This window comes from Pseudescherichia sp. (assembly GCF_031979925.1).
Taxonomy (GTDB): Bacteria; Pseudomonadota; Gammaproteobacteria; order Enterobacterales; family Enterobacteriaceae; genus Pseudescherichia.
This window is the reverse complement of the sequence record NZ_DALZFB010000006.1, coordinates 1-57,671: the sequence shown is the minus strand read 5'-3', so window position 1 is coordinate 57,671 and position 57,671 is coordinate 1. Positions and strand designations below refer to the sequence as shown.

The following is a 57,671-nucleotide window of genomic DNA, read 5'->3' as shown; positions in this document are numbered from 1 at the left end:
ATCCGGTGACTTCATGGCCCGTCAGGATACGCGCCCCATGCTCCCGGGCATCCAGCATATTGGCGGCCGTCAGGCGAAAGGGATCGACAGTGCCGTCCGGGACCTTAACCGCGCCAATGAGTGCCGGGTTGACGGCAGGCTCCAGTCGACGAGCGAGAAGGGGATCGATGGCCTCGGCATCAATGCCCGCCGAGGTGCAGGCGGCAATAAAGGTCTGCTGGAACGCAAGATCGTCTTCAGGAAGAGTAATGAACAGTCTGTCGGTAGGTTCAACACAGTGGCGGGCGATGCGCTTGAGGATCTGATTTTCTGTAATGCACTCGCGAGCGGATTCGTTATCGGTAACCGCATAGCGTGCGCCGCTGTGCAGCAGACCATGATTACGCCCGGTAGCGCCAGTAGCAATGTCATGGCGCTCAACCAGCACGACTTTTAGCCCACGCAGGGCGCAATCACGCGCTATGCCTGCCCCGGTCGCGCCGCCGCCAATGATAATCACATCGCTATGGTGAGGATCGTGAATGGTCACTCTTTGCCCTCATGTTCGTTTTTTTATCATTTAGCCATGTCGGAACGGCTTTTTGTTTGATTTCGAACACTACCGAGCGTAATTCGAAAATAAATTTGTGGGGTAATGCGCTTTTTTGCGCATTCTGTCATATTTCTGTAACAATCTGTGCGTGGATTCACAGTAACAATTACCGATATTCCTTAACATCGCCGCCTCGCTGGAGTGGTGAGGCACTTAAACCCCTACAAATTTAATACTTAGCCTCGGAGGCTACATGCTCAGTATCTTTAAACCAGCGCCACATCAGGCGCGCCTGGGAAAGGCAGAAATCGATCCGCTATACCGTCGTTTGCGCTGGCAAATCTTTATCGGCATCTTCTTTGGTTACGCGGCGTACTACCTGGTACGTAAAAACTTTGCTCTCGCCATGCCTTATCTGTTGGAGCAGGGCTTTTCACGCGGCGATCTCGGATTTGCGCTATCGGGCATCTCCATTGCCTATGGCTTCTCCAAGTTCATTATGGGGTCGGTATCCGATCGTTCTAACCCACGCGTTTTCCTTCCGGCCGGTCTGATTCTGGCGGCGGCAGTGATGCTGTTTATGGGTTTTGTGCCCTGGGCGACATCGAGCATTGCCGTTATGTTTGTGCTGCTCTTCCTGTGCGGCTGGTTCCAGGGAATGGGATGGCCGCCGTGCGGACGTACCATGGTTCACTGGTGGTCGCAGAAAGAGCGCGGTGGTATTGTCTCGGTGTGGAACTGCGCGCATAACGTGGGCGGCGGTATTCCCCCTCTGCTCTTCCTGCTGGGGATGGCGTGGTTCAACGACTGGAAAGCGGCACTCTATATGCCGGCGTTTGGTGCGATTGTGGTGGCGATTATTGCCTTTGCGCTGATGCGTGATACGCCGCAGTCCCAGGGTCTGCCGCCTATTGAAGAGTACAAAAATGACTATCCGGATGACTACAGCGAACAGCATGAAGAGGAGCTGACCGCCAAACAGATCTTCATGAAGTACGTGCTGCCCAACAAGCTGCTGTGGTACATCGCGGTGGCAAACGTCTTTGTCTATCTGCTGCGTTACGGCATCCTCGACTGGTCGCCAACCTACCTCCGGGAAGTGAAGCATTTTGCGCTGGATAAATCCTCCTGGGCTTACTTCCTGTATGAATATGCGGGGATCCCAGGCACGCTGCTGTGCGGCTGGATGTCGGATAAGGTGTTTAAAGGTAACCGTGGTGCGACGGGCGTCTTCTTTATGACGCTGGTGACTATCGCTACCGTGGTGTACTGGCTCAACCCGGCCGGCAACCCAGGCGTGGATATGGCCTGCATGATTGTTATCGGCTTCCTGATCTATGGTCCGGTAATGCTGATTGGTCTGCACGCGCTGGAGCTGGCACCGAAAAAAGCGGCAGGCACGGCGGCAGGCTTTACCGGCCTGTTTGGTTACCTGGGCGGTTCGGTCGCGGCGAGTGCTATTGTCGGCTACACCGTTGACTTCTTCGGCTGGGACGGTGGCTTCATGGTAATGATTGGCGGGAGCGTGCTGGCGGTATTACTGCTCACGGTGGTGATGTTCGGTGAAAAACGTCACCATGCGCAGGTGCTGGCGCGTCGTTAATAAGCACTAAAATAGAAAAGGGCCGCAAGGCCCTTTTTTTATATCCAGGAAACAGGTAAGGTTCACGTAGCATTTACTTCTTACAAATCATGTAAAATCAATAGATTATGTTGATGATCCGCGCAACGATCCTGGATGACCCAGTGTGACTCTCTGTTTACCTTTTTTCACTATTTAACGCTAAATATTGCTGTTAACGTCGAATAATAATTTATTTACATGTACGGTGGCGTGAAAAAATAAGCGCCGGGCTGTATGTTGAAAGTATTCACTATCGCCATATAATCGTTCTTATTATCAGTGCGGCTTATGAAATAAGGATCGAACGGCGCTCTACGGACAGTTTCAAGACATATGAGTAAAGATACGATGGGATATCGGCTATACGGTTACGTAATAGGCAAAGAAATTCACTTCGAAATTGAAAACCGAAGGCTCTATCGCCTGCCGCAGGGACGCGCCGATAAATCATTTATCTTTGGCTCGGTATTATTTAACCATACGATGCTGCATCTTTTTGTTTATCTATTACAGCATGGCCGCCATACGACGGTGCCGCGTGAAGAGCTGCTGCGCGTGGTGTGGGAAGAGAACGATCTGGTGCCGTCGAGCCAGCGCCTGTGGCAGGTATTAAAAAATCTTAACCGACGTCTTAGCCTGCTGGGATTACCGGATGATTTTATCGTCAACGTCAGGGGAAGCGGTTATATCATTAACTACGTTGATATTACGCCAATCTATTATAGGGTCAGTGAACTCCAGCGCAGCCCTGAAAAAATAACGGAGAGTTAGCTATTCCGGCGTGAGTGATGTCAACCCGGAAATTTATCCCTGACCATATTTATGCTCAGGGATTTTTTATATTTGTTGGCCGCTAATTACAGGTCGAGTTCGATATCGCCCATCGCCCGACAGCAGCAGGGGAGGATCTCCCCTGCCTGGATAAAGGCCAGCGGCTCGGTGAGCCACTCAACCTGGCCAGCAAGCAGGCGGGTGCGGCAGGAGCCGCAGTAGCCCTCGCGGCACTGATACTCAACCTTGACCTTGTGGAACTCCAGCGCCGCCAGCAGCGACGGATGTTCATCCTGACACAGCAGCTGTGCGCCAGTGATGCGCAGCGTCACCGCTCCCATCAGAGCTGGAAGTCGCTGAGATCGTCGGTGTTCACTTCCGAATCGATCTGGCCCACCAGATAGGAGCTAACTTCAACTTCCTGCGGTGCAACCTGCACGTTGTCGGAAACCAGCCAGGTGTTGATCCATGGGATTGGGTTGGAGCGGGTTTTGAACGGCAGATCCAGACCCACCGCCTGCATGCGGATATTGGTGATGTACTCCACGTACTGGCAGAGAATATCTTTGTTCAGGCCGATCATCGAGCCGCCCTGGAAGAGATACTCTGCCCACTCTTTCTCCTGCTGTGCCGCCTGTACAAAGAGATCGTAAGACGCCTGCTTGCACTCTTCAGCGATCTCCGCCATCTCCGGGTCATCCACGCCGCTGCGCAGCAGGTTCAGCATATGCTGGGTGCCGGTCAGGTGCAGCGCCTCGTCGCGAGCGATCAGGCGGATGATCTTGGCGTTGCCTTCCATCAGCTCGCGCTCGGCGAAGGCGAAGGAGCAGGCGAAGCTGACGTAGAAGCGGATCGCTTCCAGCGCGTTAACGCTCATCAGGCAGAGGTAGAGCTTCTTCTTCAGCTCGCGCAGGTTCACGGTCACGGTCTGGCCGTTGACGTTATGCGTCCCTTCGCCCAGCAGGTGCCAGTAGCTGGTCAGCTGGATCAGATCGTCATAGAAGTGGGAGATACCCTCTGCACGCTTGAGGATCTGCTCGTTGGTGACGATATCATCGAAGACAATCGCCGGATCGTTAACGATGTTACGGATAATATGGGTGTAGGAGCGCGAGTGGATGGTCTCGGAAAACGCCCAAGTTTCGACCCATGTCTCCAGCTCAGGGATAGAGATCAGCGGCAGCAGGGCCACGTTCGGGCTGCGGCCCTGGATGGAATCCAGCAGCGTCTGATATTTCAGGTTGCTGAGGAAGATGTGTTTTTCATGCTCCGGCAGCGCCTGGAAGTCGATGCGGTCCCGCGAGACATCAACCTCTTCCGGACGCCAGAAGAAGGAGAGCTGTTTCTCAATCAGCTTTTCAAAGATGTCATATTTTTGCTGATCGTAGCGGGCGACGTTAACCGACTGGCCGAAAAACATCGGCTCTTTCAGCTGATCGTTCTTCGTCTGTGAAAAGGTGGTGTATGCCATGCGAGTGTTTCCTGTCCTGCCGTTATACGCCGGGTGGCGCTTCGCTTACCCGGCCTACAAAACCTAATCCGTAGGCCCGGCAAGCTTTGCGCCGCCGGGCGATTTATCAAATCTTACATGCGCCGCTTTCGCAGCCGTCGTCCTGGATAGAAGGCACCAGGTCATCCTGCGCATCTTCCGCACCGTCACGGGTGTTCTGATAGTACAGGGTCTTGACGCCAAACTTATAGGCGGTGAGCAGATCCTTCAGCAGCTGCTGCATCGGCACTTTGCCAGACGGGAAGCGGGACGGATCGTAGTTGGTATTCGCAGAGATCGACTGGTCGATAAACTTCTGCATGATACCCACCAGCTGCAGGTAACCGTCGTTATTCGGCATCTCCCACAGCAGCTCATAGTTGTTTTTCAGGTGCTCATAATCCGGCACGACCTGGCGCAAAATACCGTCTTTCGACGCTTTAATGCTTACGTGGCCACGCGGCGGCTCAATGCCGTTGGTGGCGTTAGAGATCTGCGATGAGGTCTCGGACGGCATCAGTGCAGAGAGCGTGGAGTTACGCAGGCCATGCGTCTTGATGGACTGACGAAGCGCTTCCCAGTTGTAGTGCAGCGGCTCGTTAGTAATGCCGTCGAGATCCTTTTTATAGGTGTCGGTCGGCAGAATACCTTGCGCATAGGTAGTCTCGTTGAACCACGGGCACGCGCCTTGCTCTTTCGCCAGCTCGTTAGAGGCCTTCAGCAGGAAATACTGAATGGCTTCAAAGGTCTGGTGAGTCAGGTTGTTGGCGCTGCCGTCGGAGTAGCGCTTGCCGTTTTTCGCCAGCCAGTAGGCAAAGTTGATCACGCCAATACCCAGCGTACGGCGACCCATGGCCCCGCGTTTTGCGGCCGGGATCGGGTAGTCCTGATAGTCCAGCAGGGCATCCAGGGCACGTACCGCCAGCACGGCCAGCTCTTCCAGCTCGTCCAGATTGCTGATTGCGCCAAGGTTAAACGCCGACAGCGTACAGAGCGCGATTTCGCCGTTCTCGTCGTTGACGTCCATCAGCGGTTTGGTCGGCAGGGCGATCTCCAGGCAGAGGTTTGACTGGCGCACCGGTGCCACCGCCGGATCGAACGGGCTGTGGGTGTTGCAGTGGTCAACGTTCTGGATGTAGATACGACCGGTAGAGGCACGCTCCTGCATCATCAGCGAGAAGAGCTCAACCGCCTTCACGCGCTGCTTACGGATGCTCTCGTCCTGCTCGTACTGCACGTACAGGCGCTCAAACTCGTCCTGATCGGCGAAGAAGGCGTCGTAGAGGCCTGGCACGTCGGACGGGCTGAAGAGGGTGATATCCTGGCCCTTCAGCAGACGGGTGTACATCAGCTTGTTGATCTGTACGCCATAGTCCATGTGACGAACGCGGTTGCCTTCGACGCCACGGTTGTTTTTCAGCACCAGCAGGCTCTCAACTTCCAGATGCCACATCGGGTAGAAGAGGGTCGCCGCACCGCCGCGCACGCCGCCCTGGGAGCAGGACTTCACTGCGGTCTGGAAGTGCTTGTAGAACGGAATACAGCCGGTGTGGAACGCTTCACCGCCGCGGATCGGGCTGCCGAGGGCGCGAATACGGCCCGCGTTAATACCGATACCGGCGCGTTGGGAGACATATTTCACAATCGCGCTGGAGGTGGCGTTGATGGAGTCCAGGCTGTCGCCGCACTCGATCAGCACGCAGGAGCTGAACTGGCGGGTCGGGGTGCGCACGCCGGACATGATCGGCGTCGGCAGCGAAATCTTAAAGGTCGAGACCGCGTCATAGAAACGCTTCACGTAGTCCAGACGGGTTTCACGCGGATAGTTAGAGAACAGGCACGCGGCAACCAGAATGTAGAGGAACTGGGCGCTCTCGTAGATTTCGCCAGTTACGCGGTTTTGAACCAGGTATTTGCCTTCCAGCTGCTTCACTGCCGCATAGGAGAAGGTCAGATCGCGATCGTGCTGGATGAAACCATCCATCTGCTGGAACTCTTCTTCCGTGTAGTCTTCCAGCAGATGATTATCGTATTTACCCAGCTCAATCATCTTGCGCACGTGGTCGATCAGCACCGGCGGCTCAAACTGGCCGTAGGCTTTTTTACGCAGGTGGAAGATAGCAAGGCGGGCCGCCAGATACTGATAGTCCGGCGCATCGCGGGAGATGAGATCCGCCGCGGCTTTGATAATGGTTTCGTGGATGTCGGACGTTTTGATGCCGTCGTAGAACTGAATGTGGGAGCGCAGTTCAACCTGAGAGATCGATACGTTATTCAGCCCTTCTGCCGCCCAATCCAGCACCCGGTGGATTTTATCCAGATTGATGCGTTCAGTACGACCATCACGCTTCGTCACCAGCAGACTCTGATTCATGTACCTGTCCTTAAGAAAAAAAGTATCCCCCGCTTATCCACAGTTCGGCGCTGTGGTTAAACCTGTGGATAAATACTATATGTAGGGGGTGTTTAATGAAAACGTCACAATATGGTGAGTATTTTAGTCTGGATTCTTTTCAGTACAAGAGTTGATTTTGAGGTTAAATTGCGGTTGCGGAAAGGTAATAATCGCTAAGTCCGCGAACGATAAGGGCTACAGGAAAGTCAACGCATGCGAAAAAAAAATCTGAATGTGATCGAACGCTGAAATCTTCATCGTGCAAGTGGCAAAAGCCCATTACGCAGCCTATGGCACTGCGTAATGGTCATCACATTTTCAAATAACGTTAGCTGTTTTTTGCCTGAGTGTGGAGCATGTAGTTCACGTCAACGCCCGGGGCTAGCTTGAAGCGATCGGTAAGCGGATTGTAGTGCAGGCCGATCATGTGCCGCTCCTGTAGCGGGGTAGGATCGATCCAGCCAATCAACTCGGCGGGCTTAATAAACTTCTTCACGTCGTGCGTGCCTTTCGGCACCATGCGCAGCACGTATTCTGCACCGACAATCGCCAGCAGCCAGGCTTTACCGCTGCGGTTAAGCGTCGAGAAGAAGACGTGGCCGCCCGGTTTAACGAGGCGGGCGCAGGCGTGCACTACCGACTGCGGATCGGGCACGTGCTCCAGCATCTCCATGCAGGTCACGACATCATACTGTCCCGCCTGCTTTGCCGCATGCTCCTCAACCGTCTCCTGGACGTAGTCGACATGAATGCCAGACTCCAGGGCGTGCAGGCGAGCAACCTGCAATGGCTCAAAGCCCATATCGAGGCCGCTGACGTTCGCCCCTTCCCGGGCCATGCTCTCGGCCAGAATGCCGCCGCCGCAGCCGACATCCAGCACTTTTTTGCCAAACAGGCCGCCGACGCGTTCGGCGATATAGCCCAGGCGCAGGGGGTTGATACGGTGCAGCGGCTTAAACTCGCCTTCGGTATCCCACCAGCGTGACGCCACGGCTTCAAATTTGGCGATCTCTTCATAGTCAACGTTTTGAGCCACCGGCGGTTTTTCAGCATTCATTGGCGCTTTTACTCCTTAATCAATCAGTGCATTGAGTATATCAGGAGAGAAGTATCAATAAAGCACCGGAGGGGGTGTTTCCTTTACCGGAATGACGGCGGCTGTGTTATAATTTGCGACCTTTGAATCCGGGATACAGTAGAGGGATAGCGGTTAGATGAGCGACCTTGCGAGAGAAATTACACCGGTTAACATCGAGGAAGAGCTGAAGAGCTCCTATCTGGACTATGCGATGTCGGTCATTGTTGGCCGTGCGCTGCCAGACGTCCGCGATGGCCTGAAACCGGTACACCGTCGCGTACTATACGCCATGAACGTATTGGGCAATGACTGGAATAAAGCCTACAAAAAATCTGCCCGTGTCGTTGGTGACGTAATCGGTAAATACCATCCCCATGGTGACACGGCGGTGTATGACACCATCGTCCGTATGGCGCAGCCGTTTTCGCTGCGTTACATGCTGGTCGATGGCCAGGGTAACTTCGGCTCGGTAGACGGCGACTCCGCCGCGGCGATGCGTTATACGGAAATCCGTATGTCGAAAATTGCCCACGAGCTGATGGCCGATCTGGAAAAAGAGACGGTCGATTTCGTTGATAACTACGACGGTACCGAAAGAATTCCGGACGTCATGCCAACCAAAATCCCGAACCTGCTGGTTAACGGCGCGTCCGGTATCGCAGTCGGTATGGCAACCAATATTCCGCCACACAACCTGACGGAAGTGATCAACGGCTGCCTGGCCTACATCGCCGATGAGAACATCAGCGTTGAAGGGCTGATGGAGCACATTCCGGGGCCAGACTTCCCGACGGCGGCAATCATTAACGGCCGTCGCGGTATCGAAGAGGCCTATCGCACCGGCCGCGGCAAGATCTACATTCGCGCACGCGCGGAAGTTGAAGCCGACGCGAAAACCGGTCGTGAAACCATTATCGTGCACGAAATCCCGTATCAGGTGAACAAAGCGCGCCTGATCGAGAAGATTGCCGAGCTGGTGAAAGACAAACGCGTCGAGGGCATCAGCGCCCTGCGCGACGAGTCCGATAAAGACGGTATGCGCATCGTGATTGAGATCAAACGCGATGCAGTGGGTGAGGTGGTGCTGAACAACCTCTACTCCCAGACGCAGCTGCAGGTCTCCTTCGGCATCAACATGGTTGCGTTGCACCACGGCCAGCCGAAGATCATGAACCTGAAAGATATTCTTTCTGCGTTCGTGCGTCACCGCCGTGAAGTGGTGACCCGCCGTACCATTTTTGAACTGCGTAAAGCCCGCGACCGAGCGCACATCCTTGAAGCGCTGGCGGTTGCGCTGGCGAACATCGATCCGATCATCGAGCTGATCCGCCGTGCGCCGACCCCGGCCGAAGCGAAAGCAGGGCTGGTGGCGCAGGCGTGGGATCTGGGCAACGTGGCGGCCATGCTGGCAGGCGCTGGCGATGACGCCGCACGTCCGGAGTGGCTGGAGCCGGAGTTTGGCGTACGCGACGGTAAGTACTACCTGACCGAGCAGCAGGCTCAGGCGATCCTTGACCTGCGTCTGCAGAAGCTGACCGGCCTTGAGCACGAGAAGCTGCTTGACGAGTACAAAGAGCTGCTGGCGCAGATCGCCGAGCTGCTGCACATTCTCGGCAGCGCCGATCGTCTGATGGAGGTGATCCGCGAGGAGCTGGAGCTGGTCCGCGACCAGTTTGGCGACGCGCGTCGCACTGAGATCACCGCGAACAGCGCCGATATCAATATCGAAGATCTGATCAGCCAGGAAGACGTGGTGGTTACGCTGTCGCATCAGGGCTACGTTAAGTACCAGCCGCTGACCGACTACGAGGCCCAGCGCCGCGGTGGTAAAGGCAAGTCTGCTGCCCGTATTAAGGAAGAGGACTTTATCGACCGTCTGCTGGTGGCCAACACCCACGACACGATCCTCTGCTTCTCCAGCCGGGGCCGTCTCTACTGGATGAAGGTCTACCAGCTGCCGGAAGCGAGCCGTGGCGCACGCGGTCGTCCGATCGTCAACCTGCTGCCGCTGGAAGCCAACGAGCGTATCACCGCTATTCTGCCGGTGCGCGAGTATGAAGAGGGCGTAAACGTCTTTATGGCAACCGCCAGCGGTACGGTGAAGAAAACGGCGCTGACTGAGTTCAGCCGTCCGCGCTCGGCCGGGATCATCGCGGTGAACCTGAACGAAGGCGACGAGCTGATTGGCGTTGACCTGACCTCCGGCGACGACGAAGTGATGCTCTTCTCCGCAGCCGGTAAAGTGGTGCGCTTCAAGGATAACGCGGTGCGTGCGATGGGCCGTACGGCTACCGGCGTGCGCGGTATCAAGCTGGCTGGCGTTGATAAGGTCGTCTCTCTGATCATTCCTCGCGGCGAAGGCGCTATCCTGACCGTGACCCAGAACGGCTACGGTAAACGCACGGCGCAGGAAGAGTACCCTACCAAGTCGCGTGGTACCCAGGGCGTTATCTCTATCAAGGTCACCGAGCGCAACGGCTCCGTTGTTGGCGCGGTACAGGTCGACGACTGCGACCAGATCATGATGATCACCGATGCCGGTACCCTCGTGCGTACCCGCGTCTCGGAGATCAGCGTGGTGGGGCGTAACACCCAGGGCGTGATCCTCATCCGCACGGCGGAAGATGAGAACGTAGTGGGTCTGCAACGCGTGGCCGAGCCGGTAGATGACGAAGAGCTGGACGCTATCGACGGTACGGTCGCAGAGGGTGATGACGATATCGCCCCGGAAACCGAAGCCGATGATGATGCAGCGGATGACGGCGAAGAGTAATTCGGCGTATTAAGTCAGAGCATTGATGAAAGGGCCGGCAATCCGGCCCTTTTTCTTTGCGGTCTGCCCGTTTTACCGCTACCTTATCGACATCCTTTTTGACCCTGACGGCGGAGCATCGCCACGTTGAAATACCTCGTCTCTTTTCGAACCACTCTCAAAGTTTCACGCTACCTGTTCCGGGCGCTGGCATTGCTGCTCTGGCTGCTGATTGTCCTCTGTTCAGTGTTCTACATCGTCAATGCCCTGCACCAGAAAGAGTCTGAAATCCGTAAGGAGTTTAATCTCAGCTCCGATCAGGCCCAGCGCTATATTCAGCGCACCTCAGACGTGATGAAAGAGCTCAAGTACATCGCAGAAAATCGCCTGACGGCAGAGAACGGCATCATGGCCTCTCGCGTGCAGAACGCGCAGAACGACGTCCCCGATTTTCAGCCGCTGTTTCCGGACTCCGACTGCTCGGCGATGGGTACGGCATGGCGCGGCTCGCTGGAGTCGCTGGCGTGGTTCATGCGCTACTGGCGAGATAACTTCTCTGCCGCCTACGATCTCAACCGGGTATTCTTAATCGGCAGCGTAAATCTCTGCATGGCCGACTTTGGCCTGCGCGACGTGCCGCTGGAGCGCGAGAGCGCCCTGAAAAACCTGCACGAGCGCATTCTGAAATACCGCAACGCACCGCAGGAAGAGCGCGGCAACAACATCTTCTGGATAAGCCAGGGCGCGCGTCCCGGCATCGGCTACTTCTATGCCCTGACGCCGGTCTACCTGGCCAACCGCCTGCAGGCGCTGCTGGGCGTTGAGCAGTCTATTCGCATGGATAACTTCTTTACGCCGGGTACGCTGCCGATAAGCGTGACCATTCTTGATGAGAACGGCCACGCGCTGATCTCTCTGACCGGGCCGGATAATCGCCCGGAGATCGATCCGCGCTGGATGCAGGAGCGCTCCTGGTTTGGCTACACCTCCGGCTTCCGCGATCTGGTGTTGAAGAAGAGCCTGCAACCCTCATCCCTGAGCGTGGTCTACTCGGTGCCGGTGGATCTGGTGCTGGAGCATATCCGCATGCTGATCCTCAACGCGGTGCTGCTTAACGTGCTGGTGGGGATCGCGCTCTTTACCCTGGCGCGGATGTACGAGCGGCGCATCTTTATTCCGGCGGAGGTGGATGCCCAGCGTCTCGAAGAGCATGAGCAGTTTAACCGCAAGATTGTCGCCTCCGCGCCGGTGGGGATCTGTATTTTACGTACCCAGGATGGCACCAACATTCTGAGTAACGAGCTGGCGCATAACTACCTCAATATGCTGACCCACGAGGATCGGCAGCGGCTGACGCAGATTATTTGTGGTCAGCAGGTCAACTTTGTCGATGTGCTCACCAGCAATAACACCAATCTGCAAATCAGCTTTGTTCACTCGCGCTATCGCAATGAGAACGTGGCCATCTGCGTGCTGGTGGATGTCTCCGCCCGCGTCAAAATGGAGGAGTCGCTGCAGGATATGGCCCAGGCGGCGGAGCAGGCGAGCCAGTCGAAGTCGATGTTCCTGGCGACCGTTAGCCATGAGCTGCGCACGCCGCTCTACGGTATTATCGGTAACCTCGATCTGCTGCAAACCAAGGCGCTGCCGAAAGGGGTAGATCGCCTGGTAACGGCCATGAACAACTCCTCCAGCCTGCTGCTGAAGATCATCAGCGATATTCTCGACTTCTCAAAAATTGAGTCCGAGCAGCTGAAGATCGAGCCGCGGGAGTTCTCCCCGCGCGAGGTGATGAACCATATCACCGCAAACTACCTGCCGCTGGTGGTGCGCAAGCAGCTTGGGCTGTACTGCTTTATCGAGCCAGACGTGCCGGTGATGATGCAGGGCGACCCGATGCGCCTTCAGCAGGTGATCTCTAACCTGCTGAGCAACGCCATCAAGTTTACCGACGTAGGCTGTATCGTGCTTCACGTGCAGCGGGCAGGGGAGTATCTCTCTATTCAGGTGCGCGATACCGGCGTCGGTATTCCGGCCAAAGAGGTAGTTCGCCTGTTCGATCCCTTCTTCCAGGTAGGTACCGGCGTGCAGCGCAACTTCCAGGGCACCGGACTGGGGCTGGCTATCTGTGAGAAGCTGATCAGCATGATGGATGGCGATATCTCCGTGGATACCGAGCCGGGTATGGGGAGCCAGTTTACTCTGCGCATCCCGCTCTACTCTGCCCAGTCACCGCAGGTGATTGACGTTGACGGCCTGGCTAATACGCGCTGTTGGCTGGCGATCCGTAACGCCTCGCTGTGCAGCTTCGTGGAGTCGCTGCTGGCACGCAACGGCATTCGTGCCGAGCGCTACGAAGGGCAGACTCCGGACGCAGACGATATGCTGCTTACCGATGATGCCCTCGACGAACCCTGGCAGGGCAGGGCGGCGGTGATCTTCAGCCGTCGGCATATCGGCATTCCGCAGGAGCGCAAGCCTGGTGAGTGGACGCACAGCGTGGCATCACCCCATGAGCTGCTGGCCCTGCTGGCGCGTATCTACAGCGTCAAGGTAGATACCAGCGAAACCGCGCCGGTGCTCTCCGCTGCTGAGACGCAGGATGCCCACAATGATGACATGATGATTCTGGTGGTGGACGATCACCCGATCAACCGACGGCTGCTTGCCGATCAGCTTGGCTCCCTGGGCTACCAGTGTAAAACTGCCAACGACGGTGTGGATGCCCTGAACGTGCTAAGCAAAAACCATATCGATATCATCCTGAGCGACGTTAACATGCCAAATATGGATGGCTACCGCCTGACGCAGCGCATTCGCCAGCTGGGGCTGACCCTGCCGGTGGTGGGCGTGACGGCCAACGCGCTGGCGGAAGAGAAGCAGCGCTGCCTGGAGTCGGGCATGGATAGCTGTCTGTCGAAACCGGTCACGCTGGACGTGCTGGAGCAGACGCTGGCGATCTACGCGGAGCGGGTGAGAAAAGCGAGAGTATAAGTCAGGAAGACGTAGGCCGGGCAAGCGTCAGCGCCGCCCGGCTTAACGTTGAGAGAGGATTAATCTTTGTCCGCCGGGCTCAGGGTCACGGAGGAGAGGTAGTTCAGCAGGGCGATATCGTTATCCACACCCAGCTTCATCATTGCCGATTTCTTCTGGCTGCTGATGGTTTTAATGCTGCGGTTCAGCTTCTTGGCGATCTCGGTAACGAGGAAACCTTCGGCGAACAGACGCAGTACTTCGCTCTCTTTCGGTGACAGACGTTTGTCACCGTAGCCGCCGGCGCTGATCTTCTCCAGCAGGCGAGAGACGCTCTCCGGGGTAAACTTCTTGCCTTTCTGCAGCGAGGCCAGCGCTTTCGGCAGGTCCGTCGGCGCGCCCTGTTTCAGGACAATCCCTTCGATATCCAGCTCCAGCACCGCGCTGAGGATGGCCGGGTTGTTGTTCATGGTCAGCACGATCACCGACAGGTTCGGGAAGTGGCGCTTGATGTATTTAATCAGGGTAATGCCGTCGCCATATTTGTCACCGGGCATGGAGAGATCGGTGATCAGGACGTGCGCATCCAGTTTTGGCAGGTTATTGATAAGCTGTGTTGAGTCTTCAAATTCACCGACTACATTCACCCACTCGATCTGTTCAAGTGACTTGCGAATACCGAACAGTACAATCGGATGGTCATCGGCAATAATTACGTTCATATTGTTCATGTATAAGGCTACCTTGCTACAGCAAGCTTTTGACGTAGGCGTCAATGTCGCTGATATATTTTTCTATGCCTGAAACATCTTTCTCACGAATTAAATGTTCCAGCGTTTCACATAATTGCTTGCCGGGAACCAAATTTAGCATGGCAAACACCCCTTTGAGGCGGTGCGCTGTCTGTGCCAGCGCCGCGAAATCGCTTACAGCCGCTTCAGTATACAACCTCTTAACATCGTCGGGTACTGTATCGACAAACAGCGCATAATAGCCGCTGGCATGCAGTTCGGCATTTTCATTTCCGCCCATCGGTGAGGGCGAGACCTCATCCTGCGCCAGCTGTTCTTCGATAAGTTGCAGTATCGCTTCCTGCATTGCATTACTGATATTAAAGTTCACGCGCAGCTGGCCAGGGCCAATTTTCCGCACGGCGGCCTCATCATCGCTTAAAAGCAAGCCTGAGGCTGTAAGATTAGACGGATTATCCGTTAAAAAGAGATCGTACTCTTGACTTATTAATCTCTCATCCGGCGTGATGCAGCTTGCCCCCCAATTTTCCAGCTGGCGAACCACGATATGACGAATTTCGTTGGAGGTAATATCGATCATCGCTACGACGTCATCCAACAGCTTCTCTTCAGATTCAATCTCCTGCGCCTGGGCCGCCATCTTCACATGCAGCGTATAGCGGGTGCCTAAGCTTTCGCGTGCTTTAATGTTCAGATGGCCGCCAAGCTTGCGCGCCAGCTGATCGCACAGCCAGAAGGTGAGGGCGTTGGCTTTGCCGTAGCGATCGCTCTGGGTATCGTTGAGGAACGGGAAGTGTAAATTGTCCACCTCGCTGGCGGTGACCCCTTCGCCGGTATCGAGGATACGGAAGGTCAGGCGATCGTCCGCCGACTCGTCGGTATCAACCTCAAGGGTAATTTTGCCGATCTGGGTGGTGGTCACCGCATACTGGATCAGCATCAGCAGGATGCGTCTCAGCGCCTCGCGATCGCCGTGCCGCTCTTCGTTAGCGGGCAGGTTATTATTGATCAGCAGCTGCAGGCCTTTACGCTTGATGGTCGGCAGCACCTCAGGCACCACTTCATCAATCAGATCCTGAATTGAGAACTGGGTCAGCGTTCCCTTCCAGCTGTCGGTCTCCAGCATGTTTGCCAGCTGAATATCTTCAACCAGCTGCACCAGCGTCTGGGCATGATGCGTCAGATGGCGGCTCTCTTCGCTGTCGATCGCCGCAGCCTCACCGGCAAGCGTCTTAGCCGGCAGGCTTAGCGCCTCGCCAATATGCTGCATAAACGCCGAGCGGCCCTGCTGGTTTTTCTCATACAGACGCTGAGCCTGCTTGAGTTTTTTGTTAACCAGCACCTCGCGGTCCTGATCGCGAATAATAAAGATCTGCGTTCTCGGCACCACTTGGCTGCGGAACTGACGGATCTCATACAGCTCATTATTCACCGTTGCCTGGATCACTCCCTGGTGCTGGTCCGCCATGCTGGTGATGTTTTGCAGGTTCAGATGGGGCAGCAGGTGATCCGCGATCTTGTTGCTGATGACCGTCCGGTTGGCCTCCTGGTCGTGCACCAGCAGCCCCAGCGGCAGAACCGAGACAATCTCTTCGTTTAGCGCCCGCAGCAGGCGCAGCTCGTTATTTGCCCCCGGCGAGGAGTGGCCGTCGAGCTGGCGGCCCGGCTGATGGCGGAAGGTCGTAAAGCCAAACAGCGCCAGCGCCAGCAGGCCAATATTGAGCAGCAGCGGCAGGACGATATTCTGTAACGTCTCCAGCAGCAGGGTACCGAAAGGCACCTGCCACACCAGACGCATATCCGTCGAGTTCAGTGACGAGGAGATCTCAATCTTCGCTCCGCTAAAATTGACCGAGACGCTGTCCGCCGTCTCCTTGTCCGAGGCGCGCAAAGGGGTGGGACCGTTATCCGGCTCGAGGCGGAAGCTGTCCATCGGCATGCCGGGAGGGATGAGATCGTTAATCGGCAGATCGAACGCCACCACCGTCGCCAGATGGCCCGGCTGGTTAAAGGTGGTACGCAGGGTAAAGTAGTAACCGTTTTGCCAGCTCAGGCTGCGCAGCGGGGAGAAGCTCTCCCGCTCGTCGAGAGCGTTAGCCTGCTGCAGCATCTCTGCCCGGCGTGAGTCGACGATATTATCAATGGTCGACTCCTTGAAGCCCGAAGAGAGATCCTTCAGCGGCAGGGTAGAGACCAGGATCATGCTGTTATCCTGGCCGTTAAGATAGTACATCGACCAGGGCACGGTCTCTGCGCCCCATAGCGTGTCGAGGTAGGTAGAGATGCGCTGCGTCATCTCCAGGGTTGAGCCATCGTGGGAGCCGAAGATCAGCGCTTCGGTTTTACGTCGTGGCTTCTCAAGATAGTAGACGTCCTGCTTCAGACGCGTCTCCTGAAGACCGTCAGCGGGAGCGGCAGGGGCGGCAGCGATATTGTCGTAGATCTGCCATGTTGCATAGCGCCAGGTATCGACCCGCTTGTGCATCGCATGGGTGATGTCGACGATTTGATAGCTCTTATCTTTCAGCCATGCATTAACGGCGCTTTGCACCATGACGCCCAAGGTTACCAGCAGAACGATAATCAGTAATAGAAAGAAACGGGTAATGTTGCCTGGTATCAGGGAAAACTTGCCAGGGATCATGCTGTCGGATCGACTCATCAGTGTGTCATCAGGCTGGTAAAAGTTATGCTACTTGGTGGCGTACAGCAGGCAGTATAAAGGGTAATGACTGAATTTCCAGACTCTCTTCACGTCTGGCGAGAAACTGAACGGCAAAAAAGGGGGTAAACGCAGCGAAGCGGTAAACTTGTACAGGATTTAGGCGGCAGTATAAATACCCAGCGATAAAAGAAGCGGAATAGCACGAAATAACAAGATATTGCTAATGCTTTTGGCGTAGTCAATTTTACTTACTTTCCGTCATCATTAGTTAATAGTCGTTATAATTACGGGGCGGTAGCACAAAATTGAGCAGGTAACGTAAAGAAAGGTAAAAAAAAGCCGAATGCAGAGCATTCGGCAAGAATTGGGGTAAACGGACATTCAGAGTCGAATGACGGTAATAAATAAAAGTTAATGATGATAGCGAGGGTTATTTTAGTAGCCAATCTGCGATTTGTTTTGTCTTTCAGTGCTATGAGCGCTAAATCATACAACTTCATGATTTGTATGTATAAATATTATTTCTTGATTATTAGTGCGTTATTTTTTAGCTATTCGTGGCAGCAAAAGTTCCCTCAAATTTACAAAATGAAACATCTATCAATCGAACTGAAACATATTAAAAGTTTTAGTAGCATTTTCTTGTTGGATTATTCTGTATTTTTTAGGAGAATGGCTTGGCCGACTGATTTGACGCTCAATCAGTAAGCAGTGGCAATAATAAAAGCATATAAATGAGGGTTAATAACATGAAAGTTAAAGTACTGTCCCTCCTGGTACCAGCTCTGCTGGTAGCAGGCGCAGCGAACGCGGCTGAAATTTATAACAAAGACGGCAACAAATTAGACCTCTACGGTAAAGTTGATGGCCTGCACTATTTCTCTGATGACGACGGTAGTGATGGCGATCAGACCTACATGCGTCTTGGCTTCAAAGGCGAAACCCAGGTTAACGATCAGGTAACCGGCTACGGCCAGTGGGAATACCAGATCCAGGGCAACACCGCTGAAAGCGAAAACCAGTCCTGGACCCGTCTGGCGTTTGCCGGCGTGAAATTCGGCGACGCAGGCTCTTTCGATTACGGTCGTAACTACGGCGTAACCTATGACGTGACCGCCTGGACCGACGTGCTGCCTGAGTTCGGTGGCGACACCTACGGTGCCGACAACTTCCTGCAGTCCCGCGCTAACGGCGTGGCGACCTACCGCAGCACCGACTTCTTCGGTCTGGTTGACGGCCTGAACTTTGCTCTGCAGTATCAGGGTAAAAACGGCAGCGCCAGCGGCGAAAACGACACCGGTCGTAGCACCCTGCGCCAGAACGGCGACGGCTACGGCGGCTCCCTGACCTATGACATCGGCGAAGGCTTCAGCGTCGGTGGTGCTATTACTTCCTCTAAACGTACCGCTGACCAGAACGCAACTGGCGTCTACGGCAGCGGCGATCGTGCCACTGTTTACACCGGCGGCCTGAAATACGACGCTAACAACCTCTACCTGGCGGCACAGTACTCCCAGACCTATAACGCAACCCGTTTCGGTAACTCCCAGAACGACTCTACCGTGTACGGCTTTGCTAACAAAGCGCAGAACTTCGAAGTGGTTGCTCAGTACCAGTTCGACTTCGGCCTGCGTCCGTCCCTCGCCTACCTGAAGTCTGAAGGCAAAGACGTGGACAACGGTGTCATTAACTACGGTAACCAGGATCTGCTGGAGTACATCGACGTTGGTGCGACTTACTACTTCAACAAAAACATGTCTACCTACGTTGATTACAAAATCAACCTGCTGGATGACAACGACTTCACCCGTCAGGCTGGTGTCAGCACGGATGATATCGTAGCGCTGGGTCTGGTTTACCAGTTCTAAGCCGTTATATACATTCATGCATGAAGGGGCCACGTTGGCCCCTTTTTTTATCGATTCTTTTCTGGACAGGCACACTTTTGGTGTACCCTTGCGCGCATTGTGTAAGGAAATCATTACTATGGATACCACTCTTTTTCGCGCAGCCCTGCTGGCGCTGACCCTTATTCTTATCGGCTGCGATCCAGCCCCGCCTGCGCCGCAGCCTGGCGCTGCCGTTACCGTTCTGGAAGGCAAAACCATGGGCACCTCCTGGCGCGTGAGCGTCGTGGATATGGATAAAGCCGAAACCGATGCGCTGCGGGATAAAATCACCGCCCAGCTCGACGCAGACGACAGGCTGCTCTCTACCTGGAAGAGCGACTCGGCTCTTAGTCGCTTTAACGCCTCCACCAGCACCACGCCGTGGCCGGTCGACGCCGCGCTGGCGGATATTGTCACCCTTGCCTTGCGTATCGGCATCAAAACAGACAGTGCGATGGATATTACCATCGGCCCGCTGGTCAACCTGTGGGGCTTCGGCCCGGATAAGCAGCCGGAAACCACCCCAACGGCGGCGCAAATTGAAGCGGCAAAAATGCGCGTGGGTTTGCAGCATCTGTCGGTCTCTTATCTGGCAGGGCAGCAGTTTTTACAGAAGGATATCCCTGACCTCTATGTCGATCTCTCCACGGTAGGCGAAGGCTACGCGGCCGATCATCTGGCGCGACTGATGGAGCAGGAGGGGATCCCTCGCTATCTGGTCTCGGTAGGCGGAGCGCTGGTAAGCCGGGGTATGAACGGCGAAGGCAAACCCTGGCGGGTGGCGATCCAGAAGCCAACCGATCGTGAGAACGCAGTGCAGGCGGTGGTAGATATTAATGGACACGGCATCAGCACCTCCGGCAGCTACCGCAACTACTACGAGCTGGACGGCAAACGCCTGTCGCACGTGATCGATCCGCAAACCGGGCATCCTATCGATCATAATCTGGTATCGGTCACGGTGATCGCTCCGACGGCGCTGGAGGCCGATACCTGGGATACCGGCCTGATGGTACTGGGACCGCAGAAGGCCCGTGAGGTGGCGATGCGTGAAGGGCTGGCGATCTATATGATCACCAAAGAGGGCGATACCTTTACCCCCTGGATGTCGCCGCAGTTTGCCGCTTTTTTGCAGAGTAAATAGAATTAAAGCGCAAGATTTAAGATGAAGGCTGCACCAGCCCAGGGCATAGTCAGGCTAAGCTAAATAGAGGAGCCTGATATGAGCGTAACAACCTTTATTGAAGACGAGCACCGCTGGCAGGCGGTGCTCGAACGCCGGGCCGATGCGGACAATTGTTTCGTCTTTGCCGTCATTACCACCGGAATCTTTTGCCGCCCCTCGTGCCGGGCGCGCCATGCCCTGCGCGAAAACGTGCGCTTCTTCACCGATGCAGAGGCGGCGGCGCAGGCGGGTTTTCGCGCCTGCAAACGCTGCCAGCCTGACAGGCCCGCAGATGAGAGCAGCCTGGCGCAAAAAATCACCGCCGTCTGCCGCCTGCTTGAGCAGGAGACGCCGATAACCCTGGAGGCGCTGGCGCAGAGGGTCGGTCTCAGCCCGTATCATCTTCACCGCCAGTTTAAAGCCGTCACCGGCATGACGCCAAAGGCCTGGCAGCAGGCCGCCCGGGCGAAACGCCTGCGCAGCGCGCTGCCCCACAGCGCAACCGTGACTGACGCGGTGCTGACCGCCGGTTTTCCGGATAGCGGCAGCTACTACCGCAAGGCCGATGAGACGCTGGGCATGACCGCCCGGCAGTATCGCCAGGGTGGGGAGGGGATGGCGATCCGCTACGCGCTAACGCACTGTGAGCTGGGTCGCTGCCTGGTGGCCGAGAGCGATCGCGGTATCTGCGCGATCCTGCTGGCCGACTGCGAGTCGCTGCTCACCGCCGAGCTGCATACCCTATTTCCTCATGCCCAGCTGATGCAGGACGACGCTGAATTTAGCGCCCGCGTTGCCGAGGTGGTGGCAACGATTGATAATCCTGGCCGCACGCTAGCCCTGCCGCTGGATATTCGCGGCACCGCCTTCCAGATGCAGGTCTGGCAGGCATTGCAGGCGATCCCGGCGGGGGAAACCGCCAGCTACCGCGCCATCGCTACCGCCATCGGCAAACCGCAGGCGATCCGCGCCGTAGCCAGCGCCTGTGCGGCTAACCGCCTGGCTATCGTGATCCCCTGCCATCGCGTGGTACGCGGCGATGGCATGCTCTCCGGCTATCGCTGGGGGGCGACGCGCAAGGCCCAGCTGCTGGCGCGCGAGTCGTTAAAAGAGGAGACCTGATGCTCGATCTGTTTGCCGATGCCGAACCGTGGCAGGAGCCGCTGGCCCCAGGAGCGACCATTCTGCGCCGCTTTGCCCTTGCCGATGCCGATGAGCTGCTGACGGAAATCAATACGGTGGCCAGCACGTCACCGTTTCGCCAGATGATTACTCCCGGCGGCTATACCATGTCGGTGGCGATGACCAACTGTGGCCGCCTTGGCTGGACGACCGACGCGCGCGGCTACCGCTATGCCCCTGACGATCCGCTCACCGGCCAGCCCTGGCCCGCCATGCCTCAGGCCTTTGCTACGCTCTGCCTGCAGGCCTCGGCGGCGGCGGGCTATAGCGATTTTCAGCCGGACGCCTGCCTCATCAACCGCTATCTACCGGGCGCAAAGCTCTCGCTGCATCAGGATAAAGACGAGCCGGATCTGGCAGCGCCTATCGTCTCGGTCTCGCTGGGTCTGCCCGCCGTCTTCCAGTTTGGTGGCAGCCGACGCAGCGATCCGCTCAAGCGACTGCTGCTGGAGCATGGTGACGTGGTGGTGTGGGGTGGCCCGTCCCGGCTCTTCTATCACGGCATACAGCCCCTTAAGCCAGGCCACCATCCGGCGACCGGTGAATGCCGCTACAACTTAACCTTTCGCCGGGCAGGTAATTAAGAATATAAATCAGAATTATTCTTGATTCAGTGCGATAGCAGTTTACACTGCGGGCTGATTTTTCTTGCCGGATCGCTCTCATGGAACTTCTTCTTCTTGTCTGGCGGCAGTACCGCTGGCCTTTTATTGCCGTCATCCTGTTAACCCTGCTCAGCGCAGCGCTGGGCATCGGACTGATCGCCTTTATCAACGCGCGGCTGATCGAGAATGTGGATATCTCCCTGACGGTGCTGCCGGAGTTTCTCGGCCTGCTGCTGCTGCTGATGGCGGTGACCCTCGGCTCGCAGCTGGCGCTGACCGCGCTCGGTCATCATTTCGTTTATCGTCTGCGGGGCGAGTTTATCAAGCGCATCCTCGACACCCAGGTGGAGCGGGTGGAGCAACTGGGTAATGCCGCGCTGCTGGCCGCGCTGACCAGCGACGTGCGTAACATCACCATCGCCTTTGTACGCCTGCCGGAGCTGGTGCAGGGGATCATCCTGACCACCGGATCGGCGGCCTACCTGGGCTGGCTCTCCGGCAAAATGCTGTTGGTCACCGCCCTATGGATGGCGATCACCATCTGGGGCGGCTTTGTGCTGGTATCGCGAGTCTATAAGCATTTAGCGAGACTGCGTGAAACTGAAGACAAGCTGCACCATGACTACCAGACGGTGCTGGAGGGGCGCAAAGAGCTGACCCTCAACCGCGAGCGTGCCGAGGCGATCTTTAACAACGCCTACCTGCCGGATGCCCGGGAGTATCGCCACCATATTATTCGCGCTGACACCTTCCACCTTAGCGCCGTTAACTGGTCAAATATTATGATGCTGGGGGCGATTGGCCTGGTGTTCTGGATGGCCAACGGTCTCGGCTGGGCGGATACCAACGTCGCGGCGACCTTCTCCCTGACGGTGCTGTTCCTGCGCACGCCGCTGCTCTCGGCGGTAGGCGCGCTGCCCACCCTGCTCAGCGCCCAGGTGGCGTTCAACAAGCTGAAGCAGTTCTCCCTCGCCCCCTACCAGCCCGATTTCCCGCGCCCGACCGCCTTTACCGGCTGGCAGACCCTTGAGCTGCGTGATGTCACCTTCACCTATCAGGAGGGTGCCTTCTCCGTTGGGCCGATCAACCTGACCCTGAAGCGTGGCGAGCTGGTATTTCTTATCGGCGGCAACGGCAGCGGCAAATCGACCCTGGCGATGCTGCTGACCGGACTCTATCAGCCGGTGTCGGGCACCATTCTGATTGACGGCCAGCCGCTGGCCGCCGGGCGTGAAGAGGACTACCGCAAGCTCTTCTCGGCGGTATTTACCGACGTCTGGCTGTTTGACCAGCTGATTGGCCCGGAAGGCAAGCAGGCGGATCCGGCTATCGTTGACAGATGGTTAGCGCAGCTGAAGATGGCGCACAAGCTGGAGCTGGATAACGGCAAGATCCTTAACCTCAAGCTGTCGAAAGGGCAGAAGAAGCGCGTGGCCCTGCTGCTGGCGCTGGCGGAAGAGCGCGATATCATCCTGCTGGATGAGTGGGCGGCCGATCAGGATCCGCACTTCCGCCGCGAGTTTTACCAGACGATCCTGCCGCTGATGCAGGCCGAAGGGAAAACCATTTTTGCTATTAGTCACGACGACCACTACTTTATACATGCCGATCGCCTGCTGGAGATGCGCAGCGGCGTGCTCACAGAGCTGACAGGAGAAGAGCGGGCGCTCGCTTCACGCGACGCCGTTTCACGCACCGCATAGGAATAAAGGATAAGGAGTCGTTAATGTCCGCCACCCCTAAAAATAGTGCCCGCCTCCGCGACGAGGAGCGGGCGCGCCTCATCTGGCTGCTGAATACTAACAGCGCCATCACCTCCCAAATTCTCGGCAAGCTGACTCTGGTTGAGCAGTTCGACGGCAGCGCGTTAAACGACGATATTGCCGAAGTCGGCGTGCTGGTTGCCCATCTTCCGGCCCCGGACCTGGCGGATGCGCTGGAGGCACTGCCCACCGAGGAGCGGCGGGCGCTGTGGCGTCTGGTGGAGGATCTGAAGCGCGGCGAGGTGCTTGTAGAAGCGACGGACAGCGTGCGCGAGGATCTGATCGAGGAGATGAGCGACAAAGCGCTGCTGGAGGCGCTACGCGGGCTGGATATCGACGAGCAGATCTATCTGGTTAAGCGCCTGCCGCGTAACCTCACCGGGCGGCTGGTGGCCTCGCTGCCGCCGGACGATCGCGCCCGCGTACATCAGGTGATGAGCTACGAACAGAACAGCGTGGGTGCGCTGATGGAGTTTGAGGTGATCACCGTCCGCCCGGAGGTCACTCTTGAGACGGTGCAGCGCTATCTACATCGCCTCGGCACTATGCCGCAGAATACCGACAAGCTGTTTGTCACCGATCGCGATGAACAGCTGCTGGGCGAACTGCCGCTGCAAACGATTCTGCTCAGTGATACCCAGGCGTTGGTCAGCGAGGTGATGAAGGCCGATCCCGTCACCTTCTCGCCCCATGACGATGCGGAGAAGACCGCCCGTACCTTTGAGCGTGACAACCTGGTGAGTGCGCCAGTGGTTAACCCCGACGGCAAGCTGCTGGGGCGGGTGACCATCGATGAGATCGTTAACGTGGTCTATGAGGAGAGCGATAACGACATGCGCCTGATGGGCGGCCTCAGCCCGGAGGAGGATGTCTTTGCCCCGGTAGGCAAAGCGGTCAAGAACCGCTGGGCGTGGCTGGCGATCAACCTCTGTACCGCCTTTATTGCCTCGCGGGTGATCGATGGCTTCGAGCATACCATCTCCCAGCTGGTGGCCCTGGCCTCGCTGATGCCTATCGTCGCCGGGATCGGCGGCAACACCGGCAACCAGACCATCACCATGATCGTGCGCGCGCTGGCGCTGCAAAACATTCAGCCGGGGAACTACCGTTTTCTCATCTTCCGTGAACTGGGCGTGGCGCTGATCAATGGCCTGGTATGGGGCGGGATTATGGGCGGCGTAACCTGGTGGCTCTATGACGATATGGCCCTCGGCGGGGTGATGACCCTGGCGATGGTGCTAAACCTGCTGCTGGCCGCGACCATGGGGGTACTGATCCCCATGATCATGGTGCGGCTGGGGCGCGACCCGGCGGTCGGCTCCAGCGTGATGATCACCGCCCTGACGGATACCGGCGGCTTCTTTATTTTTCTGGGTCTGGCGACGCTGTTTCTGCTTTAGCGCGTTTTTTACGGCTAAAGACCGGGGGCAGCAAGAACATCAGCGCCACCCCAGCGACTACACCAATCGCCAGGTTTCCGGTGGTGACGGTGGCAATCACCGTTACCAGCATCACCAGCGTCTCGGTTATCGGGGCGCGTTTTAGCTGCGCAGGCTGAATGCTGTGCCAGTTGAAGGTCTTCACCGCCACAATCACCATGATCCCGGCCAGCACCGCCATCGGGATCTTCGCCATCACGTTGCTCAGCGCAGTCACCAGCAGCAGCAGGACCAGACCCGCCGCGATGGTCGAGACGCGGCTGCGCCCTTTACCCATCTCAACGTTGACGATGGTCTGGCCGATCATCGCACAGCCCGCAATCCCGCCGTAAAAGCCCGCCAGAATGTTAGCGATGCCGAGACCTGCGCTTTCGCGGCCCTTGTTGGACGGGGTTTCGGTAAGATCGTCTACCAGCTTCGCCGTCAGCAGCGACTCCATCAGGCCGACAAAGGCGATGCTCAGTGCGCAGGGCCAGATGATGCTCAGCGTGGTCAGGTTGAACGGTACCAGCCACTGGGTCAGGCCGGGCAGGCCACCCTGCATCGGGCCTTCATCGCCCACCACCGGCAGGATCTGGCCGGAGAAGACGGTAAAGAGGGTCAGCACCACGATGGCCACCAGCGGGGAGGGGATGCTCTTCAGCACCTTCGGCAGCCAGAGCACAATCAGGATCGTCAGGACAAACAGCCCGAGGATCAGCGGATCGCGAGTCCAGAAGTGGGGTACCTGAGCGAAGAAGATCAGGATCCCCAAAGCGTTAACGAAGCCGGTCATCACCGTGTGCGGAATAAAGCGCATCAGGCGCGCCATCCCCGTCAGGCCGAAGACGATCTGAATCACCCCGGCGAGCAGGACGGCAGGCAGGATGTACTCCACGCCATGCTGATGCACCATCGGGCCGATCACCAGCGCTACGGAGCCGGCCGCGGCTGTGACCATCGCCGGACGTCCGCCCAGGAAAGACATCCCCAGACAGAGCACTACGGAGGCGATCAGGCTTACGGTTGGATCGACGCCAGCGATCACCGAGAAGGAGATTACTTCCGGGATTAGCGCCAGGGCAGTCATGACCCCAGCAAGGGTTTCGCGCATCAGCAGCGACGGCGAGCGCAGCACCGTACTAACGCTGCCAGCTTGTACAGGAGTTAAAGCTTTTTGGGCATCAGGCATAGAATTTCACAGAGTTAAAGCGGACGGAAAGTGTGCAGTGTAGCAAAGCGAAGAATAGTAACGGCGGGGCGCAGGAGATACCAGTTTTTTTGTCATAGCCGTTATAAAAATCTAACTTTTTGTTAACATCTATCAACTTGCTGTGTACTATCTCAACAATATTTAAATTGCCCGACGATGGTGGTAGGTTAGTTGAACGGGTAATTTCACTCCAATAAATTCCAATAAAGCAGTACTAATTGTAGGGCATTAACATTATGAAAAAAATGCGTGCCGTGCTCTCTTCTGTGGCTACGGGTAGTCGCGCTGCCTCACGGACAGGGAAAACCACTGCGGCGAAGAAGCGAGAAACTGATGTACTCCTCCTGGGTGGCGGCATTATGAGCGCTACGCTGGGAACCTATCTGCAGGCGCTGGAACCAACGTGGTCGATGACCATGATTGAGCGCCTGGATGAAGTCGCAAAGGAGAGCTCCGAGGGCTGGAACAACGCCGGCACCGGGCACGCTGCATTAATGGAGCTGAACTACACGCCGCAGAAGGCCGACGGTAGCGTAAGCATTGAGAAAGCCGTTGAGATTAACGAGGCGTTTCACCTCTCTCGCCAGTTCTGGGCGCACCAGGTGAAAGCGGGCGTGCTGAACAATCCCCGCTCCTTTATCAACACCGTGCCGCACATGAGCTTTGTGTGGGGTGAAGAGAACGTCAACTTCCTGCGCGCCCGCTACGCCGCGCTTCAGCAGAGCAACCTCTTTAGCGGTATCCGCTACAGCGAAGACCACGCGCAGATCAAGCGCTGGGCACCGCTGGTGATGGAAGGGCGCGACGCGAAGCAGAAAATTGCTGCCACCCGCACCGAGCTGGGGACGGACGTCAACTTTGGCGAGATTGCCCGCCAGCTGGTGGCCTCCCTACAAAAAAGCGACAGCTTCTCCCTTAACCTGAGCACCGAGGTGCGCGGGATTAAGCGCAACGCCGACGGCCGCTGGGCGGTGACCGTTGCCGATGTTAATCATCCCCGCAGCACGCGCACCATTGTGGCGAAGTTTGTCTTTATCGGCGCGGGCGGCGCGGCGCTGAAGTTATTACAGGAGTCGGGCATCCCCGAAGCGCGGGATTTCGCTGGCTTCCCGGTGGGCGGTCAGTTCCTGGTATCCGATAATCCAGAGGTGGTGAATCGTCACCTGGCGAAGGTCTATGGCCAGGCGTCGGTCGGTGCGCCGCCGATGTCGGTTCCGCATATCGATACCCGCATCCTTAACGGCAAGCGCGTGCTGCTGTTCGGACCGTTTGCGACCTTCTCCACCAAGTTCCTCAAAAACGGCTCCCTGTGGGATCTGCCGCGCTCTACCACGCCCTCTAACCTGATGCCAATGGTCAAGGTGGGGCTGACCAACTTCAGCCTGGTGAAATATCTGGTAGGTCAGGTGCTCCAGAACGACGATGCGCGCTTTGCTGCCCTCAGAGAGTACTATCCGCAGGCGAAGAAAGAGGAGTGGCGTTTGTGGCAGGCGGGTCAGCGGGTGCAGATCATCAAGCGCGATCCGCTCCTGGGCGGGGTGCTGCGTCTCGGCACCGAAGTGGTCAGCGATCGGCAGGGCACCATTGCTGCCCTGCTCGGCGCATCGCCGGGAGCCTCTACGGCAGCGCCGATCATGCTGGAGCTGATGAAGAAGGTCTTTAAAGACCAGTTTGCCTCACCCGCGTGGCAGGCGAAGCTGAAGGAGATCATCCCGAGCTTTGGCACGCAGCTCAACGGTAACGTCGAAGCGACCCAGCGCGTATTGCAGCAGACCAGCGACGTGTTGGGCCTGACGTATGCGCAGCCGTCGGTAGGTGATGTCGTTGCTGTGCCGAAGGTGCAGAAGCAGCCGCAGATTGAGATTGACGCGGTAACAGAGCTGGCGTGATGTAAAAAGCTGCGCTGGCCGTAGAACCAGCGCAGAGCCATAATTAAACCGGGAAGAAATTCAGACTACGCTTTTAAGTTTGAAATAACCATCACCATCGTTATCTATTTCAATATTTGCTGAGTTGCCAAACTGATCAAAAACGGTCAGCGTAAGCGGTTTGTTAATATTAGCCATCGGGCCATCGTTATTATAGTCAGTATACCTTATTCGACAATAAAATCGAATCTACATCAGTTGACCTGGTTGTTGATGTACATGAACACCGAATTCGATTAAGAAAAAATAATTTGCAGTAACAAATGCTACTTCACAAGTATATTCGAGAGGTGTGCCGTCCAATTTGTTCTTTTTAGGAAGAAAAGAGTGAGCGACTATATAGTAATAACCAGGTTTATTATCATCATCGACAATTATATGTTGCATAAATGAATTAAGTGATACGGGCGCATTTGTGGTCTGGTAATTTTTTAGTGTGAAATAATCATCAGTAATGCTCAGTCCATATACAATACTACTCGGATCATAGCGGTTAGTTACTACTCCATTACGACTTAATTCACTAAAGCTTGCTTTATCATCAATGGTTTTATAAAAGCACAGTCGCAGGTTGAGTTTGAGGCGGATGTGTCTTGAAAGAAAAAACTGCACTAGTCATAGGGCCAGTGCAGCACAAAGAAACATTATTCAGCTAACACTGGAGAGCTCGAGAACAGGATCATCGCCAGCACCTACTTCAACATTTGCTGGATTGCCAAACTGATCGTAAACGGTAAACTTGGCACTGTCACTTGATTTGAAAAGCGCATTGTCAGCATTCTTTTCCCAGCTTACGTCTGCTTCGAAATTAATAAAAATAATTTCATAAGGCTGCTGGTATACATCTACAGAAAATGAAACTACCGCCCCATTTGGGTTTCCAGAATGTTCCTCCATTACATTTACACTTGCAGTATAAGATTTATTTTCTCCCTTCAGGTTATTTTCTTCAAGCAGAAACCCTTGAGATAAAACATAACCATAGGTATTACCAGCTGAATAATTTGATTCTATGATTTGACGGAATTGTACAGGTGAAAGCCGCGTGTTAGGTGCTTGAAATGAAGTTAATCTAAAATAGGAGTCATCAATTCTTAAGCTATAAATGGTTAGTTTTTTAACGCTAACAGAATACACTCCAGTGCCTTCTGATGTTGTATATTTTGGTGTATCATCAAGAGTTTTAAAAATAATTGGCGTTATGTTTGAGTTGGGCATGCCATATTTTTTTGGCGGGTATACCTTCACCGAAACATAGCTTGGTTTACCAGCTGGTGTCGTGTCATATGTTTTTTCGGTACCGCTGGAATCTGTATAAGTCACCAGTAATGCAATGCTTTCGGATGCGTAATTGGCATTTATGGAACTATCGCTGGAAACGTAGAAGTCAAATTCATAGCTGCCGCTTTTGGCGACACTGACCGTTTGATCATCCACTTCAGGAAGCGGTTTGACCGCCGTGGGCATATTTTCCTGATAAACAGAGGTATATTCACCTTTATCCCCAGCCTTAAGAAAAGAGAGTTCGAAACCGGTTTGATAATCGACGAGGCTTACTGCGGCTTTACACTCATCTTGCGTAGGACCTGGCTGATTTGCATCAACAACGGTAAAAACTAACCTGACGGTGAGTTTAACCTGATGGTTGCCGTTGGCAAACAGATAAGCTTGCGTGGTATCCGGATTATCAGTCCAGATTGTTGCTGAGCTAACGCCTGTTACATTATTCCATGACATAATATCACCTCTAAAAGATCGAATTAATATTCAGCTTACGCTTTTAACAAGCGCATCGTCAGCGTTGGAATAAGCCACGACATAGGCACTGTTACCAAACTGGTCGTAAACCTGGAGATAAACATTGGTACTTTTATAGATAATGTCACAGCTTTTTACTGTCGTTCTCGCACCAAGAAAAGTAATCTGGTTCTGTTGCTGGTGAACGGTAATATTCTCAGTAACGGCAATCATGCCATCATCGTCGGGGCGGACCGCTATTTTTGTATCAAAATCAATCTCACCACATTTAACACTCGGGAAAAAGGCATTGTAAAGATGGTCATATTGCGGGTTGCCCTGAATATACTCCCGATATCTGTAGTAAGGATTGTGTACAACACTTGAATCCGGCTCGGTGCTGCCATCAAAGTGGAAAAGTTTAAAATAGGAATCGTCTATATAAAACCAGATAACCCTAAACTGATCGTTATCATGCTTGTAGTGACCATCGTCTACATCCCAGCAATCCGCCTCGTCCACAGCTTTACTATTGTAGGTAATACATGTGCGGTTTTCACCTTTATTACCATAGAGTTTCGCCGGATAGCACACTACGGAAACGTAGGTTGCAAAACCGCCGCTGTTTACTACTGACGAGGTATCTACATCGATATCGATTGCCGTGCCATCAGTATGTGTACCATGGTATTCCATCATCAGCGCAACGCTTTCAGAATAGGTTTCAGCATTAACAGAGGATGGGCTGGAAAGATAATAAGTAATCACATTATCATAGACGCCATCATCTCCATCCTTCGCATTATCCGTGTCAACGGCCTGGGTATGGTAGGGGTCATAGACTGCGGTATACGTGTTCTCATCGGCAAGGGTCAGATACTTCAGTGGCCCACCATCCATGTTATTAATGAATGTTATTGTGCTGCGTATTTCATCTTCGGTAGGGCCCTCTGTCGTCCCTGCCTTTAGCGTAAAATCGATTCCGACATTTAATTTCAGTCGGTGATTATCGTTGACAAACAGATGGCCCTGCGTGGAGTCAGAGTAGTCTGTCCAAATCCTGATGGTGTTAACTGAAGAGACATTATCCCATGACATAGTTTATGACCTCGCAATAGTAAGCACTCGATAGAGGTAACAGCAATTTCTCAATGTCAGCATGAGGGATAGAAGGCGATTAGAAAATGCACTATAAATAGGCGGCGATACCTGGTGAAGGAGGATGCGGTGAATTTCAGGCATAAAAAAACCAACCTAAGCGGTTGGTTTTTTTGGGAGTTTTTGGTCGGCACGAGAGGATTTGAACCTCCGACCCCCGACACCCCATGACGGTGCGCTACCAGGCTGCGCTACGTGCCGATCTGTGGCGCTAATAGTACCCTTTTCACCACCGATTGCAAGGGGCTATAGGCTGACTGATTTATAATTAATCAATTAGTTAGCGATAAAGCGTTTTTCATCCGTCAGCACCTGCAGCAGCAGGCTAAGCTGCGGCTTCTGGTCGCGGATCTTCTCGCCCTTCAGGTTGTAGGTCTGGTAGGTACCGTTGTGCTTCAGTACCAGCGTCATCTCCGGCGTCGTCACCGCCAGAGTATCGCTGTTGGCAGCGGTGACCCAGCTATGGCGGCGCGTAGCGTTAAACAGATCCTGGCCCTGAGAGTACTCATTGGCCGGGGTGCTAACATGGAGCAGGCGCTGCATCAGGGTAGTCATCACGTCCTTATGGTCGGTCAGCTTGCTGATGCGCTGGGCAGGCGTGCCCGGCCAGTGAACAACCAGCGGCACGTGCAGATCGCCTCGTGACCAGCCCTCGTCCATTTCACTATTTTCAGCGGAGACGCCGTGGCCCGCAGTGATGATGACTACCGTTTTATCCAGTTTGCCAGAATCGCGCAGGGCGGTCAGCACGCGTTCGATCTGCGCATCGACGTTACCGGCGGCCCGTGCGTAGCGGCGCTCAAAGTCCTGCCGATCGGCATCGATCGTCGTGCCATTTAGCGCTACCCACGAGAACCAGCGGTTATCTTCCTGAGCATAGCGATCCAGCCAGTTGATCCACTGGTCGGCGGTCTGCTTATCGGACTGCGCTTTCGCCGCAGGCAGCGAGAAGTCTGAGAGCAGCGCCTGGCGGTAGAGCGAGCTGCTGAAGCCGTCGGAAGAGAAGAGTCCCAGCTGATAGCCCTGTTGATTAAGCGCGGTGACCAGCGCCGCCGGAATACGTGCCGACAGCACGCCGTCCATGTAAGAGGGCGAGATGCCGTAGAACAGGCCGAACAGGCCGTTATCGGTATCGTTACCGGCGCTCATGTGCTGCGTAAAGGTGATGTTCTCTGCGGCAAAGCCTGCCAGCGACGGCATCTCTTTCTCGTAGCGCGAATAGTTTAACGCATCGACGGTGATCAGCAGCACGTTCTGGCCCGGCCCCATATCGCGGTAGCGTAGATCGCTCAGCGGATACTGCACCGAAACCGCCTCCGGGTTCCCCTGTTCAACCAGTCGACGCTGATACTCCTGCGCATCCAGCAGGCCATGCTTCTCCAGGAACCGGCGAGCGGTCATCGGGTAGGAGAGCGGCAGGTTGGCTCGCTGCATGGTGATCGGCCGGTAGAAATTGGCATCGGCCCAGATATAGGTCAGATGCGAGGCAATAAAAGCGGTAAAGAAGAGGGCGGCCACCGGTTTAGCGTAGCGGCGGCGGCGCGTCAGGCTGCGCAGCTTCTGCCAGCTCCAGTTCGCAAACAGCAGCTCCACCAGCAGGATCACCGGCACGCTGATAAACATCAGCTGCCAGTCGCGGGCCATCTCGTTCTGGTCCGGGTTGATCACCAGCTCCCAGACGATAGGGTTAAGGTGCAGGTGGAAACGGGTAAAGACTTCGCTATCGATCAGCAGCAGCGTCATGCCGATAGTGGCCAGCACGGCCGAGATTGCCCGCATCAGGCGCTGCGACATCACCACAAAGGTCAGCGGAAAGAGGATCAGCAGATAGGTGGCAAATACCACAAAGCTGAAGTGGCCGATAACGCTCAGCCAGGAGTAGATCCTGCCGCCAAGCGTGGTCGGCCAGTCGGCGACAAACAGGTAACGGCTACCAAGTACCATGGCCAACAGAATGTTGAACAGGGCAAACCAGTGCCCCCAGCTAACCATCTGGGAGACTTTTTCTCGATAGCGTTGACGATGAGTCACCATAAAATGCCGTCGTAGTCCTTTAGTGCGCTTTATCGTCAGCCACGGAGGACTGCAACGCCTGGGCGAAGGATTTCGCAATAGCCTGCCGCTGTGCCGGGGCAACGCTGGTGTTGATCAGGTTTGTGACCATGTTTCCCAGCACCATCAGGGAGAGATCGGTCGGAACCTTGTGTTTTTCGAGCACGTTCGCCAGCTCGCTCAGCAGCTGTTCAACATGTTCATCACTATAACGGGAAATCTGTGGCATAAAATCAGAATCAGTCTCTTTATGAAAGGGCAACATATTACCGTAGCAACAGCTTTTTTTCTGCTTTTTTATCTCTGGTTTGATCTCTGGTTGCGCTGTTACCTCTGCGGTGGTTGAATACCGCCGGTCTAACAGGAGAGTTTATCATGAGTCTGGATATCAACCAGATTGCCCTGCACCAGCTTATCAAGCGTGATGAGCAAACCCTTGAGCTGGTGCTGCGCGATTCATTACTGGAGCCGACGGCCACCGTTGTTGAGATGATGGCCGAGCTGCACCGGATCTACAGTGCAAAAAATAAAGCCTACGGTCTGTTTAGCGAAGAGAGTGAGCTGGCAGACGCGCTGCGCCTGCAGCGCCAGGGCAACGAAGATTTCCTCGCCTTCAGCCGGGCGGCGACCGGACGCCTGCGCGACGAGCTGGCGAAATACCCCTTTGCCGACGGCGGCATCGTGCTGTTCTGCCACTACCGCTACCTGGCGGTAGAGTATCTGCTGGTGGCGGTGCTGAACAACCTCAGCAGCATGCGCGTCAACGAACAGCTCGATATCAGCTCGACCCACTATCTCGACATTAACCATGCCGATATCGTGGCGCGTATCGATCTCACCGAATGGGAGACTAACCCAGAGTCGACCCGCTACCTGACCTTCCTGAAGGGCAGGGTAGGACGCAAGGTCGCCGACTTCTTTATGGATTTCCTCGGAGCCAGCGAGGGGCTGAATGCCAAGGCGCAGAACCGCGGCCTGTTACAGGCGGTGGATGACTTTACCGCCGAGGCGCAGCTTGATAAAGCCGAGCGCCAGAACGTGCGTCAGCAGGTCTACAGCTACTGCAATGAGCAGCTACAGGCTGGAGAGGAGATCGAGCTGGCATCGCTGTCGCAAGAGCTGGGGGGCGTCAGCGAGGTAAGTTTCCAGGAGTTTACCGCGGATAAAGGCTACGAGCTGGAGGAGAGCTTCCCGGCGGATCGCAGCACTCTGCGCCAGCTGACCAAGTACGCTGGCAGCGGCGGCGGCTTAACCATCAACTTTGATGCGATGCTGCTCGGCGAGCGTATTTTCTGGGATCCGGCCACCGACACCCTGACCATCAAGGGCACGCCGCCGAACCTGCGCGATCAGCTGCAGCGCAGAACCTCCGGGAAATAACGAGGATGGAGCCGTAGGCCGGGCAAGGCAGAGCCGCCGCCCGGCGACATGGATAACGCCTGATGGCGCTGCGCTTATCAGGCCTACGGGGCCGCACCAGGACTGAATAACAAAAAACCCCGCCGAAGCGGGGTTTTTTTTCAACACGTTAGCGATTAAGCGCGAACGAAGTCGATGTGAGACAGTTTAGGTTTGTACGGGTGACGCTGTACAGCCTGAACTTTAACTTTTACTTCGGTACCGTCAACAACCAGGGTCAGAACTTCGCCGTAAAAACCTTCTTTAGCCTGCATGTTCATGACTTTGTCGTGATCCAGTTCGATAGCGATCGGGGCTTCAGTGCCACCGTAAACGATCGCCGGGAACTTGTTCGCGGTACGCAGGCGGCGGCTCGCACCCTTACCCTGCTCTTTACGTGCTTGTGCTTCGATAGTGAACATATCAATTTCTCTTCAATAATTCCTGCTACAGGCGACCCAGCAGCAGGCAGATTTCTGGCTTTACGGATGTAAAGCGGGCGATATAGTAGCCCCGAATTGCCTTTTCTTCAACGAAAAGTATGCTAGCCGCGCAATTCGTTTGCCCGGCGGAAGCGGCCTTCATAATCAAACACCTTCTCCCGCACCTGCCAGTACTGACCCTTCAGGCGTGCCACGACAAAATCGGGGTGACGCAGCAGTGCCTGCTGGGCAACGATATCGGCGGCCACGATCCAGCGCAGCGGCACGCCCGGCGTGCGGGTGTGCGGGCGGATAAAGAGCTGCTCAAAGGCGGTGCGCTGGGCAGGGGTGTGCAGGCGGAAGCGCTCGCTGACGTCGGCCCCGTCCTCGTCGTAATAGGTGATCCTCAGCCACTCGCCCTTATCGTCCGCGCCATGCTGCAGGTCCATGCCGCCACAGCGCAGCACCAAAGCATCCTTCAGCTTCAGCGCCGCCTTCAGCATATCGTCCGGATCCACCAGCACCGTGTCGCACTCCCGACAGCGGCGGGCGGCAATGTCATTTTCGGCATTGCACTGAGGACAGTTTTTAAAGCGGAAGCGGTAGCTGCACTGCTCCCGATGGCCCTCGTCATCCTCAAAAAAGCCCTGGCAGCGGCGGCCAAAGTGCTCGATTAAGGTGCCGTCGGTGGTCATTTTGCCCCAGAAGGTGTTAGCAAAACCGCAGTCGGGGCAGAAGACCTGCACCGGCACGTTATCACTTTTGCCTTTCGGCTCTCCGACTTCTGGGGCGTAGAGGTCGTGCGGATTACCGGCATAGTCGAGGATCAGACAGTCGGTTTTACCCGGCGCAAGACGCAGGCCACGGCCGACAATCTGCTGATAGAGGCTGACGGACTCCGTCGGGCGCAGAATGGCGATCAGATCGACATGCGGCGCATCGAAGCCGGTAGTCAGCACCGAGACGTTCACCAGATAGCGAAAACGCTTACGTTTAAAGTCCTCTATCAGCGCATCGCGTTCGGGGCCGGGAGTCTCACCGGTGATCAGCGCCGCCTCGCCGGCGGGTAGCAGACCGGTGATCTCCCGGGCGTGCTCGACGGTGGCGGCAAAGATCATTACCCCCTGACGCTCGGCAGCAAATTCCACGATCTGGCTGACGATGTGCGGGGTAATACGCTGCTGCTTTTTCAGCTCGCGGTTGAGATCCGCCTCGCTGAACAGGCCGCTGCTCTGGGCCTGCAACCGGCTGAAGTCATACTGCACAATGGGCATATCCAGACGCTCGGGGGGCGTCAGGTAGCCGTGCTTGATCATATAGCGCAGCGGCAGCTCATAGATGCAGTCGCGAAATAGCGCCTTGTCGTTGCCGCGCACCATGCCGTGGTAGTGGAACTGGTAGATCCACCCCTTGCCGAGGCGAAACGGCGTGGCGGTCAGGCCCAGCAGCCGCAGGCGGGGGTTAACCTTCGAGAGGTGGGTGAGGATCTGCTGATACTGGCTCTCATCGTCATCGCTGATGCGGTGGCACTCATCGACGATCAGCAGGGAGAACTCGCCCTGGAAGTGGTCAAGGTTGCGGGCTACCGACTGTACGCTGCCAAACACTACCTTGCCGTGGCTCTCTTTGCGCTTCAGTCCGGCGGCGTAGATATCCGCTTCCAGCCCCAGCGCCAGATATTTTGCATGGTTCTGCGCCACCAGCTCTTTGACATGGGCGAGCACCAGCACGCGACCACGGGCCACACGGGCAAGCTCAGCAATGACCAGGCTTTTACCTGCGCCAGTGGGCAGGACGATCACCGCCGGCTCATGGCGATGGCGAAAGTGGGTGAGGGTGGCGTTTACCGCGTCACGTTGGTAGGGGCGTAGCGTAAAGGTCATTGTCTCTCGGCGTTCATTAGTCTGCTCATATTATGCCACGATATTTTCGCTTGAGCGCTGCTGATACACCGTTATACTGAGAGATTCTCAATTGCTTCATTTTTTTCGGGCTTTTGTCCGACTCCGGCACTCTTTACAGGCTAATAAGACTTCATGCGACTTGATAAGTTTATCGCTCAGCAACTCGGCGTCAGCCGGGCTATTGCCGGGCGTGAAATCCGCGGCAGCCGCGTTACCGTGGATGGCGACATTGTTAAAAACGCCGCGTTCAAACTTCTGCCCGAACACGAGGTAGAGTATGACGGCAATACGCTGGTGCAGCAGACCGGCCCACGCTACTTTATGCTGCATAAGCCGCAGGGCTACGTCTGCTCTACAGACGATCCCGATCATCCGACGGTGCTCTACTTCCTTGACGAGCCGGTAGCTCACAAGCTGCACGCCGCCGGACGACTGGATATCGACACCACCGGGCTGGTGCTGATGACCGACGACGGCCAGTGGTCACACCGCATAACCTCTCCGCGCCACCACTGCGAGAAAACCTACCTGGTGACGCTGGAGTCCCCGGTTAGCGACGACACCGCAGCGCAGTTCGCCAAAGGTGTACAGCTGCATAATGAACCCGATTTAACTAAGCCTGCCGTGCTGGAGGTGATTACTCCCACCGAGGTGCGCCTGACCATCAGCGAGGGGCGCTACCATCAGGTTAAGCGCATGTTTGCTGCGGTAGGCAACCATGTTGTTGGGCTGCACCGCGAGCGCATCGGGGCAATTGTTCTCGACGCCGACCTGGCCCCGGGCGAGTATCGTCCGTTGACCGAAGAAGAGATCGCCAGCGTTAGCTTAACGTCCCGCTAAATCCCAGGAGCCCGTAGTGACCACCAGGCAGCACTCTTCCCTGCGCATTGTCTTTATTCTTGGCCTGCTGGCCATGCTGATGCCGCTCTCGATCGATATGTATCTGCCCGCGCTGCCGGTGATCGCCCAGCAGTTTGGCGTCCCGGCCGGCAGCGCCCAGATGACCCTGAGCACCTATATTCTTGGCTTTGCGCTGGGGCAGCTGCTCTATGGTCCGATGGCTGACAGCATTGGCCGCAAGCCGGTGATCCTCGGCGGAACGCTGATCTTCGCGGCGGCGGCGGGAGCCTGCGCGCTGGCGCAGAGTATCGATCAGCTCATCACCCTGCGTTTTTTCCACGGCCTGGCCGCGGCCGCGGCGAGCGTGGTAATCAACGCCCTGATGCGCGATATCTATCCGAAAGAGGAGTTCTCACGGATGATGTCGTTCGTCATGCTGGTGACCACCGTTGCACCGCTGCTGGCCCCGATGATTGGCGGCGCGGTGCTGGTCTGGCTAAGCTGGCACGCTATCTTCTGGATCCTGGCTATCGCCGCGCTGCTGGCCTCGCTGATGATCTTTTTCTTTATCAGCGAGACGCTGCCGGTTGAGCGGCGTCAGCCGTTTCACATTCGTACCACCCTCGGCAACTTCGCGACGCTGTTTCGCCACAAGCGTGTACTGAGCTATATGCTTGCAAGCGGTTTCAGCTTTGCAGGCATGTTCTCGTTCCTGAGCGCCGGACCCTTTGTCTATATTGAGCTTAACCACGTCCTGCCGCAGAACTTTGGTTACTACTTCGCGCTGAATATCGTCTTCCTGTTTATGATGACCATCATCAATGGCCGATTTGTGCGGCGGGTGGGGGCGCTGAGGATGTTCCGCGCCGGGCTGTGGATCCAGTTCGTGATGGCGCTGTGGATGGTATTAAGCGCCGCGTTCGACGTCGGCTTTTGGGCGCTGGTAGTGGGCGTGGCCGCCTTTGTCGGTTGCGTTTCGCTGGTGGCTTCTAACGCCATGGCGGTTATTCTCGATGAGTTTCCCCATATGGCGGGTACCGCCTCATCGCTGGCGGGGACGTTCCGCTTTGGTATCGGTGCCATTGTGGGCGCGCTGCTCTCTCTGGCGACCTTTAACAGCGCCTGGCCGATGATCTGGTCTATCGCCTTCTGTGCTACCAGCTCGATTCTCTTCTATCTCTACGCCAGCCGGCCTAAACGCGGCTAGCGCACGCCTCCAGGGGGCAAAACTGCCCCCTTCTTTGACACATATCATCCCAATCTATTGTTAGATTGCTATCATTTGTTTCTTTTATGTAAAATCCATTTGTGTAAATGTCACACTGTTGTAGTTAAAAAGGTTGAGTTAGATCGCAGAAACGGGTACATATACCCCCAAAAGGTGAGGCGGAGCATAACCCTCCCACCCTAATAATGAGGCTGCTAACCTTGTAAATTCAAGGATGTAAGCGGTTACCGCATCGTGACAGGATGAAATGTCAATGATGTGTTAATATAGATGTAAATGAATTGTGAAGTGATTGCTTCGGGGAAGAACATGAATAGCTTAAATCTCTCTATTGTGCATCGGTTACCCCAAAGTTACCGCTGGCTGGCAGGATCTGCCGGCTCGCAAGTCGAACCGATCCCATCAAACGGCCAGAGCGGTGATAACTGCCTGGTAGCGTTAAAGCTGCTGAGTCCGGACGGTGATAATGCCTGGCCGGTAATGCACAAGCTTAGCCAGGCGCTGAGCGATATTGAAGTTGACTGCTCTGTCCTCGAGTGTGAAGGCGAGCCGTGCCTGTTTGTTAATCGCCAGGATGAGTTTGCTGCTACCTGTCGCCTGAAAAACTTCGGCGTGGCCATTGCGGAGCCGTTCGCCAGCAATAATCCTTTCTAACTCTGGCTGAGCGCCAGTAGCTGGCGCGTATAGTCGTGTTGCGGATCGGCAAACACGCGCTGGCACTCTCCCTGCTCAACCACTTCGCCCTGTCGCAGGATAATGACCTGATGACACAGCGCCCGCACCACCTGCAGATCGTGACTGATAAACAGATAGGCCAGCCGGTGCTTCTCCTGCAACGACTTTAGCAGGCTCAGGATTTGCGCCTGCACGGTGCGATCCAGCGATGAGGTCGGTTCATCCAGCACGATCAACTCCGGCTGTAAAATCAACGCCCGGGCGATAGCGATCCGCTGGCGCTGACCGCCGGAGAACTCTGCCGGGTAGCGGTGGCGCGTTTCAGGATCGAGTCCCACCTCCTGCATCACCGTGATTACCCGCTCCTCACGTGCCTGTGGCGTCAGCGCTGGCTGGTGCACGCGCAGCCCCTCCTCAATAATCTGCTGCACGTCGAGGCGCGGATTAAGAGAGGAGTTGGGATCCTGAAAAACCACCTGCATCCGATGACGCACCGGCAGCATCTGCTTACGCTCCCGCTGATGCAGCGGTTGGCCGTCAAAGTTAATCGTTCCCTGCGAAGCAATCAGACGCAGCAGCGCCAGCCCGGTCGTGCTCTTGCCCGAGCCGGACTCGCCCACCAGGCCCAGGGTTTCCCCCGCTCTTAGGGTAAAGCTCAGATCGTTGACCACCGGTTTATGGCCGACGACGCGCTTAAACACGCCCTTGCGCAGCGGGAAGGCGACTCCGAGGCGATCCACTTCAAGCAGCGTCGGCGCGTCGGGCGGCAGTGGAACCGGCTCGCCCGCCGGATCGCTTGCCAGCAGGCGCTGGGTGTAAGGGTGCTGCGGCGCGCTAAACAGGGTGGCCGCCCGGTTCTGCTCCACGCAGCGGCCGTTATGCATCACCGCCACGCTGTCCGCCAGCCTGCGCACAATATTCAGGTTATGGGTAATAAAGAGCAGGCCCATATTCAGCTCGTCACGCAGCTCGCACAGCAGCTGTAAAATCTGTGCCTGCACCGCAACGTCGAGGGCGGTGGTAGGTTCATCGGCGATAAGCAGCTCCGGGCGGGTGAGCAGTGCCATGGCAATCATCACCCGCTGGCGCTCGCCGCCTGAAAGCTGATGCGGGAAATCCCCTAGCCGCGCCCGGGCGTTACGGATGCCCACCCGATCGAGACAGGTCAGGATCTCGGCGCGCGCTGCCTCGCGCCGCATGCCGCGATGCAGGGAGAGCACCTCATAGAGCTGCTTCTCCAGGGTATGCAGCGGGTTAAGCGATACCATCGGCTCCTGGAAAATCATGGCGATCCGGTTGCCGCGCACGCCGCGCAGGGTCTGCTCGCTGGCGTGGAGCAGCGATTCACCGTGAAAGCGAATATCTCCGCTGGGATAGACCACCGGCGGGGAGGGAAGCAGGCGCAGAATCGACAGGGCGCTGACGCTTTTGCCAGAGCCGGACTCGCCTACCAGCGCCAGGGTCTCACCGGCCTCGACCTGCAACGACAGATCGCTGACCACGGTGCGCAGGTGGTTCTGGTGACGAAAGGCGACCGAGAGCGAATCAATGGTGAGCAGGGGAGTCATATCAGAGCGCCTTGTTGGGATCGAACGCGTCGCGCACGGCTTCGCCAATAAAGATCAGCAGCGAGAGCAGCACCGCCACCGACAGGAAAGCAGCAATGCCCAGCCACGGTGCCTGCAAGTTATTTTTACCCTGTAACAGCAGCTCCCCCAGCGAGGGCGAACCCAGCGGCAGACCGAAACCGAGAAAGTCGAGCGAGGTGAGGGTTGTAATGGAGCCGCAGAGAATAAAGGGCAGGAAGGTGAGGGTGGCGACCATCGCATTGGGCAGCATATGGCGGAAAATAATGCCGCGATCGCTTACCCCCAGCGCCTGCGCCGCACGAATATAGTCGAAGTTGCGGGTGCGCAGGAACTCTGCCCGCACCACGCCTACCAGGCTCATCCAGCCGAAGATCACCGTGATCGCCAGCAGCCACCAGAAGTTTGGCTGGATCACGCTGGAGAGCAGGATGATCAGAAACAGCGTCGGCATCCCCGACCAGACCTCAATAAAGCGCTGGCCCCAGAGGTCGATCCTGCCCCCGTAGTAGCCTTGCAACGCCCCCGCCAGCACGCCAATCACGCTGGAGCAGAGGGTCAGCATCAGGCCAAACAGCACCGAGATGCGTGTGCCGTAGAGGATGCGAGCCAGTACGTCGCTGCCGTTGGCATCGGTTCCGAACCAGTTCTGCACTGACGGCGGAGAGGGGAAGGGGGTATCGGTGGCAAAGTTGATGCTGGTGGCACCAAAACGCACCGGGGCCCACAGCGCCCAGCCGTGGGCGGTGAGCTGCTGTTGCAGCCACGGATCCTGATAATCCGCCGGGGTGGCAAACGCGCCGCCAAACTCGGTCTCGCTGTAATCCTTAAACACCGGTACATACCAGCGATCCTGATAGTGCACCAGCAGCGGCTTATCGTTGGCGATCAGCTCTGAGGCGAGGCTCAGAAGAAAAATTACCGCGAAGATCCACAGCGACCAGTAGCCGCGGCGGTTATGGCGAAAGCGCGCCCAGCGGGCCTGGTTGACGTGGCTTAATCGACGCATCAGCGACCCTCAAAATCGATACGCGGATCGACCAGCGTATAGCTGATATCGCTCAGGATATTCAGCAGCAGGCCAATCAGCGTGAAAATATAGAGCGTACCAAACATCACCGGATAGTCCCGCGACACGGTCGCCTCATAGCCCAGCAGACCGAGGCCGTTAAGGGAGAACATCACCTCGATCAGCAGCGAGCCGGTAAAAAACATGCTGATAAAGGTGGCAGGAAAACCGGCGATCACCAGCAGCATAGCGTTACGGAAGACGTGGTTATGCAGAATGGCCCGCTCGCTCACCCCTTTCGCCCGGGCGGTAACCACATACTGCTTGCGGATCTCATCGAGAAACGAATTCTTAGTTAGCATAGTTAGCGCCGCGAAGCCGCCGATCACCGTCGCCAGTACCGGCAGGGTAATATGCCAAAGATAGTCGGTAATTTTTTGATACCAGGGCAGGGCGTCAAAGTTGGCCGACACCAGCCCGCGTAGCGGAAAGAGATCGTAGTAGCTACCGCCCGCAAACAGGACAATCAGCAGGATGGCGAACAGAAACGCGGGAATAGCGTAGCCAATGATAATAAACGCGCTGCTCCAGACATCGAAGCGGCTGCCGTTGTAGACCGCTTTACGGATCCCCAGCGGGATCGACACCAGATAGATAATCAGCGTGCCCCACAGCCCGAGGGTAATAGAGACCGGCATGCTGTCTTTGATCAACTGTAGTACCGAGGCGCTGCGAAACAGGCTGTCGCCAAAATCAAAGCGTACGTAGTTCCACAGCATAGTGAAGTAGCGCTCGTACAGCGGCTTATCAAAGCCGTAGCGTTTGGTGATCTCGGCGATCACCTCTGGATCCAGACCGCGCGCGCCGCGATACTGGCCTTCACCCACGTTGCCGACGCCGGTGCGGGCGTGGGTGGCACCCATGCCTTCGCCGCCGCCGCCCGGCACGCCGCCCTGGCTGCCGAACTCAATGGCGGCGATCGCCTGATCCACCGGTCCGCCGGGGGCGATCTGAACGATAAAAAAGTTAATGGTAATGATCGCCCACAGGGTAGGGATCACCAGCAGCAGGCGGCGGCTCAGATAGGCACCCATCGTCTCGTATGCTCCTTAGCGCCGGTCGGCAGGCAGTTTTGCCGCTTTATTTACGTCGTACCACCAATCCTCAAACCCGAGGGAGTAGATCGGGCGCACCTCGGGCATAGAGAACTTGTCCCAGTACGCGAGGCGATCGGCGGCCATATACCACATCGGCAGCATGTAGTAGTTCCAGGTCAGAACGCGGTCCAGCGCACGCCCCAGCGGGATAAGCTTCTCTTTATCTCCCTGGTTGGCGACAATCTGCGCCAGCAGGGCGTCAATCACCGGGCTGCTGACGCCCGGCGTATTATAGGTGGAATCAAGGTATTGCGACCCCCAGGAGATCTGCAGGTCGGTGCCGGGCCACGGCATGGCGCGCACGGTGCGCGGCATCATATCAAAGTCACGGCTGCGCAGGCGGTTGGTGAGCTGGGAGTTATCCACCTGGCGCACGTTCATGGTGATCCCCAGCCGTGCCAGGTTATGCTGGAAAGGCATCACCCACAGGTTATTCGCCCCTGAGGGAAGCAGCAGCTCAAAGCTAAAGGGTTTACCGGTTTTGGCATTCACCCGCTTCTTATTTTTCAGCACCCAGCCTGCATCGTCCAGCAGCCTGCTGGCCTTCAGTAGGTTAGGGCGATCGAAGCCGTCACCCTTTGACACCGGCGGCTGGTAGATAGCATTAAACACCTCCGGCGGCAGGTCAGCCTTCATTGGCGCGAACAGGGTGAGCTCGGCCGCATCCGGATAACCGCGTGCAGCGTATTCGGTATTCTGGAAATAGCTGTTGGTGCGGCTATAGGCTTTATAGAACAGCGCTTTGTTCATCCACTCAAAATCAAAGGCGAGGGTGAGCGCCTCGCGCACGCGGCGGTCGCTAAACAGGGGACGCTGGTTATTAAATGCCAACCAGCGCGTGTCCTGGGCGGATTCATTCTTCAGCTCCCGTTTAACAATCTGGTGATTGCTGAAGTTTTTGCCGCTGTAGCGGGTGGCCCAGTTTTTGGCATCGCCCTCGGTACGCATATCAAACGCGCCCGCCTTAAAGGCTTCAAAGGCTACGTTATCATCGAGATAGTAGTCATAGCGAACGTTGTCGAAATTCCAGCGGCCGCGGTTAACCGGCAGGTTTGCCCCCCAGTAATCCTTCACCCGGCTATAGATAATATACTGGCCCATTCGCCACTTGCTGATGCGGTACGGTCCGCTGCCCAGCGGCGGGGTGGCGAGGGGATCGCTGAGCTTGTGATCTTTCCAGAACTTCTCCGGCATCACCGGCAGGGTAAGCAGGCTGAGCAGATCCTCTTTGCCCGGCTTCGCAAGCCGGATGCGCACCGTAAGCGGCGCAATGGCTTCCATCGTTGTGCCCTTATAGATCAGACGAAACTGCGGCACCCCTTCGGTCATAAATTTGTGAAAGGTGAAGGCAACATCGCGGGCGGTAATCGGCGAACCGTCATGAAAGGTGGCCTGCGGGTTGAGGGATATCTCCATCCAGGAGTAGTCATCGGCATAGCGCGCTACCTCAGCGATTAGCGGATAGTAGCTGCCCGGCTCGTCGTCGGAGGTGGTAAAAAGCGAGTCATAGAGCGACTCCGTCCGCACCCCGGCATTGCCGCGCAGGGCAAAGCGGTTGAAGTTATCAAAGGTGCCGATCACCGACAGGGTGACGTTGCCGCCTTTGGGGGCCGCCGGATTAACATAGTCAAAATGGGTAAAGTTGATAGCGTATTTCGGTTCGCCAATGACGGCAAAGGCATAGTTCTCTTTAATAGTCTGCGCCTGACAGGTTAAACATATCAGGGCGAGCAGCAGAGCAGAGAGGCGCGCAAACGTCATCAGGCAGTGTCCTTTTACCGGGCGCTGGGGTCAGTGAATGATAAGTGACCTTGGGGATATTGTGAATATGATTTACGCGCTATTGCACTGGGTAAAATTTGCCTGTTAACAAGGCAAAAAAAAGCGCTGCCGTAGCAACGCTTTTATTTATTATGCTTTCTCGATACCGGCCAAGGGAAAACCGGTCCGGATAACTCGCTTCGTAGTAATTAGCTACGAACTAAAACGCGGCGCGCTTCATTGTAACGCTTTTTCCAGTATGGCTCGTCCAGATTGGAGATCATCACACCGCTGCTGGTGGACGCATGGACAAACTGGTTATTACCGATATAGATGCCAACGTGGCGTCCGGTAGAGCCGGCGCGGAAGAGAACCAGGTCACCGGTACGCAGGCCGCTGCGTGATACCGATTTACCCGTCTCCTGCTGTTCGTAGGTCGAACGCGGCAGCTCCAGGCCAAACTGTTCACGGAAGGTGCGCTGTACAAAAGCGGAGCAGTCAATGCCACGTTTGGTATCGCCGCCAAGACGGTAACGCACGCCTTTCCAGCTGGCGTATTGGTCCATAAGTCGCGATTTAACGTCGAGATTACGTACCATATTTTCAAATTCATCCTGAGAGGCTTGCAGTGAAGAGGCATCTTCCATGCCCACAACATGCGTCTCAGGGTGCATATTCTTTGCGGTATTTGTCGAACAAGCTGAAAGCAGTGCCGCTACTGCGATCGCGGGGATAGCCCGCCAGAGATATCTCAGGAACGGTTGAGATTTGACCATGTTGCTTATTTTCCCTTGAAGTCCTTAACGATAAATAATCGTTATAAAATGCCAAACGTGACGAGCCTAATTACTTGCGCACTGAGAGACAATTCCTCTTGGTCAAATCTGTGGTGAAACGCACAAATTAATTCACAGCGGGAATATTTATCTCTGTGAGGCGAAACGTCATCGAGATTACCCGATCGTATCCCCCATTGCGAGTAGTTTTATACGATTTTTTATAAGAAATTATGATAGACAAAGTGAAAAAAATGATTTGCGTAAAAAACGTGCAATTTGGCTTAGGGGGTGCTCAAATTGTTAATTTGTAAACAGATTTAAGTGACAAAACGATGACGAATTACGGCGAACGGTAAAAATTTGTGTCAGGGATCCTAATGTATCCCTGACGTTTGTTGTTAATGTCAATTGTTTAAATGTTATTAAATTGTTTATTTTTACCATGCTGGTATCGGTCAGATAGCGAAATGACTTTATCACTATATGGCGTAAGTAGGATCCATGGCAGGCCAATTAGCACCGCAGAGAGCGACCCGACGGCGATATCGCTAAACCAGTGAGCGCCGATCATTACCCGTGGAAAGGCAAAGACCACAAAAATAATCAGGGAAACAATAAACGTTTTTACGCCAAAATAGCGCAGCATAAATGTAGAAAAAATAAGCAGCATCATGCCGTGATCGCCAGGGAAACTATCTTTCGAGGCATCCTTGGTGGGAATATTCAGCAGTTCGCTCACCCGCCAGATATCGCTGAAATAGAGGGTAGGGCTGGCGCGCTTAACCGGATAGAGGTGCTGCGCCAGCTGGTTTACCACCAGCGCCGTCATCAGCATCGTTAAGCCAATAGCTACGATACGCCGACGGCCCATGCTGTCAGTTTTTACCCAGAACGCGAGCATGACGCAGCCCATCGCCAGCAGCGAGCAGGCGTCAAACCCCCGATTATTGGTGATTGCCACCAGCCATAGGAAAGTGCGGCTCTCCACCAGCAGATGATTGAAAAAATGAAAAATCGCGGAGTCCAGCGTAAACCAGGCACCATGATTGACGGGCAGGTACCAGGATAAAAACAGTGCCAGCCCGGCAACGTTAAGCAGTAATATAAGCGGCAGTCGGTTTTTCATTATTCCATCACGGCAAATTCTAAAGCCGCAACGTTAATCCTCATCCGCTAAACGAAGCTTCAACAGAGCGGACTGAAGCGCATTCCAGTCTACGTCATGATCGGCAATTAGCTCGATGCGGCTGTCCGGCGGGGCGACGTTTTGCGTCTCAATACGGAAATCTTCGCCCTGGCGATTGATACGTACCAGCCCCTCGGCAATGCGCATGACGCCTTTTACGCGTCCAGCCGGGGCCAGACGCGCCCACTCCAGGATCCCGACGGTATCAAAGCGTGTCTCAGCATCAAAAATCCAGCCGCAGGCCTGATGGCCCTGGCCGCTGTTCAGGCTGCGCCGCCAGCGCTGGTGAGCGGGTAGGCTCAGGGCTGCCAGCCCCTTTTTCTCTCCGTGGCCATGATTGTGTTCGGCGCTGGTGGGCAGCTCGCGGCGGTTGCGGCGAGGCGTATCCAGCAGTGCAGGATCGATCTCACCCTGGGTAGCCGTCAGCAGCTGACGGTCACCGCCAAACTGCTGCCACCACTGGGCCAGCGCCGCCTCGCTTTCAGGGGTTGCGCGATCGCGTTTATTAGCGACGATGATATCCGCCGCCGCCAGCTGATCGCGGAAGTTTTCATTAGTGACTGCCTTTTCATCCAGCAGCTGGCGTGGGTCGAGCAGGCAGAGGGTGGCGCGCAGGTCGATCCACGGCTCGTAAACCTCCGCAGTGAGAATATCGAGGATCTGTTTCGGATGGCCCAGCCCGGTCGGCTCAATCAGCAGGCGGTCAGGTTTACCCTGGCGCAGGAGCGTATTCAGCCCCACCTGCATTGGCAGGCCGTTGACGCAGCACATGCAGCCGCCGGGGATCTCTTTCAGCAGTGCGCCGCTTTCCGCCATCAGCGCGCCGTCAATGCCGACCTCACCAAATTCATTGACCAGCACGGCCCACTTCTCCCCCTCCGGCTTATTTGCCAGCAGATGCAATATAGAGGTCGTTTTACCGGTGCCCAGGAAGCCGGTAATCAAGTTGGTCTTAGTCACATTCACTCCAGAAATAGTTCTGCCCGCTAAAGGGCATCAAAACGATCCCATCATCCTGGCGAAAAAAGTGTGAAAAGAGAAGGGTAACCACGGACGGCAGCATTTTCCGTCCGGGTTAAAGGCAGGAAAGGTTAACGCTGTAACGTAGTAACGACCGCCTGATGTGCGCCCTGGGTGGTGATGCGCTGCCAGGCAGCCTCAATGGCGGCAACAAAATCCGGATTGCTCGGCAGGTCGTTGCCAAAGATTTCGCTGAGCGAGAGCAGGGCCGCGACGCGCTCGTTCTCACTGCTTTGGGCAACCTTCTCACGGAATTTCTCCGCCAGCGGATCGCGCACCTCAATGGCCTGGCCCGCGTCATTGACGCCGCTGACGTAGCGCATCCAGCCCGCCACGCCCAGCGCCAGCAGCGGCCACTCGGCGCCACGTTGCAGATGCAGGCGAATACTCTCCAGCATGCGCTGGGGCAGCTTCTGGCTGCCGTCCATCGCAATCTGCCAGGTGCGATGCTGGAGCGCCGGGTTAGCAAAGCGCGCCAGCAGGCTCTCGGCATAGTCTGTTAAATCGACGCCGGTAATGCGCAGCGTTGGAGCCTGCTCGTCCAGCATCAGATGGCGGGCGGCAGTACGAAAGTGCGTGTCGGCCATACAGTCATTAATATGGGCAAAGCCAGCCAGGTAGCCGAGGTAAGCTAAAAAGGAGTGGCTGCCGTTGAGCATTCGCAGCTTCATCTGCTCCCAGGGTAGGACGTCATCGACCATCTGTACGCCTGCGGCTTCCCACTCCGGACGCCCGGCGACGAAGTTATCTTCAATTACCCATTGGATAAAAGGCTCACAGCTGATGGCGCAGGGATCGTTGACCCCCAGCACCTCGGCGATCTCAGCCAGCGAGGCGTCGGTGGCGGCGGGAACAATGCGATCGACCATCGTACCCGGAAAGCTTACCTGCTCGCCGATCCACTCTGCCAGCTCGGCGGAGCGCTGCTGCGCCATCCCCAGCACGGCATTTTTAACTACGTGACCGTTGTCAGGAATGTTGTCGCAGGAGAGGACGCTGAAGGGTGGCAGGCCCCGCTCGCGGCGGCGGGCGAGGGCCTCAACCAGAATGCCCGGCGCGGAGTGCGGCTCCTGCGGGTTCTGTAGATCGTGCATGATACGTTCGTTGCGGGTATCCAGTTTGCCGGTGGCCGGATCGATGCAGTAGCCTTTCTCGGTGATAGTCAGGGAGACAATTGCCACCTGCGGCTCGCAAAACTTCTCAATAATGGCCGCCAGCGAGTCGAGCTTCGCGTTCAGGCACTCCTTCACCGCACCAACAACAATCGCCTGATTTCCCTCTGCGCCTTTTTCCAGCACGGTAAAGAGATGATCCTGCTCGCGAAGCTGGGTCATTAACGTGTCGCCGCTAAACAGACTGATCTCACAGATACCCCAGTCACCGCCCCGGGCATTCAGCACCCGATCCGTTAACAGCGCCTGGTGAGCGCGGTGAAAAGCGCCAAACCCGAAGTGGACAATGCGCGAGCGCAGCGCCTGACGATCGTACCCTGGCTGTTGAACGTTTTCCGCAAGGGCAACAGAGGCAATAGTTTTCATGACCAATACACCTGATTAACCAATAATTAACAAAATGCAGTGTAAAGTTATATGACAGCAAATTGAATTGGTGTGCCCCAAATATCTGAGGAACGTGAGCTGGATCAATCAAAGGTAGCGGACCAATTGACCCTTCCAGCGAAACATGTATGGTAGTCAACATCTGTATGAGCCATATTGGTATAACAACTTTATTGAGGATGAGGCGATGGAACAAACCTGGCGTTGGTACGGTCCAAACGATCCGGTTTCACTTGATGATGTGCGTCAGGCAGGCGCAACGGGTGTGGTCACCGCGCTGCACCACATCCCTAATGGCCAGGTGTGGCCGGTTGAAGAGATCAAACAGCGCCAGGCCTTGCTGGCCGAGAAGGGGTTAACCTGGTCAGTTGTGGAGAGCATTCCGGTACACGAAGAGATCAAAACCCACAGCGGTCAGGTTGATACCTGGATTGCCAACTACCAGCAGAGCATCCGTAACCTGGCGGCCTGCGGCATTGATACCGTCTGCTACAACTTTATGCCGATCCTCGACTGGACCCGTACCGATCTGGAGTATGAGCTGCCGGACGGTTCGAAAGCCCTGCGCTTCGATCAGATCGCCTTCGCCGCCTTCGAGCTGCATGTCCTGAAGCGTAAAGGTGCGGAAGCGGACTACAGCGAAGAGGAGCAGCGTCAGGCGCAGGCGTACTTCAACGCGGCCAGCGAGGCGGAGATCGACAAGCTGACCCGCAATATCATTGCTGGCCTGCCGGGGGCGGAAGAGGGCTACACGCTGGACCAGTTCCGTGCCCGCTTAGCGGAGTATGACGGCATCGATAAAGCGCAGCTGCGCGAAAATATGGCCGTCTTTCTGCGGGCGATTGTCCCGGTAGCGGAAGAGGCCGGGGTGCGCCTGGCGGTGCATCCGGACGATCCACCGCGCCCAATCCTCGGCCTGCCGCGTATTGTCTCTACCATTGACGATATGCAGTGGCTGAAAGAGACCGTCGATAGCATCAACAACGGCTTCACCATGTGTACCGGCTCCTACGGCGTGCGTGCCGATAACGATCTGGTGAAGATGGTGGAAACCTTTGGTGACCGTATTCACTTCACCCACCTGCGCTCAACCTGCCGGGAAGAGAACCCAAAAACCTTCCACGAGGCGGCGCATCTGCACGGCGACGTTGATATGGTGGCGGTGGTGAAAGCGATTCTAACCGAAGAGCAGCGGCGCAAACAGGCGGGCGATCTGCGTCCGATCCCATTCCGTCCGGATCACGGCCATCAGATGCTTGACGATCTGCGAAAGAAAACCAACCCAGGCTATTCGGCGATTGGTCGCCTGAAGGGGATGGCGGAAGTGCGCGGCGTAGAGCTGGCGCTGAAGCAGATGATGTTCCGCGATTTATTATAGATTCCGCAAATTGCCCGGCGGCGCGCTGCTTGCCGGGCCTACGGGATCGTGCGGTTTTGTAGGCCGGGTAAGGCGGTTAGCTGCCACCCGGCATTGACATAATCTTAATCCGCGCGGCCCATATAGCGGCTCTCTTCGATATGAATGCGGATCTTCTCGCCGGTAGTCAGGTACTCTGGCACCTGGATCACCAGACCGGTGCTCAGGGTCGCTGGCTTAGTGCGTGAGCTGGCCGATGCACCTTTAATTCCCGGGGCGGTCTCTACAATTTCCAGATCTACCGTCTGCGGCAGCTCCAGCGCCAGCAGCTGGCCATCCCACGTCAAAACCTGCATATCCGGCATGCCGCCTTCCGGCATAAACTGTAACTCTTCTTCAATCTGCTCTTTGGTGAAGATATACGGGGTGTAATCCTCTTTATCCATGAAGACGTACTCATTACCGTCCACGTAGGAGAAGTCAACGAAGCGACGGGTCAGGGTCACGGTATCAACGATATCATCGCCCTTAAAACGCTCTTCCACTTTCAGCCCGGTGCGGACGTCGGCAAAGCGCATTTTATAGAGGGTGGCTGCGCCACGGGCGCTGGGGGATTGAATATCGATATTTTTTACAATCAGCAGCTTACCGTTGTAATTCAATACCATACCTTTTTTGATTTCGTTCGCTCTTGCCATGATGGATCCTGTGCGGGAAAGTGGGAAAAATATCGCGACAAAGTACTCGCGAGGGGCGCAGTTGGCAAGCCTCTTCGCCAGGTTTTGCATCTTCACTACGAAAAGTGTTAGCGTGCGGCAAAGCGTCGGCATTTGCCGTGCTATTCACTACGAAAAGAGAGCCGTTTTATGGAGTGTCGCCCGGACTGCGGAGCCTGCTGTACCGCCCCGTCAATCAGTAGTCCTATCCCCGGGATGCCCAACGGCAAGCCGGCCAATACGCGCTGCGTTCAGCTCTCTGCCGACAACCTCTGCAACATCTTTGGCTCGCCCCTGCGCCCAAAGGTCTGTTCCGGCCTGCAACCGTCGCAAGAGATGTGCCTCACCAGCCGCGACGCGGCAATGACGTACCTGCTTACGCTCGAAGCGGCAACCGCACCCTAAACATCCTTAATACGCGCAAGGCAGACGGCGGCCATCAGCGCCATCACCAGTGCGATCCAGAACACGGCGTGATAGCTCCAGATCTCCGCCACTACCCCGGCCATTGAGCCCGCGATGATCCAGCCGACGCGGGTAGTATTGGTATAGAGCGTGGTAGCGGCCCCGGCCTGGCCTGGCATCAGATCCTGGAAGTAGAGCATGCCAATCCCCGCCAGAATGCCGATATAGATGGCGTTCAGCAGCTGGAAGGCCAGCAGCAGAGCTGGGGTGTGCACCGTCAGCATGGCGATATAGAACAGCACGCCGCCCGCCACTGCGATGCGCATCAGGAAGCGCTTCCCGAAGCGTTTTGCATAGTAGCCTGCAATCAGCATCGTCGGGATCTCCAGCCCGGCGGCGGTGCCCATCATCACGCCAGCCAGTTTCTCCGGCAGGTGCAGCTCTTCAATAATAAACAGCGGCATATTGATAATGTAGAGGCTGTTGGTGCCCCACATCAGGGTGCAGATGGTAAACAACAGCAGAGCGTCGCGGCGGTTAGTGCGCGGCGCTTCAGCTACGCCAGTGGCGAGCCGAGGCTCTTTACGCATGGCGGGCAGAAAGAGCCAGACCATCACGCCACAGACAATATAGGCTACTGCCGCGCTGAGGTACATCGCCGTAAAGCCAAACCCCATCGCCAGGGCATAGGCCAGCGGCGGGCCAATCACCCATGCCAGCGACACCTGGGCGCGCAGGATCGAGCTGAACATCACAGCTTCCCGCCCGGTATGGTCGGCATGCTCCCGGGCGAGAGCGAACATCTGCGGGTTGGCAGTGGAGCCAAAGCTGCTCAGGAATACGCCGATGAACAGCAGAATAAAATAGTTGCGGTTCCACGCAAACAGCACGCAGGCCAGCACCCCGAGCAGGCAGCAGAAGACGATCAGGTTTTTCCGGCTGCCTTTGCGGTCGGATCGTCCCGCCAGGAACTGGCTGACCAGGATGCCGATCACCGCGCTACCGGTAAAGAAGAAGCCAACCATCGCCGGACGAACATGCACTTCATTAGTCAGAAACAGGCTCAGGGTAGGAGTCTGTAACGCCCCGGCGATGCCGGTTAAGAAGGCGACGATCAGGAATGCGGCAGAGGTGAAATCAACGGGTCTTGGGGCAGCGTCAGCAGGGGAAGTTTGCATCTTGGACTATCGTTTAGCATAGAGAGACGCGGATTTTACGCCGCTGGAGCGAAAATAGACAGCTATCGGACCGGGTTTTGCCACAAAAAAGCAAAACGCTATTTTGAAATAATTATCATTAAGGCTGACATTGCTGAAACAGACCGCAAAGTCGGTAGATTTTGTTCAGCAACGCGTCGGCAAGCGGTAAGAAAATGTGCATTAGCTCTAAATTTTAATACCTAAATTAAGAGTTTCCTTGATCGATGGAGCAGTCTGAGCAAGACTTCGTGAAACGTTTCAGCGTCATCTGCCCGAACTTCCTTGCGCCGGTGACGCTCCATTTCACCAGCTAGCTGAAACGATTCAAGTTCAGCAGGAGTGGAGATTCATGTTCCAGTTATCCGTTCAGGACATCCATCCAGGCCAGCAGGCCGGTAATAAAGAAGAGGCTATTCGCCAGATAGCGGGCGCGCTGGTGCAGGCGGGCAATGTGGCTGACGGCTACGTGGCCGGTATGCTCGCGCGCGAGCAGCAGACCTCGACCTTCCTTGGTAACGGCATCGCTATTCCGCATGGCACCACTGATACCCGTGATCAGGTGCTGAAAACCGGCGTGCAGGTCTATCAGTTTCCGCAGGGCGTCCTGTGGGGTGAAGGACAGGTAGCCTATGTTGCTATCGGCATCGCTGCCAGCTCCGATGAGCATTTGGGCCTGCTGCGTCAGCTGACCCACGTTCTGAGCGATGATGACGTCGCAGCCCAGCTACAGTCAGCCACGACGGCTGAAGAGCTGCGCGCCCTGCTGATGGGTGAAAAGCAGAGTGCCGGCATGAAGCTGGATAACGAGACTCTGATCCTCGACGTCGCCGCCAGCGATCTGGTGACGCTGCAAGCGCTGAACGCCGGACGCCTGAAAGAGGCCGGTGCAGTCGACGTTAACTTCGTGACCCGCGCCATCAGCGAACAGCCGCTGAACCTTGGCCAGGGTATCTGGCTGAACGACAGCGCCGAAGGCAACCTGCAGAGCGCCATTGCCGTCAGTCGGGCCGCAAACGCCTTTGACGTAAACGGCGAGCGCGCGGCGCTGCTGGTGAGCGTGGCGATGACCGACAACGGCCCGGAAGCGGTGCTGAAGCGTCTGGCTGACATTCTGCTGGCGAATAAAGCTGACCGCCTGTTGTCCGCTGATTCCGCCACCTTGCTGGCGCTGCTGACCAGCGATGACGCCCTGAAAGCTGACGTGCTGAACGCCGAGTTTGTCGTGCGTAACGAGCACGGCCTGCACGCTCGTCCGGGAACGATGCTGGTCAACACCATTAAACAGTTTAACAGCGACGTGACCGTCACCAACCTGGACGGCAGCGGCAAGCCAGCCAACGGCCGTAGCCTGATGAAGGTGGTGGCGCTGGGCGTGAAGAAGGGACATCGCCTGCGCTTTACCGCGCAGGGCGAAGATGCTGAACAGGCGCTGCAGGCGATTGGCGAAGCCATCGCGAGCGGTCTGGGGGAGGGCGCATAATGAGCAGACGTGTTGCCACAATCACTCTTAATCCGGCCTACGACCTGGTGGGATTTACTCCTGAAATTGAACGCGGTGAAGTAAACCTGGTCCGGACCACCGGCCTGCACGCAGCAGGTAAAGGGATCAACGTTGCCAAAGTGCTTAAAGACTTAGGCATTGACGTCACCGTCGGTGGCTTCCTCGGCAAAGATAACCAGGATGGCTTCCAGCAGCTGTTCAGCGAGCTGGGGATTGCTAACCGTTTCCAGGTGGTGCAGGGCCGTACCCGCATCAACGTTAAGCTGACCGAAAAAGACAGCGAGGTCACCGATTTCAACTTCTCCGGTTTTGAAGTGACCCCGGCGGACTGGGAACGCTTTGTCGCCGACTCTCTGAGCTGGCTGGGCCAGTTCGATATGGTTTGCGTCAGCGGTAGCCTGCCGGCCGGCGTCAGCCCGGAAGCCTTCACTGACTGGATGACCCGCCTGCGCAGCCAGTGTCCGTGCATCATCTTTGACAGCAGCCGCGAGGCGCTGGTCGCCGGGCTGAAAGCCGCGCCATGGCTGGTGAAGCCTAACCGCCGCGAGCTGGAGATCTGGGCCGGGCGTAAGCTGCCTGAGCTGAAAGATGTGATTGAAGCCGCTCATGCCCTTCGCGAGCAGGGGATCGCCCACGTGGTGATTTCGCTGGGTGCGGAAGGGGCGCTGTGGGTTAACGCTTCAGGCGAATGGATCGCCAAACCGCCGTCAATGGAGGTGGTAAGCACCGTTGGCGCAGGGGATTCGATGGTTGGTGGTCTGATTTACGGCCTGCTGATGCGTGAGTCCAGTGAGCATACGTTACGCCTTGCGACCGCTGTCGCGGCGCTGGCCGTCAGCCAGAGTAACGTAGGCATTACCGATCGTACCCAGTTAGCCGCGATGATGGCGCGCGTTGACTTAAAACCTTTTAACTAACAGCAGGAGAGCATAATGAAAACGCTGCTGATTATTGACTCCGCTCTTGGACAGGCTCGCGCTTACATGGCGAAAACCCTGCTGGGTGCGGCGGCACAGAAAGCAAATCTGCAATTTATCGACAACCCGAATGAAGCGGAGCTGGCGATTGTGCTCGGCTCCAGCGTGCCGAACGACAACGCCCTGAGCGGCAAGAAGGTGTGGCTTGGCGACGTGAACCGAGCCGTAGCGCACCCGGAGCTGTTCCTGAGCGAGGCGAAAAGTCACGCCGCGGTCTACAGCGCCCCGGTGGTGACTACTGCGACTGCCGCCCCGGCGGCGAGCGGTGGCGTGAAGCGCATTGTGGCGGTGACCGCATGCCCGACCGGCGTAGCGCATACCTTTATGGCGGCGGAAGCGATCGAAACCGAAGCCAAAAAACGCGGCTGGTGGGTAAAGGTTGAAACCCGTGGCTCCGTAGGTGCCGGCAATGCCATCACCCCGGAAGAGGTGGCCGAGGCGGATCTGGTGATCGTGGCCGCGGATATCGAAGTGGATCTGGCGAAGTTTGCCGGTAAGCCGATGTACCGCACCACCACCGGTCTGGCGCTGAAGAAAACCGCCCAGGAGCTGGATAAAGCTCAGGCGGAAGCGAAGCCTTATCAGCCTTCCGGCAAAGCCCAGACGGCGACGGAAGGGAAGAAAGAGAGCGCGGGCGCGTACCGTCACCTGCTGACCGGCGTCTCCTATATGCTGCCGATGGTGGTAGCGGGCGGCCTCTGTATCGCTCTGTCGTTCGCCTTTGGTATCGAAGCGTTCAAAACCCCTGACACCCTGGCCGCTGCGCTGATGCAGATCGGCGGCGGCTCGGCGTTCGCGCTGATGGTGCCAGTGCTGGCAGGTTACATTGCGTTCTCTATCGCCGACCGTCCGGGTCTGACCCCAGGCCTGATTGGCGGCATGCTGGCGGTCAGCACCGGTTCCGGCTTTATCGGCGGTATCATTGCAGGTTTCCTTGCGGGCTACGTAGCGAAAGCGATCAGCCAGAAGCTGAAGCTGCCGCCGAGCATGGAGGCGCTGAAGCCTATCCTGATCATTCCGCTCTTCTCCAGCCTGGTGGTTGGCCTGGCGATGATCTACCTGATCGGTAAACCGGTCGCGGGTATCCTGACGGGTCTGACCCACTGGCTGCAAACCATGGGTACGGCGAATGCGGTACTGCTGGGGGCGATCCTCGGTGGCATGATGTGTACCGACATGGGTGGTCCGGTTAACAAAGCGGCTTATGCCTTTGGTGTTGGCCTGCTGAGTACCCAAACCTATGCGCCGATGGCTGCCATCATGGCCGCGGGTATGGTACCGCCGCTGGCGATGGGTGTTGCAACCATGGTTGCCCGTAAGAAGTTCGATAAAGGGCAGCAGGAAGGGGGCAAAGCCGCGCTGGTGCTGGGTCTGTGCTTCATCTCCGAGGGGGCGATTCCGTTCGCTGCTCGCGATCCGATGCGTGTGATCCCGTGCTGTATCGTAGGTGGCGCGGTGACCGGAGCTATCTCCATGGCGATTGGCGCGAAGCTGATGGCACCGCACGGCGGTCTGTTTGTACTGCTGATCCCGGGAGCGATTACGCCGGTGCTGGGTTACCTGGTGGCGATTGTTGCCGGTACGCTGCTGGCAGGTCTGGCCTACGCCTTCCTGAAACGTCCGGAAGCGGAAATGGCGGTAAAAACCGCGTAACGCTTGCTGGATCAAAAAGGGCAGCCCATGGGCTGCCCTTTTTTATGGGAAGAGAGGGAGGAATATGAGGGGCCGCAGTGGTTTCCGTTCACCTCATGGGCTGTGCTTTTCTGAAAAACCTATACACGTGAACGTGCCAGGGGGGCTCGCCGCCACCACCCTGGCGACCCGGGCTCCCGGCAGGGAAAATCGCCGCTT

Annotated in this window: 45 protein-coding genes and 1 tRNA gene (1 of these 46 running past the window's edge); 20 read left to right on the top strand and 26 right to left on the bottom strand. The window is 56.4% G+C overall.

Going from position 1 to position 57,671, the window contains the following annotated elements; all coding sequences use genetic code 11:
• Window positions 1-529 carry the 5' portion of an anaerobic glycerol-3-phosphate dehydrogenase subunit A gene (gene glpA / locus RTM13_RS12130; protein ID WP_312212262.1) on the bottom strand. 1,097 nt of this gene lie to the left of the window's left edge, so 529 of the gene's 1,626 nt are visible here — the first part of the coding sequence; it begins with the start codon at window positions 527-529; the stop codon falls past the left edge of the window.
• Window positions 530-785: 256 nt separating this feature from the next.
• Between glpA and glpT the strand changes: the two genes are divergently transcribed.
• Window positions 786-2,135 carry a glycerol-3-phosphate transporter gene (glpT, locus tag RTM13_RS12125; RefSeq protein WP_312212261.1) on the top strand — a complete coding sequence of 450 codons (1,350 nt, stop codon included), beginning with the start codon at window positions 786-788 and terminating at the stop codon, window positions 2,133-2,135.
• A gap of 354 nt (window positions 2,136-2,489) precedes the next feature.
• Window positions 2,490-2,927 (top strand): helix-turn-helix domain-containing protein, encoded by a 438-nt coding sequence (locus RTM13_RS12120; protein ID WP_312212260.1) that lies wholly within the window; start codon window positions 2,490-2,492, stop codon window positions 2,925-2,927.
• An 86-nt stretch (window positions 2,928-3,013) separates the two neighbouring features.
• On the opposite strand, the gene yfaE is transcribed toward RTM13_RS12120, so the two are convergent.
• The 4 genes from yfaE to ubiG form a co-directional block, all read right to left on the bottom strand.
• Window positions 3,014-3,268 (bottom strand): class I ribonucleotide reductase maintenance protein YfaE, encoded by a 255-nt coding sequence (gene yfaE / locus RTM13_RS12115; RefSeq protein ID WP_312212259.1) that lies wholly within the window; start codon window positions 3,266-3,268, stop codon window positions 3,014-3,016.
• The gene (gene nrdB / locus RTM13_RS12110) at window positions 3,268-4,398 is read right to left on the bottom strand and encodes a class Ia ribonucleoside-diphosphate reductase subunit beta (protein ID WP_312212258.1); all 1,131 of its coding nucleotides are present in this window, start codon (window positions 4,396-4,398) and stop codon (window positions 3,268-3,270) included. The genes yfaE and nrdB overlap by 1 nt, the downstream gene beginning before the upstream one ends.
• 106 nt (window positions 4,399-4,504) lie before the next feature.
• Complete coding sequence (gene nrdA, locus RTM13_RS12105) at window positions 4,505-6,790, bottom strand: class 1a ribonucleoside-diphosphate reductase subunit alpha (protein WP_312212257.1); 2,286 nt, start codon at window positions 6,788-6,790, stop codon at window positions 4,505-4,507.
• 349 nt (window positions 6,791-7,139) lie between these two features.
• Window positions 7,140-7,868: a bifunctional 2-polyprenyl-6-hydroxyphenol methylase/3-demethylubiquinol 3-O-methyltransferase UbiG gene (ubiG, locus tag RTM13_RS12100; protein ID WP_103819026.1), complete on the bottom strand. Its 729-nt coding sequence runs from the start codon at window positions 7,866-7,868 to the stop codon at window positions 7,140-7,142.
• Between the two features lie 157 nt (window positions 7,869-8,025).
• On the opposite strand from ubiG, the gene gyrA reads away from it, so the two are divergent.
• Both gyrA and rcsC read left to right on the top strand, forming a co-directional pair.
• A complete protein-coding gene (gene gyrA / locus RTM13_RS12095; protein ID WP_312212256.1) occupies window positions 8,026-10,662 on the top strand; it encodes a DNA topoisomerase (ATP-hydrolyzing) subunit A in 2,637 nt (878 codons plus the stop codon).
• Window positions 10,663-10,788: 126 nt separating this feature from the next.
• Window positions 10,789-13,635, top strand: a complete 2,847-nt coding sequence (gene rcsC, locus RTM13_RS12090; protein WP_312212255.1) for a two-component system sensor histidine kinase RcsC — start codon at window positions 10,789-10,791, stop codon at window positions 13,633-13,635.
• 59 nt (window positions 13,636-13,694) lie between these two features.
• Here the strand turns inward: rcsC and rcsB are convergent, their stop codons facing one another.
• Window positions 13,695-14,345 (bottom strand): response regulator transcription factor RcsB, encoded by a 651-nt coding sequence (gene rcsB, locus RTM13_RS12085; RefSeq protein ID WP_103819029.1) that lies wholly within the window; start codon window positions 14,343-14,345, stop codon window positions 13,695-13,697.
• Window positions 14,346-14,361: 16 nt separating this feature from the next.
• Window positions 14,362-17,028 (bottom strand): phosphotransferase RcsD, encoded by a 2,667-nt coding sequence (rcsD, locus tag RTM13_RS12080; protein WP_312212254.1) that lies wholly within the window; start codon window positions 17,026-17,028, stop codon window positions 14,362-14,364.
• Between the two features lie 752 nt (window positions 17,029-17,780).
• Here rcsD and RTM13_RS12075 point away from each other — a divergent pair.
• The 6 genes from RTM13_RS12075 (at window position 17,781) to mgtE (ending at window position 25,035) form a co-directional block, all read left to right on the top strand.
• Window positions 17,781-18,899: a porin OmpC gene (locus tag RTM13_RS12075; RefSeq protein WP_312212253.1), complete on the top strand. Its 1,119-nt coding sequence runs from the start codon at window positions 17,781-17,783 to the stop codon at window positions 18,897-18,899.
• Between the two features lie 118 nt (window positions 18,900-19,017).
• The gene (gene apbE, locus RTM13_RS12070; protein ID WP_312212252.1) at window positions 19,018-20,064 is read left to right on the top strand and encodes an FAD:protein FMN transferase ApbE; all 1,047 of its coding nucleotides are present in this window, start codon (window positions 19,018-19,020) and stop codon (window positions 20,062-20,064) included.
• A gap of 78 nt (window positions 20,065-20,142) precedes the next feature.
• Window positions 20,143-21,207, top strand: a complete 1,065-nt coding sequence (gene ada / locus RTM13_RS12065) for a bifunctional DNA-binding transcriptional regulator/O6-methylguanine-DNA methyltransferase Ada (RefSeq protein ID WP_312212251.1) — start codon at window positions 20,143-20,145, stop codon at window positions 21,205-21,207.
• Window positions 21,207-21,851 (top strand): DNA oxidative demethylase AlkB, encoded by a 645-nt coding sequence (alkB, locus tag RTM13_RS12060; RefSeq protein ID WP_312212250.1) that lies wholly within the window; start codon window positions 21,207-21,209, stop codon window positions 21,849-21,851. The genes ada and alkB overlap by 1 nt, the downstream gene beginning before the upstream one ends.
• 80 nt (window positions 21,852-21,931) lie before the next feature.
• Window positions 21,932-23,575, top strand: a complete 1,644-nt coding sequence (locus tag RTM13_RS12055; RefSeq protein ID WP_312212249.1) for a multidrug ABC transporter permease/ATP-binding protein — start codon at window positions 21,932-21,934, stop codon at window positions 23,573-23,575.
• Between the two features lie 23 nt (window positions 23,576-23,598).
• The gene (mgtE, locus tag RTM13_RS12050) at window positions 23,599-25,035 is read left to right on the top strand and encodes a magnesium transporter (protein ID WP_312212248.1); all 1,437 of its coding nucleotides are present in this window, start codon (window positions 23,599-23,601) and stop codon (window positions 25,033-25,035) included.
• On the opposite strand, the gene RTM13_RS12045 is transcribed toward mgtE, so the two are convergent.
• Complete coding sequence (locus tag RTM13_RS12045) at window positions 24,998-26,245, bottom strand: SulP family inorganic anion transporter (protein ID WP_312212247.1); 1,248 nt, start codon at window positions 26,243-26,245, stop codon at window positions 24,998-25,000. The genes mgtE and RTM13_RS12045 overlap by 38 nt on opposite strands.
• A gap of 257 nt (window positions 26,246-26,502) precedes the next feature.
• Between RTM13_RS12045 and mqo the strand changes: the two genes are divergently transcribed.
• Window positions 26,503-28,155 carry a malate dehydrogenase (quinone) gene (gene mqo / locus RTM13_RS12040; protein WP_312212246.1) on the top strand — a complete coding sequence of 551 codons (1,653 nt, stop codon included), beginning with the start codon at window positions 26,503-26,505 and terminating at the stop codon, window positions 28,153-28,155.
• Window positions 28,156-28,383: 228 nt separating this feature from the next.
• Here the strand turns inward: mqo and RTM13_RS12035 are convergent, their stop codons facing one another.
• The 6 genes from RTM13_RS12035 to RTM13_RS12010 form a co-directional block, all read right to left on the bottom strand.
• Window positions 28,384-28,806, bottom strand: a complete 423-nt coding sequence (locus RTM13_RS12035; RefSeq protein ID WP_312212245.1) for a hypothetical protein — start codon at window positions 28,804-28,806, stop codon at window positions 28,384-28,386.
• Window positions 28,807-28,842: 36 nt separating this feature from the next.
• Entirely contained in the window at window positions 28,843-29,931 is a 1,089-nt protein-coding gene (locus RTM13_RS12030; protein WP_312212244.1) for a hypothetical protein, read from the bottom strand.
• A 30-nt stretch (window positions 29,932-29,961) separates the two neighbouring features.
• Entirely contained in the window at window positions 29,962-31,029 is a 1,068-nt protein-coding gene (locus RTM13_RS12025) for a hypothetical protein (protein WP_312212243.1), read from the bottom strand.
• A gap of 184 nt (window positions 31,030-31,213) precedes the next feature.
• Window positions 31,214-31,290 (bottom strand) — tRNA-Pro (locus tag RTM13_RS12020).
• 75 nt (window positions 31,291-31,365) lie between these two features.
• Window positions 31,366-33,123, bottom strand: a complete 1,758-nt coding sequence (gene yejM / locus RTM13_RS12015) for an LPS biosynthesis-modulating metalloenzyme YejM (protein ID WP_312212242.1) — start codon at window positions 33,121-33,123, stop codon at window positions 31,366-31,368.
• A gap of 19 nt (window positions 33,124-33,142) precedes the next feature.
• Entirely contained in the window at window positions 33,143-33,370 is a 228-nt protein-coding gene (locus RTM13_RS12010; protein ID WP_042389941.1) for a YejL family protein, read from the bottom strand.
• Window positions 33,371-33,516: 146 nt separating this feature from the next.
• On the opposite strand from RTM13_RS12010, the gene yejK reads away from it, so the two are divergent.
• Window positions 33,517-34,521, top strand: coding sequence for a nucleoid-associated protein YejK (yejK, locus tag RTM13_RS12005; RefSeq protein WP_312212241.1), 1,005 nt, complete (start codon window positions 33,517-33,519; stop codon window positions 34,519-34,521).
• 155 nt (window positions 34,522-34,676) lie between these two features.
• Here yejK and rplY read toward each other — a convergent pair whose 3' ends face one another.
• Window positions 34,677-34,961 carry a 50S ribosomal protein L25 gene (gene rplY, locus RTM13_RS12000; protein WP_042389657.1) on the bottom strand — a complete coding sequence of 95 codons (285 nt, stop codon included), beginning with the start codon at window positions 34,959-34,961 and terminating at the stop codon, window positions 34,677-34,679.
• Between the two features lie 122 nt (window positions 34,962-35,083).
• Window positions 35,084-36,844, bottom strand: a complete 1,761-nt coding sequence (locus tag RTM13_RS11995; RefSeq protein WP_312212240.1) for a DEAD/DEAH box helicase — start codon at window positions 36,842-36,844, stop codon at window positions 35,084-35,086.
• A 153-nt stretch (window positions 36,845-36,997) separates the two neighbouring features.
• Here RTM13_RS11995 and rsuA point away from each other — a divergent pair, with 153 nt between their 5' ends.
• The 3 genes from rsuA to RTM13_RS11980 all read left to right on the top strand — a co-directional run bounded on the left by rsuA (window position 36,998) and on the right by RTM13_RS11980 (window position 39,587).
• Complete coding sequence (gene rsuA, locus RTM13_RS11990) at window positions 36,998-37,705, top strand: 16S rRNA pseudouridine(516) synthase RsuA (RefSeq protein WP_312212239.1); 708 nt, start codon at window positions 36,998-37,000, stop codon at window positions 37,703-37,705.
• Window positions 37,706-37,721: 16 nt separating this feature from the next.
• Entirely contained in the window at window positions 37,722-38,912 is a 1,191-nt protein-coding gene (locus RTM13_RS11985) for a Bcr/CflA family multidrug efflux MFS transporter (protein ID WP_312212238.1), read from the top strand.
• Between the two features lie 330 nt (window positions 38,913-39,242).
• The gene (locus RTM13_RS11980) at window positions 39,243-39,587 is read left to right on the top strand and encodes a YejG family protein (RefSeq protein WP_312212237.1); all 345 of its coding nucleotides are present in this window, start codon (window positions 39,243-39,245) and stop codon (window positions 39,585-39,587) included.
• Here the strand turns inward: RTM13_RS11980 and yejF are convergent.
• From yejF to RTM13_RS11940, 8 genes are all read right to left on the bottom strand, one after another.
• The gene (yejF, locus tag RTM13_RS11975; protein WP_312212236.1) at window positions 39,584-41,176 is read right to left on the bottom strand and encodes a microcin C ABC transporter ATP-binding protein YejF; all 1,593 of its coding nucleotides are present in this window, start codon (window positions 41,174-41,176) and stop codon (window positions 39,584-39,586) included. The genes RTM13_RS11980 and yejF overlap by 4 nt on opposite strands.
• A gap of 1 nt (window position 41,177) precedes the next feature.
• A complete protein-coding gene (locus RTM13_RS11970; RefSeq protein ID WP_312212235.1) occupies window positions 41,178-42,203 on the bottom strand; it encodes a microcin C ABC transporter permease in 1,026 nt (341 codons plus the stop codon).
• A complete protein-coding gene (locus RTM13_RS11965) occupies window positions 42,203-43,297 on the bottom strand; it encodes a microcin C ABC transporter permease YejB (protein WP_312212234.1) in 1,095 nt (364 codons plus the stop codon). The genes RTM13_RS11970 and RTM13_RS11965 overlap by 1 nt, the downstream gene beginning before the upstream one ends.
• Window positions 43,298-43,312: 15 nt before the next feature.
• The gene (locus tag RTM13_RS11960; RefSeq protein ID WP_312212233.1) at window positions 43,313-45,121 is read right to left on the bottom strand and encodes an extracellular solute-binding protein; all 1,809 of its coding nucleotides are present in this window, start codon (window positions 45,119-45,121) and stop codon (window positions 43,313-43,315) included.
• Window positions 45,122-45,330: 209 nt separating this feature from the next.
• Window positions 45,331-45,897 (bottom strand): bifunctional murein DD-endopeptidase/murein LD-carboxypeptidase, encoded by a 567-nt coding sequence (mepS, locus tag RTM13_RS11955; protein ID WP_312212232.1) that lies wholly within the window; start codon window positions 45,895-45,897, stop codon window positions 45,331-45,333.
• 415 nt (window positions 45,898-46,312) lie between these two features.
• Window positions 46,313-47,026 carry a phosphatase PAP2 family protein gene (locus RTM13_RS11950; protein WP_312212231.1) on the bottom strand — a complete coding sequence of 238 codons (714 nt, stop codon included), beginning with the start codon at window positions 47,024-47,026 and terminating at the stop codon, window positions 46,313-46,315.
• 33 nt (window positions 47,027-47,059) lie between these two features.
• Complete coding sequence (locus RTM13_RS11945; RefSeq protein WP_312212230.1) at window positions 47,060-48,046, bottom strand: GTP-binding protein; 987 nt, start codon at window positions 48,044-48,046, stop codon at window positions 47,060-47,062.
• Between the two features lie 131 nt (window positions 48,047-48,177).
• Window positions 48,178-49,644 carry a fructuronate reductase gene (locus RTM13_RS11940; RefSeq protein ID WP_312212229.1) on the bottom strand — a complete coding sequence of 489 codons (1,467 nt, stop codon included), beginning with the start codon at window positions 49,642-49,644 and terminating at the stop codon, window positions 48,178-48,180.
• Between the two features lie 208 nt (window positions 49,645-49,852).
• Here RTM13_RS11940 and uxuA point away from each other — a divergent pair, with 208 nt between their 5' ends.
• The gene (gene uxuA, locus RTM13_RS11935) at window positions 49,853-51,043 is read left to right on the top strand and encodes a mannonate dehydratase (protein ID WP_312212228.1); all 1,191 of its coding nucleotides are present in this window, start codon (window positions 49,853-49,855) and stop codon (window positions 51,041-51,043) included.
• A gap of 104 nt (window positions 51,044-51,147) precedes the next feature.
• On the opposite strand, the gene yeiP is transcribed toward uxuA, so the two are convergent.
• A complete protein-coding gene (gene yeiP, locus RTM13_RS11930; protein WP_312212227.1) occupies window positions 51,148-51,720 on the bottom strand; it encodes an elongation factor P-like protein YeiP in 573 nt (190 codons plus the stop codon).
• 168 nt (window positions 51,721-51,888) lie between these two features.
• Here yeiP and RTM13_RS11925 point away from each other — a divergent pair, with 168 nt between their 5' ends.
• On the top strand, window positions 51,889-52,143 hold the full coding sequence (locus RTM13_RS11925) for a YkgJ family cysteine cluster protein (protein ID WP_268107373.1): 255 nt from the start codon (window positions 51,889-51,891) through the stop codon (window positions 52,141-52,143).
• On the opposite strand, the gene setB is transcribed toward RTM13_RS11925, so the two are convergent.
• A complete protein-coding gene (gene setB / locus RTM13_RS11920; RefSeq protein ID WP_312212226.1) occupies window positions 52,140-53,321 on the bottom strand; it encodes a sugar efflux transporter SetB in 1,182 nt (393 codons plus the stop codon). The two genes, RTM13_RS11925 and setB, sit on opposite strands and share 4 nt — an antisense overlap.
• Before the next feature lie 370 nt (window positions 53,322-53,691).
• On the opposite strand from setB, the gene fruB reads away from it, so the two are divergent.
• From fruB to fruA, 3 genes are read left to right on the top strand one after another with little or no spacing between them, the layout of a single operon-like run.
• The gene (fruB, locus tag RTM13_RS11915) at window positions 53,692-54,822 is read left to right on the top strand and encodes a fused PTS fructose transporter subunit IIA/HPr protein (protein WP_312212225.1); all 1,131 of its coding nucleotides are present in this window, start codon (window positions 53,692-53,694) and stop codon (window positions 54,820-54,822) included.
• Complete coding sequence (gene fruK / locus RTM13_RS11910; protein ID WP_042389694.1) at window positions 54,822-55,760, top strand: 1-phosphofructokinase; 939 nt, start codon at window positions 54,822-54,824, stop codon at window positions 55,758-55,760. Before fruB ends, fruK begins: the two co-directional genes overlap by 1 nt.
• Window positions 55,761-55,775: 15 nt before the next feature.
• Entirely contained in the window at window positions 55,776-57,473 is a 1,698-nt protein-coding gene (gene fruA / locus RTM13_RS11905) for a PTS fructose transporter subunit IIBC (RefSeq protein WP_312212224.1), read from the top strand.
• Window positions 57,474-57,671 lie beyond the last annotated feature (198 nt).

What these genes read in the sequence shown, in the direction of transcription:
- glpT (WP_312212261.1), top strand. Translation starts at nt 786, where the DNA reads ATGCTCAGTATCTTTAAACCAGCGCCACATCAGGCGCGCCTGGGAAAG.
- RTM13_RS12120 (WP_312212260.1), top strand. Translation starts at nt 2,490, where the DNA reads ATGAGTAAAGATACGATGGGATATCGGCTATACGGTTACGTAATAGGC.
- yfaE (WP_312212259.1), bottom strand. Translation starts at nt 3,268, where the DNA reads ATGGGAGCGGTGACGCTGCGCATCACTGGCGCACAGCTGCTGTGTCAG.
- nrdB (WP_312212258.1), bottom strand. Translation starts at nt 4,398, where the DNA reads ATGGCATACACCACCTTTTCACAGACGAAGAACGATCAGCTGAAAGAG.
- nrdA (WP_312212257.1), bottom strand. Translation starts at nt 6,790, where the DNA reads ATGAATCAGAGTCTGCTGGTGACGAAGCGTGATGGTCGTACTGAACGC.
- ubiG (WP_103819026.1), bottom strand. Translation starts at nt 7,868, where the DNA reads ATGAATGCTGAAAAACCGCCGGTGGCTCAAAACGTTGACTATGAAGAG.
- gyrA (WP_312212256.1), top strand. Translation starts at nt 8,026, where the DNA reads ATGAGCGACCTTGCGAGAGAAATTACACCGGTTAACATCGAGGAAGAG.
- rcsB (WP_103819029.1), bottom strand. Translation starts at nt 14,345, where the DNA reads ATGAACAATATGAACGTAATTATTGCCGATGACCATCCGATTGTACTG.
- rcsD (WP_312212254.1), bottom strand. Translation starts at nt 17,028, where the DNA reads ATGAGTCGATCCGACAGCATGATCCCTGGCAAGTTTTCCCTGATACCA.
- RTM13_RS12075 (WP_312212253.1), top strand. Translation starts at nt 17,781, where the DNA reads ATGAAAGTTAAAGTACTGTCCCTCCTGGTACCAGCTCTGCTGGTAGCA.
- apbE (WP_312212252.1), top strand. Translation starts at nt 19,018, where the DNA reads ATGGATACCACTCTTTTTCGCGCAGCCCTGCTGGCGCTGACCCTTATT.
- ada (WP_312212251.1), top strand. Translation starts at nt 20,143, where the DNA reads ATGAGCGTAACAACCTTTATTGAAGACGAGCACCGCTGGCAGGCGGTG.
- alkB (WP_312212250.1), top strand. Translation starts at nt 21,207, where the DNA reads ATGCTCGATCTGTTTGCCGATGCCGAACCGTGGCAGGAGCCGCTGGCC.
- RTM13_RS12055 (WP_312212249.1), top strand. Translation starts at nt 21,932, where the DNA reads ATGGAACTTCTTCTTCTTGTCTGGCGGCAGTACCGCTGGCCTTTTATT.
- mgtE (WP_312212248.1), top strand. Translation starts at nt 23,599, where the DNA reads ATGTCCGCCACCCCTAAAAATAGTGCCCGCCTCCGCGACGAGGAGCGG.
- RTM13_RS12045 (WP_312212247.1), bottom strand. Translation starts at nt 26,245, where the DNA reads ATGCCTGATGCCCAAAAAGCTTTAACTCCTGTACAAGCTGGCAGCGTT.
- mqo (WP_312212246.1), top strand. Translation starts at nt 26,503, where the DNA reads ATGAAAAAAATGCGTGCCGTGCTCTCTTCTGTGGCTACGGGTAGTCGC.
- RTM13_RS12030 (WP_312212244.1), bottom strand. Translation starts at nt 29,931, where the DNA reads ATGTCATGGAATAATGTAACAGGCGTTAGCTCAGCAACAATCTGGACT.
- RTM13_RS12025 (WP_312212243.1), bottom strand. Translation starts at nt 31,029, where the DNA reads ATGTCATGGGATAATGTCTCTTCAGTTAACACCATCAGGATTTGGACA.
- yejM (WP_312212242.1), bottom strand. Translation starts at nt 33,123, where the DNA reads ATGGTGACTCATCGTCAACGCTATCGAGAAAAAGTCTCCCAGATGGTT.
- RTM13_RS12010 (WP_042389941.1), bottom strand. Translation starts at nt 33,370, where the DNA reads ATGCCACAGATTTCCCGTTATAGTGATGAACATGTTGAACAGCTGCTG.
- yejK (WP_312212241.1), top strand. Translation starts at nt 33,517, where the DNA reads ATGAGTCTGGATATCAACCAGATTGCCCTGCACCAGCTTATCAAGCGT.
- rplY (WP_042389657.1), bottom strand. Translation starts at nt 34,961, where the DNA reads ATGTTCACTATCGAAGCACAAGCACGTAAAGAGCAGGGTAAGGGTGCG.
- RTM13_RS11995 (WP_312212240.1), bottom strand. Translation starts at nt 36,844, where the DNA reads ATGACCTTTACGCTACGCCCCTACCAACGTGACGCGGTAAACGCCACC.
- rsuA (WP_312212239.1), top strand. Translation starts at nt 36,998, where the DNA reads ATGCGACTTGATAAGTTTATCGCTCAGCAACTCGGCGTCAGCCGGGCT.
- RTM13_RS11980 (WP_312212237.1), top strand. Translation starts at nt 39,243, where the DNA reads ATGAATAGCTTAAATCTCTCTATTGTGCATCGGTTACCCCAAAGTTAC.
- yejF (WP_312212236.1), bottom strand. Translation starts at nt 41,176, where the DNA reads ATGACTCCCCTGCTCACCATTGATTCGCTCTCGGTCGCCTTTCGTCAC.
- RTM13_RS11970 (WP_312212235.1), bottom strand. Translation starts at nt 42,203, where the DNA reads ATGCGTCGATTAAGCCACGTCAACCAGGCCCGCTGGGCGCGCTTTCGC.
- RTM13_RS11965 (WP_312212234.1), bottom strand. Translation starts at nt 43,297, where the DNA reads ATGGGTGCCTATCTGAGCCGCCGCCTGCTGCTGGTGATCCCTACCCTG.
- RTM13_RS11960 (WP_312212233.1), bottom strand. Translation starts at nt 45,121, where the DNA reads ATGACGTTTGCGCGCCTCTCTGCTCTGCTGCTCGCCCTGATATGTTTA.
- mepS (WP_312212232.1), bottom strand. Translation starts at nt 45,897, where the DNA reads ATGGTCAAATCTCAACCGTTCCTGAGATATCTCTGGCGGGCTATCCCC.
- RTM13_RS11950 (WP_312212231.1), bottom strand. Translation starts at nt 47,026, where the DNA reads ATGAAAAACCGACTGCCGCTTATATTACTGCTTAACGTTGCCGGGCTG.
- RTM13_RS11940 (WP_312212229.1), bottom strand. Translation starts at nt 49,644, where the DNA reads ATGAAAACTATTGCCTCTGTTGCCCTTGCGGAAAACGTTCAACAGCCA.
- uxuA (WP_312212228.1), top strand. Translation starts at nt 49,853, where the DNA reads ATGGAACAAACCTGGCGTTGGTACGGTCCAAACGATCCGGTTTCACTT.
- yeiP (WP_312212227.1), bottom strand. Translation starts at nt 51,720, where the DNA reads ATGGCAAGAGCGAACGAAATCAAAAAAGGTATGGTATTGAATTACAAC.
- RTM13_RS11925 (WP_268107373.1), top strand. Translation starts at nt 51,889, where the DNA reads ATGGAGTGTCGCCCGGACTGCGGAGCCTGCTGTACCGCCCCGTCAATC.
- setB (WP_312212226.1), bottom strand. Translation starts at nt 53,321, where the DNA reads ATGCAAACTTCCCCTGCTGACGCTGCCCCAAGACCCGTTGATTTCACC.
- fruB (WP_312212225.1), top strand. Translation starts at nt 53,692, where the DNA reads ATGTTCCAGTTATCCGTTCAGGACATCCATCCAGGCCAGCAGGCCGGT.
- fruK (WP_042389694.1), top strand. Translation starts at nt 54,822, where the DNA reads ATGAGCAGACGTGTTGCCACAATCACTCTTAATCCGGCCTACGACCTG.
- fruA (WP_312212224.1), top strand. Translation starts at nt 55,776, where the DNA reads ATGAAAACGCTGCTGATTATTGACTCCGCTCTTGGACAGGCTCGCGCT.